General features: G+C 65.4%; 53 protein-coding genes and 2 pseudogenes (1 of these 55 running past the window's edge). 31 read left to right on the forward strand and 24 right to left on the reverse strand.

Going from position 1 to position 56,437, the window contains the following annotated elements; translation table 11 throughout:
* Together AU194_RS32205 and AU194_RS10790 are read right to left on the reverse strand one after the other, a co-directional pair.
* Positions 1 to 240 carry the start of a C40 family peptidase gene (locus AU194_RS32205; RefSeq protein ID WP_059089236.1) on the reverse strand. 819 nt of this gene lie to the left of the window's left edge, so only the first 240 of its 1,059 coding nucleotides appear in the window; its start codon is at positions 238 to 240; its stop codon lies beyond the left edge, outside the window.
* 52 nt (positions 241 to 292) lie between these two features.
* Positions 293 to 1,006 carry a helix-turn-helix transcriptional regulator gene (locus tag AU194_RS10790; protein WP_059089237.1) on the reverse strand — a complete coding sequence of 238 codons (714 nt, stop codon included), beginning with the start codon at positions 1,004 to 1,006 and terminating at the stop codon, positions 293 to 295.
* A gap of 201 nt (positions 1,007 to 1,207) precedes the next feature.
* On the opposite strand from AU194_RS10790, the gene AU194_RS10795 reads away from it, so the two are divergent.
* Positions 1,208 to 1,483 carry a WhiB family transcriptional regulator gene (locus AU194_RS10795; protein WP_059089281.1) on the forward strand — a complete coding sequence of 92 codons (276 nt, stop codon included), beginning with the start codon at positions 1,208 to 1,210 and terminating at the stop codon, positions 1,481 to 1,483.
* Positions 1,484 to 1,574: 91 nt separating this feature from the next.
* On the opposite strand, the gene AU194_RS10800 is transcribed toward AU194_RS10795, so the two are convergent.
* The gene (locus AU194_RS10800; RefSeq protein ID WP_059089238.1) at positions 1,575 to 2,321 is read right to left on the reverse strand and encodes a hypothetical protein; all 747 of its coding nucleotides are present in this window, start codon (positions 2,319 to 2,321) and stop codon (positions 1,575 to 1,577) included.
* Positions 2,322 to 2,414: 93 nt separating this feature from the next.
* The gene (locus AU194_RS10805; RefSeq protein ID WP_059089239.1) at positions 2,415 to 2,750 is read right to left on the reverse strand and encodes a DUF732 domain-containing protein; all 336 of its coding nucleotides are present in this window, start codon (positions 2,748 to 2,750) and stop codon (positions 2,415 to 2,417) included.
* A 420-nt stretch (positions 2,751 to 3,170) separates the two neighbouring features.
* Between AU194_RS10805 and AU194_RS31770 the strand changes: the two genes are divergently transcribed.
* Positions 3,171 to 3,968, forward strand: coding sequence for a hypothetical protein (locus tag AU194_RS31770; protein WP_157575999.1), 798 nt, complete (start codon positions 3,171 to 3,173; stop codon positions 3,966 to 3,968).
* Between the two features lie 192 nt (positions 3,969 to 4,160).
* Here the strand turns inward: AU194_RS31770 and AU194_RS10810 are convergent, their stop codons facing one another.
* Positions 4,161 to 4,886: a Clp protease N-terminal domain-containing protein gene (locus tag AU194_RS10810; RefSeq protein ID WP_197417591.1), complete on the reverse strand. Its 726-nt coding sequence runs from the start codon at positions 4,884 to 4,886 to the stop codon at positions 4,161 to 4,163.
* Positions 4,887 to 5,134: 248 nt separating this feature from the next.
* Between AU194_RS10810 and AU194_RS10815 the strand changes: the two genes are divergently transcribed.
* The 3 genes from AU194_RS10815 (at position 5,135) to AU194_RS10825 (ending at position 7,884) form a co-directional block, all read left to right on the forward strand.
* Entirely contained in the window at positions 5,135 to 5,500 is a 366-nt protein-coding gene (locus AU194_RS10815; RefSeq protein WP_157576001.1) for a hypothetical protein, read from the forward strand.
* A gap of 684 nt (positions 5,501 to 6,184) precedes the next feature.
* Positions 6,185 to 7,204, forward strand: coding sequence for a helix-turn-helix domain-containing protein (locus AU194_RS10820; protein WP_231743289.1), 1,020 nt, complete (start codon positions 6,185 to 6,187; stop codon positions 7,202 to 7,204).
* Complete coding sequence (locus AU194_RS10825; protein ID WP_059089242.1) at positions 7,201 to 7,884, forward strand: WhiB family transcriptional regulator; 684 nt, start codon at positions 7,201 to 7,203, stop codon at positions 7,882 to 7,884. Before AU194_RS10820 ends, AU194_RS10825 begins: the two co-directional genes overlap by 4 nt.
* A gap of 74 nt (positions 7,885 to 7,958) precedes the next feature.
* On the opposite strand, the gene AU194_RS10830 is transcribed toward AU194_RS10825, so the two are convergent.
* Positions 7,959 to 8,336, reverse strand: a complete 378-nt coding sequence (locus tag AU194_RS10830) for a hypothetical protein (protein WP_059089243.1) — start codon at positions 8,334 to 8,336, stop codon at positions 7,959 to 7,961.
* Positions 8,329 to 9,123: a ParA family protein gene (locus AU194_RS10835; RefSeq protein ID WP_059089244.1), complete on the reverse strand. Its 795-nt coding sequence runs from the start codon at positions 9,121 to 9,123 to the stop codon at positions 8,329 to 8,331. Before AU194_RS10835 ends, AU194_RS10830 begins: the two co-directional genes overlap by 8 nt.
* Before the next feature lie 966 nt (positions 9,124 to 10,089).
* On the opposite strand from AU194_RS10835, the gene ligD reads away from it, so the two are divergent.
* The gene (gene ligD, locus AU194_RS10840; protein ID WP_231743293.1) at positions 10,090 to 11,040 is read left to right on the forward strand and encodes a non-homologous end-joining DNA ligase; all 951 of its coding nucleotides are present in this window, start codon (positions 10,090 to 10,092) and stop codon (positions 11,038 to 11,040) included.
* Between the two features lie 643 nt (positions 11,041 to 11,683).
* On the opposite strand, the gene AU194_RS10845 is transcribed toward ligD, so the two are convergent.
* Positions 11,684 to 12,091 (reverse strand): VOC family protein, encoded by a 408-nt coding sequence (locus AU194_RS10845; RefSeq protein ID WP_369804078.1) that lies wholly within the window; start codon positions 12,089 to 12,091, stop codon positions 11,684 to 11,686.
* 357 nt (positions 12,092 to 12,448) lie between these two features.
* Here AU194_RS10845 and AU194_RS10850 point away from each other — a divergent pair, with 357 nt between their 5' ends.
* The gene (locus AU194_RS10850) at positions 12,449 to 13,162 is read left to right on the forward strand and encodes a ParA family protein (protein WP_059089246.1); all 714 of its coding nucleotides are present in this window, start codon (positions 12,449 to 12,451) and stop codon (positions 13,160 to 13,162) included.
* A complete protein-coding gene (locus AU194_RS10855) occupies positions 13,162 to 14,007 on the forward strand; it encodes a ParB/RepB/Spo0J family partition protein (RefSeq protein WP_059089247.1) in 846 nt (281 codons plus the stop codon). The genes AU194_RS10850 and AU194_RS10855 overlap by 1 nt, the downstream gene beginning before the upstream one ends.
* A 20-nt stretch (positions 14,008 to 14,027) precedes the next feature.
* On the opposite strand, the gene AU194_RS10860 is transcribed toward AU194_RS10855, so the two are convergent.
* On the reverse strand, positions 14,028 to 14,489 hold the full coding sequence (locus AU194_RS10860) for a hypothetical protein (RefSeq protein ID WP_059089248.1): 462 nt from the start codon (positions 14,487 to 14,489) through the stop codon (positions 14,028 to 14,030).
* Between the two features lie 196 nt (positions 14,490 to 14,685).
* On the opposite strand from AU194_RS10860, the gene AU194_RS31775 reads away from it, so the two are divergent.
* A complete protein-coding gene (locus tag AU194_RS31775) occupies positions 14,686 to 14,868 on the forward strand; it encodes a hypothetical protein (RefSeq protein WP_157576002.1) in 183 nt (60 codons plus the stop codon).
* A gap of 72 nt (positions 14,869 to 14,940) precedes the next feature.
* Here the strand turns inward: AU194_RS31775 and AU194_RS10865 are convergent, their stop codons facing one another.
* Together AU194_RS10865 and AU194_RS10870 are read right to left on the reverse strand one after the other, a co-directional pair.
* The gene (locus AU194_RS10865) at positions 14,941 to 16,392 is read right to left on the reverse strand and encodes a neutral zinc metallopeptidase (protein ID WP_059089249.1); all 1,452 of its coding nucleotides are present in this window, start codon (positions 16,390 to 16,392) and stop codon (positions 14,941 to 14,943) included.
* A gap of 304 nt (positions 16,393 to 16,696) precedes the next feature.
* On the reverse strand, positions 16,697 to 17,428 hold the full coding sequence (locus AU194_RS10870; protein WP_197417592.1) for a sensor domain-containing protein: 732 nt from the start codon (positions 17,426 to 17,428) through the stop codon (positions 16,697 to 16,699).
* Between the two features lie 229 nt (positions 17,429 to 17,657).
* Here AU194_RS10870 and AU194_RS10875 point away from each other — a divergent pair, with 229 nt between their 5' ends.
* Positions 17,658 to 18,860, forward strand: coding sequence for an FHA domain-containing protein (locus AU194_RS10875; RefSeq protein WP_059089251.1), 1,203 nt, complete (start codon positions 17,658 to 17,660; stop codon positions 18,858 to 18,860).
* A 62-nt stretch (positions 18,861 to 18,922) separates the two neighbouring features.
* Here AU194_RS10875 and AU194_RS10880 read toward each other — a convergent pair whose 3' ends face one another.
* Both AU194_RS10880 and AU194_RS10885 read right to left on the reverse strand, forming a co-directional pair.
* Positions 18,923 to 19,513 carry a hypothetical protein gene (locus AU194_RS10880; protein WP_157576004.1) on the reverse strand — a complete coding sequence of 197 codons (591 nt, stop codon included), beginning with the start codon at positions 19,511 to 19,513 and terminating at the stop codon, positions 18,923 to 18,925.
* A gap of 106 nt (positions 19,514 to 19,619) precedes the next feature.
* A complete protein-coding gene (locus AU194_RS10885; protein ID WP_157576005.1) occupies positions 19,620 to 20,489 on the reverse strand; it encodes a hypothetical protein in 870 nt (289 codons plus the stop codon).
* A gap of 244 nt (positions 20,490 to 20,733) precedes the next feature.
* Between AU194_RS10885 and AU194_RS10890 the strand changes: the two genes are divergently transcribed.
* Complete coding sequence (locus AU194_RS10890; protein WP_197417593.1) at positions 20,734 to 21,816, forward strand: FHA domain-containing protein; 1,083 nt, start codon at positions 20,734 to 20,736, stop codon at positions 21,814 to 21,816.
* Between the two features lie 18 nt (positions 21,817 to 21,834).
* Here the strand turns inward: AU194_RS10890 and AU194_RS32840 are convergent, their stop codons facing one another.
* Positions 21,835 to 22,779: a DUF4333 domain-containing protein gene (locus AU194_RS32840; protein WP_255374828.1), complete on the reverse strand. Its 945-nt coding sequence runs from the start codon at positions 22,777 to 22,779 to the stop codon at positions 21,835 to 21,837.
* Positions 22,780 to 23,288: 509 nt separating this feature from the next.
* On the opposite strand from AU194_RS32840, the gene AU194_RS10900 reads away from it, so the two are divergent.
* The 6 genes from AU194_RS10900 to AU194_RS10925 all read left to right on the forward strand — a co-directional run bounded on the left by AU194_RS10900 (position 23,289) and on the right by AU194_RS10925 (position 29,910).
* Positions 23,289 to 23,651 carry an Lsr2 family protein gene (locus AU194_RS10900; protein ID WP_059089256.1) on the forward strand — a complete coding sequence of 121 codons (363 nt, stop codon included), beginning with the start codon at positions 23,289 to 23,291 and terminating at the stop codon, positions 23,649 to 23,651.
* 13 nt (positions 23,652 to 23,664) lie between these two features.
* Entirely contained in the window at positions 23,665 to 25,380 is a 1,716-nt protein-coding gene (locus AU194_RS10905) for a hypothetical protein (RefSeq protein ID WP_059089257.1), read from the forward strand.
* 114 nt (positions 25,381 to 25,494) lie between these two features.
* Entirely contained in the window at positions 25,495 to 26,922 is a 1,428-nt protein-coding gene (locus AU194_RS10910; RefSeq protein ID WP_059089258.1) for a MinD/ParA family protein, read from the forward strand.
* A 609-nt stretch (positions 26,923 to 27,531) separates the two neighbouring features.
* A complete protein-coding gene (locus AU194_RS10915) occupies positions 27,532 to 28,638 on the forward strand; it encodes an IS110 family transposase (RefSeq protein WP_059089259.1) in 1,107 nt (368 codons plus the stop codon).
* 217 nt (positions 28,639 to 28,855) lie between these two features.
* Positions 28,856 to 29,077, forward strand: a complete 222-nt coding sequence (locus tag AU194_RS10920) for a hypothetical protein (RefSeq protein WP_059089260.1) — start codon at positions 28,856 to 28,858, stop codon at positions 29,075 to 29,077.
* A 623-nt stretch (positions 29,078 to 29,700) separates the two neighbouring features.
* The gene (locus AU194_RS10925; RefSeq protein ID WP_059089261.1) at positions 29,701 to 29,910 is read left to right on the forward strand and encodes a hypothetical protein; all 210 of its coding nucleotides are present in this window, start codon (positions 29,701 to 29,703) and stop codon (positions 29,908 to 29,910) included.
* Positions 29,911 to 29,976: 66 nt separating this feature from the next.
* Here the strand turns inward: AU194_RS10925 and AU194_RS10930 are convergent, their stop codons facing one another.
* A complete protein-coding gene (locus tag AU194_RS10930) occupies positions 29,977 to 30,954 on the reverse strand; it encodes a DUF4226 domain-containing protein (protein WP_059089262.1) in 978 nt (325 codons plus the stop codon).
* 257 nt (positions 30,955 to 31,211) lie between these two features.
* Between AU194_RS10930 and AU194_RS10935 the strand changes: the two genes are divergently transcribed.
* The 6 genes and pseudogenes from AU194_RS10935 to AU194_RS10950 all read left to right on the forward strand — a co-directional run bounded on the left by AU194_RS10935 (position 31,212) and on the right by AU194_RS10950 (position 37,617).
* Entirely contained in the window at positions 31,212 to 31,502 is a 291-nt protein-coding gene (locus AU194_RS10935) for a YiaA/YiaB family inner membrane protein (RefSeq protein ID WP_059089263.1), read from the forward strand.
* A gap of 576 nt (positions 31,503 to 32,078) precedes the next feature.
* Positions 32,079 to 33,059 carry a hypothetical protein gene (locus AU194_RS10940; RefSeq protein WP_157576008.1) on the forward strand — a complete coding sequence of 327 codons (981 nt, stop codon included), beginning with the start codon at positions 32,079 to 32,081 and terminating at the stop codon, positions 33,057 to 33,059.
* Positions 33,060 to 33,611: 552 nt separating this feature from the next.
* Positions 33,612 to 34,076 carry a hypothetical protein gene (locus tag AU194_RS10945; RefSeq protein ID WP_157576009.1) on the forward strand — a complete coding sequence of 155 codons (465 nt, stop codon included), beginning with the start codon at positions 33,612 to 33,614 and terminating at the stop codon, positions 34,074 to 34,076.
* 612 nt (positions 34,077 to 34,688) lie between these two features.
* Positions 34,689 to 34,976, forward strand: coding sequence for a YtxH domain-containing protein (locus AU194_RS31780; RefSeq protein ID WP_157576010.1), 288 nt, complete (start codon positions 34,689 to 34,691; stop codon positions 34,974 to 34,976).
* Positions 34,977 to 35,149: 173 nt separating this feature from the next.
* Positions 35,150 to 35,239 (forward strand): annotated as a pseudogene (locus AU194_RS31785) (3-hydroxyacyl-CoA dehydrogenase); the annotation flags it as partial.
* A gap of 791 nt (positions 35,240 to 36,030) precedes the next feature.
* On the forward strand, positions 36,031 to 37,617 hold the full coding sequence (locus AU194_RS10950; RefSeq protein ID WP_082698583.1) for an SIR2 family protein: 1,587 nt from the start codon (positions 36,031 to 36,033) through the stop codon (positions 37,615 to 37,617).
* A gap of 1,016 nt (positions 37,618 to 38,633) precedes the next feature.
* On the opposite strand, the gene AU194_RS10955 is transcribed toward AU194_RS10950, so the two are convergent.
* Positions 38,634 to 41,933: a type ISP restriction/modification enzyme gene (locus AU194_RS10955; protein ID WP_157576011.1), complete on the reverse strand. Its 3,300-nt coding sequence runs from the start codon at positions 41,931 to 41,933 to the stop codon at positions 38,634 to 38,636.
* Between the two features lie 447 nt (positions 41,934 to 42,380).
* Here AU194_RS10955 and AU194_RS32995 point away from each other — a divergent pair, with 447 nt between their 5' ends.
* The 3 genes from AU194_RS32995 to AU194_RS31150 all read left to right on the forward strand — a co-directional run bounded on the left by AU194_RS32995 (position 42,381) and on the right by AU194_RS31150 (position 44,442).
* Positions 42,381 to 42,623, forward strand: coding sequence for an HNH endonuclease (locus AU194_RS32995; RefSeq protein ID WP_369804079.1), 243 nt, complete (start codon positions 42,381 to 42,383; stop codon positions 42,621 to 42,623).
* A gap of 191 nt (positions 42,624 to 42,814) precedes the next feature.
* Positions 42,815 to 43,084, forward strand: coding sequence for a DEAD/DEAH box helicase family protein (locus AU194_RS10960; protein WP_059089268.1), 270 nt, complete (start codon positions 42,815 to 42,817; stop codon positions 43,082 to 43,084).
* 329 nt (positions 43,085 to 43,413) lie between these two features.
* A complete protein-coding gene (locus tag AU194_RS31150) occupies positions 43,414 to 44,442 on the forward strand; it encodes a tyrosine-type recombinase/integrase (protein ID WP_082698585.1) in 1,029 nt (342 codons plus the stop codon).
* A gap of 10 nt (positions 44,443 to 44,452) precedes the next feature.
* Here AU194_RS31150 and AU194_RS33000 read toward each other — a convergent pair whose 3' ends face one another.
* A complete protein-coding gene (locus AU194_RS33000; RefSeq protein ID WP_082698586.1) occupies positions 44,453 to 44,839 on the reverse strand; it encodes a DUF2188 domain-containing protein in 387 nt (128 codons plus the stop codon).
* 20 nt (positions 44,840 to 44,859) lie between these two features.
* Between AU194_RS33000 and AU194_RS10965 the strand changes: the two genes are divergently transcribed.
* Positions 44,860 to 46,032, forward strand: a complete 1,173-nt coding sequence (locus AU194_RS10965; protein ID WP_059089269.1) for an ATP-binding protein — start codon at positions 44,860 to 44,862, stop codon at positions 46,030 to 46,032.
* Between the two features lie 325 nt (positions 46,033 to 46,357).
* Here AU194_RS10965 and AU194_RS10970 read toward each other — a convergent pair whose 3' ends face one another.
* From AU194_RS10970 to AU194_RS10990, 6 genes are all read right to left on the reverse strand, one after another.
* Entirely contained in the window at positions 46,358 to 46,996 is a 639-nt protein-coding gene (locus tag AU194_RS10970; protein ID WP_059089270.1) for a TetR/AcrR family transcriptional regulator, read from the reverse strand.
* A 74-nt stretch (positions 46,997 to 47,070) separates the two neighbouring features.
* The gene (locus tag AU194_RS33005) at positions 47,071 to 47,640 is read right to left on the reverse strand and encodes a MarR family winged helix-turn-helix transcriptional regulator (RefSeq protein WP_082698587.1); all 570 of its coding nucleotides are present in this window, start codon (positions 47,638 to 47,640) and stop codon (positions 47,071 to 47,073) included.
* A 14-nt stretch (positions 47,641 to 47,654) separates the two neighbouring features.
* A complete protein-coding gene (locus AU194_RS10980; RefSeq protein WP_059089272.1) occupies positions 47,655 to 50,522 on the reverse strand; it encodes an RND family transporter in 2,868 nt (955 codons plus the stop codon).
* Entirely contained in the window at positions 50,519 to 50,878 is a 360-nt protein-coding gene (locus AU194_RS10985) for an MmpS family transport accessory protein (protein WP_369804080.1), read from the reverse strand. Before AU194_RS10985 ends, AU194_RS10980 begins: the two co-directional genes overlap by 4 nt.
* A gap of 1,097 nt (positions 50,879 to 51,975) precedes the next feature.
* On the reverse strand, positions 51,976 to 52,119 hold the full coding sequence (locus tag AU194_RS31790; protein ID WP_157576012.1) for a hypothetical protein: 144 nt from the start codon (positions 52,117 to 52,119) through the stop codon (positions 51,976 to 51,978).
* A 251-nt stretch (positions 52,120 to 52,370) separates the two neighbouring features.
* Complete coding sequence (locus tag AU194_RS10990; protein ID WP_059089274.1) at positions 52,371 to 52,877, reverse strand: hypothetical protein; 507 nt, start codon at positions 52,875 to 52,877, stop codon at positions 52,371 to 52,373.
* Positions 52,878 to 53,035: 158 nt separating this feature from the next.
* On the opposite strand from AU194_RS10990, the gene AU194_RS32210 reads away from it, so the two are divergent.
* Together AU194_RS32210 and AU194_RS31795 are read left to right on the forward strand one after the other, a co-directional pair.
* Positions 53,036 to 53,983 carry a hypothetical protein gene (locus AU194_RS32210; protein ID WP_059089275.1) on the forward strand — a complete coding sequence of 316 codons (948 nt, stop codon included), beginning with the start codon at positions 53,036 to 53,038 and terminating at the stop codon, positions 53,981 to 53,983.
* Positions 53,984 to 54,161: 178 nt separating this feature from the next.
* Entirely contained in the window at positions 54,162 to 55,331 is a 1,170-nt protein-coding gene (locus AU194_RS31795) for a sensor domain-containing protein (RefSeq protein WP_197417594.1), read from the forward strand.
* Positions 55,332 to 55,631: 300 nt separating this feature from the next.
* On the opposite strand, the gene AU194_RS11005 is transcribed toward AU194_RS31795, so the two are convergent.
* Positions 55,632 to 56,042 carry a hypothetical protein gene (locus AU194_RS11005; protein ID WP_059089277.1) on the reverse strand — a complete coding sequence of 137 codons (411 nt, stop codon included), beginning with the start codon at positions 56,040 to 56,042 and terminating at the stop codon, positions 55,632 to 55,634.
* 32 nt (positions 56,043 to 56,074) lie between these two features.
* On the opposite strand from AU194_RS11005, the gene AU194_RS33010 reads away from it, so the two are divergent.
* Both AU194_RS33010 and AU194_RS33015 read left to right on the forward strand, forming a co-directional pair.
* Positions 56,075 to 56,299 carry a hypothetical protein gene (locus tag AU194_RS33010; protein ID WP_369804085.1) on the forward strand — a complete coding sequence of 75 codons (225 nt, stop codon included), beginning with the start codon at positions 56,075 to 56,077 and terminating at the stop codon, positions 56,297 to 56,299.
* A pseudogene (locus AU194_RS33015) lies at positions 56,235 to 56,437 on the forward strand (hypothetical protein); the annotation flags it as partial. The gene AU194_RS33010 and the pseudogene AU194_RS33015, both read left to right, overlap by 65 nt.

Raw genomic sequence — 56,437 nt, forward strand, 5'->3', positions numbered from 1 at the left:
GGCGGCGAGCGCGTCCAGCGCGGGACCGGCGTGACCGGTGAAGGTCTTGTAGTCGGCGGCGAACGTGCCCGAGAGTCCGGACAGCTGTGCGCCACCGGACCGGACGAGGTCACCGGCCGCGGCGAGGTTCCCGCCCGCGAGCGCGGCGGCGCTGCCGCCGGAGGCCGGTGGCTCGCCGAACAGCGCGTGCGACCGGCCGAGAACCTGACTTACCTCAGTGAGCAGCGCATCTACGGACACTCATTGAGTATCTGGCACCCGAAGTGCCGGTCCCGACGCGAATTTTGGGCCGTCAGCCGGCGTCGAGCTCGGCGATCAGCGCCTCGATCGCCGACCGTAAATCGCCGGGCGGGGGTTCGTCGGCTTCCACGGCGCTGACGACCTCCGGCGGGACGCCCAGCGCGGCGGCGGCCTCCGCGCCGCTGAGGTTCGCGCGGCGCCGCGCGGTGTAGAGCCGCTGGCCCAGCGTGGCACCCGGCGCGGCGGCCGCCCGGATCATCAGCTCGTCGTAGCGGCGGCGCACCCCCGCAAGGGATCTCAGCACCGCGCTGGCCCCCTGTGTTCCGCGTACGGCGCGGGCGGTGATGTTCTCGATCCGGCGCAGGTTGGCCAGGATCGCCTGGACCTGCTCGGCGAACGCCGGGTCTGTGGGCGCCGGCAGGTTGGCGACTGCCACATCATGGTTGACCAACGCCGCTTCGGTGATTTCGACGACCATCGCGCTTTCGGACAGGTTGTTGTCGGTGGTCACCGCCGCGCGCCCGGGGATCTCGCCGCCCGCCCGTATCGCCGCTAGTGTTCCGGCCGGCCACTGCACCTGTTCCTCGAGCGCCGCGCGAGTGCGTTCCCGCGGCCAGCCGCGACCCTTCTCGAAGTGGATCAGCGAGCTCGCCGTGATGATTCCCTTGCGGGCGAGCTCACGTTGGGCGATGCCCAATTCTCTACGACGATCGGCGAATGCCTCACCGGCACGGGCGATGCCCGGTTCCGATGCGTCGTCCTGCATCGGGTCAGTGTATCGGGCGGCCCGTCGCACTCGTGCACAACCGAGCGGGGGTGGCTGCGCCTTGGCGCTAAGCATCGATCACTAGCATAGCTAGTGTTGCCGCTTGTGTTATCGCTAGTGTTGGAGTTGCGCTGCTAGTGTTTCATCGCTAGTGTTTCGTCCAACGTGATCACCTCGGGAGAGGAGCTAACGGTGACCGTGATGCTTATGACGCCCCGCGTAACCGCCACCACCACGCCCTGCGCGTCGGATCCGGACCGGTGGGCCGAGGGCGGGGACGACCCCCAACTGAAAGCGCTGTGCCGGGGCTGCCCCCGGCGGTGGGCGTGCGCGAAGGACGCGTTGGAAACCCCTGGCGTCGTGGGGATGTGGTCCGGGGTCAACATCCCCGAGGTGGGCCGCGGCCGCACCTTCGCGCTGCGTCAGCTGCGCTCGTTGGCGGCCCACGGCGGCCATCAGATCCGCGATACGGCCTAGCCGCCCGCTCTTCTTTTCTTCGGCCTCGGCGGCGGAGATTGTGTCTTACCGATCTCCGTCGCCATCGCCGAAGGACCGGCCGTAACAGCCATCAGAGGCATCGCGATCCCGTCACCGGACATCCGGCGCACTCTTCGCCCGCGCTGAGCCGGTCCCGAACGAAGGCCGCGGTCCCGGGATGGTCGGGATTGAGCCAACGGCCGACCGTCACCACGCTGACCGCCCTCGCGCCCGCCCGGCGCAACGCCAGGGCCGCGGACTGCGCATTCGATCCGGTCGTCCACACGTCGTCGATGACCAGCACGTGAGAGCCGTCCACCCTGTCCGGGCAGTACACCCGAAACTTCTCCGCTCGTATCACGCGGTCACAGCGTGCGTCGAGCGTCGGCACCAGCCAATCCTGTTGCACTGCAATACCAGCGGCGTTCGCTGCGAGCGCCACTGGATGCACGCCGGGCCGACTGGTCAAGGACGGCACGACCACGCGGGCATCGACGGTGACGCCAACGGCGGCGGCGAGGCAGCGTTCATGCGCCGCGAGCGCCTCGGCCAGCAGCGCGCCTACCACCGCGCTGTGCGTCGCGCGCACCGACCGCACCGGATGGTTCTTGTACTTGGACAAAAGCTCCGCTGACGGCGTCCCGGCAATGGCATAGATCAGCGGAACCACAATGCCGGCGAGGCCGGCGAAGCGGCGATCGGTTCGGCAGCGCCAACACCAGCGGTGGCCGTCGACGGGCGCCGTGCAGATCTGACACGTCACGCCGCGTCGGCGCACCACCCGGTGGAGCGGTGCGCCGACGGCATCGAGGTTCGGCGCTGTCTGTGGGATGCCCATGCCGAGGCACGGTAGGAAGACCTCCCGACGTCCCCCGTCGGTTCAGCGCGGCTTATCCACAGCCGGGCGGCGATGCACACCGACGGCGCCGACTCAGCCCGGCGCCTGCGTGCAGTAAGTTCCGCGCGCGGCACTGACCACCATGGACGCCTGCGCCGGGGTCGCCGCATACTGCGCCGCGAGCGAGTCGACGACCGCGTTGGTCGGCTGGCCGGTATAGAGCAGGCGGCACGCCTGCCGCCCAGCCGTGAGGAGCTGGTCGTCGTTACCGGGGAAGGCGCCGCGGGTCGCACTTAGGTATGCGGTGTCCTCGACCGTCAGCGGGATGGGCCACGCACCGGCGGGAACGATCGCGGTCCCCAGGAGCGCACCAGCGGCGAGGGTTGCCGCGACCACACGAATAGGTCTGCAACCTTTGAGCTTTGGCATCGGTCAGTCCTTCTGTGACGCCTCCGAAGAGGCTTGTCGTTCGAGCCTAACGCCGGGTGACGGGGGTTCTTTGCACAAGATTTCCGCATGACTTTTGCTGTTCCCTCGCGGATAAACGGTGGGATGTGGGCGAGAAACGACGGCGATGCTGTCGGATGCGCGGTGCAGCAATGCACGCTTAGGGTGCTATTCGATCGAAGCAGTTCGAGCGACTCGTCGTCCTTGACCATTAATCAGGTGCACGACGCGGGGCCATGCATTGAGCGAGGCGTGGGCGCAACGAACATGGGTGGCAGCTGCGGCGGTGGACGAGCACCTACCGTCAAAGGTGCGCCTCCAAACATTGCCACCGCCGCGCCGCCGCCATACCCTAATCCCCGTGCTGGCATTAAATCGTTCGCGAAGCAACGGTCTGGAGTAGTGCCTGTCGAGGGATGGAGCGGGGAGGCCGCCGCCGAGGGAAATGACGCTGACGATAGGCATGAAGCACCGTCAGCTGAAACCGCCATTTCACCCGATCTAACTGAATCGCGGCTCGCGACACTGGAAGCTCGGATCCAGAGACTGGAGAAGCGCTCTGCAAAGCTGGTGGCGATCGTCATCTCCGTCATTGCACTTGTGGCGCCCGCCGCATCTGCAGTCGCAGCGTGGATGTCCTGGCGGACTGCTCATAGTTCGTTGGAAGTGGCAGAAGACTCTGCCGACGTAGCGCGCCGGATGGCGTCAACGTCCGGCGTTATGTTCGACCTCTCTACGAAGGTTCATATTGCTGGCCGATGCGACCGGCCGGAGAATCCGCTCGTCATCGTGTGGCCCATACAGAATTCCGGCCGATTGCCGGGTCGTATTACGGGTGCAAGATTCGCATTGGTGCACGATCTATCGAAGTTAGGGATTCGTCCCGACCCTAATGACATATACAACCCAGGCATCGACATACTCCGGCGGCATGCCGACAGAACACTTTTCGTCATCGCGTCTACTGATATGGAAACTCGCGTAGAGGGAAATAACTCGGCCGACCTAAACATGCCGGCTGATTGCGCGAAGATTAACAAGGTAGGGCTCGGAGGAGCGGATGCCGGCAAGAAGATCGTGGACTCGATCTACCGACGTGAGTTTTGGTGGATAGCCGTCCCGATATACGCCTATACCCCAGACCCCGAGAAAAACTTCGCGTTGGTCGAGAGTGCGGACTACCAGGTCAGACGTCCGTGACATGCGTGCACATGCATGCATTCTTCGCGGAGAATCCCAGCGTCGCGTGCGCCACCTCTCCAACCATGAGGGAGTTCCCGGCCCTTCTATCCCGCCTCGGACGAGGCTTGTCGTTCGAGCCTAAGGCCAAAGAACAGAGGGCAATTGCACTAATCTTCCGGTGCCGGTCGCCGTCTCGGTTGAGCCCCGGCGCTACTGTGCCCAATCGAATCGCGGGACCACATCGGCGAAATGCTGAAGTTCGGCCTGCAGCCGTCCGGCGAGGCGATGGCCCCATTGGTGCCACGACGCGCGGTGCGCCGGGTCCCGCCAGCCGCGCGCCGCATGGAAGTGCTCCTCCCAGTGCGCTGTCCACCGGCGCAACTCCTCCGCCAACGCCGCCGAGATGCCGAGCGCGTCCGGGGTCAGCGGTCCGTGCTCCCACAGCGGCCATTCGCAGCCGTAGTCCGGGCACAGCCGGATGGTCCGTCGTAGCCCGGGGTCGGCCTCCGGCGGTTCGGTAGCAGCGATGTGCCGCCGTACCGCGTCGGGATCGACACCGATGGCGGTGAGTAACGCTGCGGCGCCGGAGGATCGATACTCGAGGACCGTGACGAGCAGATGCTCCGGGCTCACCAGAAGCCCGTGGCTGGTGGCCGCCAGATAGGCGCGCTCGAGCGCGCGCCGGGCGCGAGCGCTGTAGGACACCCTGCCGTGCACTCCGTCAACGCGTGCCGGCATGGCGGGCGCCGCCGACTGGATCGCGGCGTGGCTGACGCCGAGCTGCCTCCACACCGACCGTGTCGTGGCGGGGACGTCCTCGCTCAGCAGCGCCATCAGCAGGTGCTCGGTGTGGACAGTCCCGCCGGTTCGGACCGCCGCTTCCGCGATCGCGTGCAGCACGACCCGTCGGGCTGCATCGGTATAGCGGTCGAACACGGCGTCCTCTCCACGTGAGTGAGATTTGCTCAGAGTAAGCGATGCAGATGTGCGGAACGCGCGCCGGTTCACGCATTCCGGAGCGAAAATAATTGTCGTAAGCAGAGATATGGAGCTATCCCGTCGGCTAACCGGCATTTGACAACGTGATCCGCAATGGTGGAATGGGTAGCTAGACGGCGCCGCCACAGGTCCTGCCGAGGAAAGAAGTGCACAAGGTCCCGCTGGGCGCCCAATACAGTGAGGCCATGCCCCGGTTCTTGATGGCAGTGACTGCGGTGGTGGCGGCCGTAGCAGCGATCGGCACCGCGCGGCTCGTCCTCGCGAACACGGTGTGGGGCGACCGGACCGTCCAGCGGTCGTGCGCACCGGAAGCCAGTCCGGTGTCCGGTTTCTGCGCCGAGCGCCACGTCTATCCGGGGATCCCGCTGCTCCGCGACGAGCGGCGCACGGTGGAGATCCGACCCGATAAGTCACCCCGGATCTACTCGGTCGCCGATCCGTTCTGGGATGTCCCCACGATCACGTGGCGCGAGGACGGCGTTTCGCTGGTGTCGGCCAGTGGCTACGCGCTCACCTTTGACGCCCGGCTGCTGCACTCGATCGGCGCGTGAGCGAGGGACACTGGTGACCGCTGCACACACGCTTCCCCAGTCGCCACGAATACGGTTGCCTCCGAACGCCATCGGGACGTCTCGGCGCGACGGCTCCGATACCGGGCCCGCGACGGCTCGGGAGCCGCGTGACGGATGTGAAAGTTGTTGCGGCGTGTCGCCCCGTGAGCACGTCCGCGCTAGGGCATATTCGGTCGTGCGCGGATATCCGCGCACACACCCCGCGCGGATATCCGCGCGTCCGCGGGGTGATTCGACGATGACCGCGGACACCAGTACCCGCGCGGATATCCGCGCAGTCTAGGGCGCCGACCCAGAGAGGAGTTCCCGCAGCGGCGGTCACCAACCGATCGCCTCCCACTTTCTCCATAACTGAATCTTCGCGAAAGCCCCATACGACGAAACCCCCGGTCCGACAGGACCGAGGGTCGTCCAGTCCGAGCTGCAACTCGGGCCGGGTTGCTTTCGCGCGCCCCACAGGAAGGGATCGTCTTGAAAGACGCATTCCACGGTAGCGCACGCCCAAATGCGGGTCTAGTAAGCGTTCTCCGTGAATCACCCACACTCCTCGTGCGTCCCTACCGCGGGTCCACCCGCAATGCGCCGCGACGAGGGACTGCCCACACCACACCCGTCTGGATTCGCCGCGCCGGCGGGCACTGCTTTGACCGGCTGCCCCGCATCGTGCTGGACACCGAGGTCGCCTGGGCGGCGGTGCCTTGCTGGAGCGGACGCGCTCGGCGCTGGGCCCATGAAACGGTGCCGGCTGCGTACCGGCAGCGCTACGACACCCACGTCCGGCCCGCGATGCCGGGCAATCCGGTGAGTCTGAAATCTGTTGTCGCCGTTGCCGAAGCACGCGCCTCGTTCGCCGACCACCGCACCGGCCGCGACTGCCGACCGACCAATGAGCGCCTGGCCGCGATCACGGGCCTGTCGGTGCGCACCGTGCAGCGCGCCTCGACGGCGCTGCGCCTGCTCGGCGTGGCCACCGAAGTGCTGCGCGGCAGACAGCGCACCCGGGCAGAGCGGTTCGCGAGCTGGCGCGTGGGCGACAAAGGCCGCGGTTGGGCCTCGGTATGGGCCCTGCACGACGACCGCACACAACGGCTGTCACCCCATCCCGGAGGGTCTCTTTTCTCTCAAAAACACTCCCGTAAATCTCTTCTCACCACACGAGCCCAGCGGAAAACCGCTGGTCGCAGCGTCGCTGCGCGCCGCATAAGCCCAGATGAACAAGGGCTTGTGCTGGCAAACAGTTGGGTGCGCGACGAGCAAAGCCCGCCGTGGGCGCGTCGGTATCGAACGGGTGCCCCGTGGTCGCATGTGCTGGCAGGTCCGGCGCGGCACGGGTGGACCGCACGGGACGTGAACCAGCTGCTCACCGATTGGGTCGGGACCGGGCACTGGCTGCCGGAGGCGCCGCACAAGCCGATCGGACTGCTTGGCGCCATCCTCGCCGCGCACGGCAATCTCGAGGAGCGACCCGCGGCGTTGGAGGAAGCTCGCGAGCGTGAGGAGCGGGACGAACGGCGCCGGCGTATCGCCGCTCAACTCGCCGAGCGTGAGGCCAACCAGGCTGCGCGGGAACGGGGCCGAGCCGCGCTCAACGGGCCGGGTCGCGATGCCGCTCGGCGTGCGCTGGCCGAGATCGTCGAGCGGGCCCGGCGCAGGCCGACCGGCGGGCCTGGGGATAAGCCGTGACGACCGGTCCTTCCGGGGCCGTGGCCTGTCGACGGGACCCGGAGCGATGGTTCGATCGCGACAACCGCACCTACGCACTCGAACGGTGCCTCGCCTGTCCGGTCCGCACCGAGTGCGCCCAGCTCGCCCTACAGCGCCAGGCGACGTTCGGCATGTGGGCGGGCGTCTGGATCGACGGTCGGCTCGACGACGTCGCCCACTACCTCCGGGCGATCGCCGAGCCGACACCGTCCGCGGTGGCCGAGGTCGAGGAACCCGCGCCCGCCGCAGACCCCACCCCCCCACCGCGTAACCGTTGCCCCTCCCCCGCCGACGGCGGATCGCCACGCCCGAAACCCGCTCGGCGCAAACGGCTGTCGTACCGAGCGCTGGTGCTGGCCCGCGCGGACGGGCATTGCGAGATCACGGCCCCGGGCTGTCGGCTGACCGCGGACGGCTACGGGTACCGAACACCCGAGGTGCCCGATTCACGAATGATCGACCCCGCATGTGTGTACCTGCGCTGCACCGAATGCGCGCACGCGATCGCGGCCATCGACTCCGCGATCGCCCAACGGCTCGGATACCTGGTGCCGTTCTCACCGTGGGTCTCGCAGGCGCCGTTCTTCTGGCGGCAGTCCCGCTGGGTGCAGTTCGCCTCGGACGGCCGACTGCACGACGTCGCCGAAGCGGTGGCCTGACGGTCCCGCTTTACCGCGGTAAAGCGGCAACGCCATCCCCAGAGTTATCCCCAGGCGCAGGTGTCCTGCCCGGCCTACTTGCTCGCGGTGGTCCGCCGCCGGCGATGTCGCGACAAGGCGTCTTCGAGCAGGTCGGAGGCGAAGTCCTGAACGGTGAGCAATACGTCGTCGCGCTTGGCCTCCATCCACGCCTCGCGCAGTTCGACGGCGGTGCTGGCGCGTAGCCGAATGGTCCGCTTGGTCTCCTCGGCGCGGGGCGTCGGCGTGGTGCGCGGCGACAGTTGCCGAACGGATGCTTCGGGTGCCGGTTCGGGTGCCGCGACCTCGGGCGCCGGCTCGGGGGTGATTGCCGCCGGTTCGGGGGCGGGTGTGCGTTCGACCGGGCGGCGCGTCTGCGCGCCGGCGGTCGAGAGCATGCCCAACACGGCGGCTTGGGTGTCTTTCTTAGGCATGGTGTTTCCCCTTGTTCTGTCGGCCTTCGGTCACGAGTGCCATGACTTCCGTGGTGAATTGGGCGTACGCAATGGCCAGGTCGGGGTCGGCCCCCGGGTCTCCCAGCACGACGAGGTCGCTGACCATCCGCTCGGCGGCGGTGCGCTTGGGGATGTGCGTCGAGAACAGGGGCAGGCCGTCGGCCTGAAGTCCGGCCAGCGTCTCGCGGCTGATTCGCGTCTGGGTCTCGTACTTGGTGAGCAGGACGCCGAGGAGGTCGGCGTGCAGAACCTTGTGCTGCCGTAGGGCATCGGACCATTCGAGGAACATGTTGACGCCGCGCCGACCCCACTTGCTCGCGTCGGTGGGCACGATCAACCATTCGGCGGCGTTCAGCGCGGTGATGACCAGCTGGCCCAGGTTGGGCGAGAGGTCCAGGATGATCGCGTCATAGTCCCGGTAGGCCGGTTCCAGGGCGATCGCCAACTGGTCTTCGCGGCGGTGCATCGACACGAGCTCCTGGTCGAGCTTGGCGACCGCCAGCGTCGACGGGACCAGGTCGAGGTTGTCGAGACGGGTGCGGCGGATGACCTTGACCAGCGGCACGCCTTCGCGGATGAGGTCGTAGATGTCGTACTCGACATCGTCATCCGGGTCGAACATCGACGTCGAGTTGCCCTGCGGATCACAGTCGACGAGGAGGGTTCTCCACCCCGCTTGGGCAAGGCCGGCGGCCAGGTTGACGGCGGTGAAGGACTTCCCTACCCCACCCTTGTGGTTGGCGATCGCGATGACCTCTGCTTTCACAGCAGTCACTCCTTTCACTCGCGTCCTGCGATTACACCAGCAATCGCGGTGATGGAGTGAACGTGTGAGGGTGTGTCGTCGTGACTCGATCACTTTGTGACCTCGCAACTCGATTACCGGGTGATCCCGTCACGCGGACACCGTGTCACCGGGTGATGCCGTCACGCCGTGATCAGGTTCCGCTGTGATCGCGTGTCGTAGTGACGGTGTGATGCAGTGATCGTGTTCGGTCGCGATTCCGTCACGGAATCATCGCGTGACGCCGTGATCAAGTCACGGGAACACCGGGTCACCAAGTGACGAAGTGATCGTGTGACGTCATGATCGAGTTATCCGGTTGCACCGTCATTCGGTCATTCGGTCACACCGTGATCAGATCACGGGAAGACCACGTGACCGAGTGATGCTGTGACGACGTGATCGAGTGAGCTTGTGACGCTGTGAGGCGATGATGCCGTGATCCGGTTGCACCGTGATTCAGTCACGGGATCACCTGGTGATGCCGTAACCAAGTGTCCGGGTGACGCGATCACGGTGTGACGGAGCGATTTCCTCACCGCGTGATCGTGTGCCTGCATCACACGGTGACCGAGTGATCGCAGAACCGGGTCACGCCGTCATCGGATCGCTGGGCGATCCGGTGATCGAGTCACGCGGTCATCCGGTGTCAATGTGATCGCGTGATTTGAGTGCTGTCGCTGCGTGTTCCTGTGACCGTCCTGCACCGCGCACTGAGCCGCGAAGGCCTGACAGCGGAATCGTGGGGGAGACCCGGCGCCAGAGGGCTACGACGGTGGGTCCGATCAGTCCGGGGTCGAACCAACACGTGACGAATCGGTGGTCGATGGGCCAGGCGCAGATCTCACGTCCGGCCGCAGTCCTGAGAATCACTCCACAGGGCGGAGGCCCCGCGTGCGGCCTCCGTACAGTGGTGAGCGCACCATGAACCCGCACGACTTGCGCCCGATGCTGGCGACCGCCGGCAAGCCGCCCGCCCGGTACGCCGACTTCGCCATTGAAGCCAAGTACGACGGCCAGCGCGGGCTTGCGATCTACCGCGACGGCACCGTCACACTGTTGAGCCGCAACGGCGCCGACATCACCCACACGTTCCCCGAGATCGCTGCGGCACTTCCGGCGACGGCGCTCGGCCGGCCGGTCGTGCTGGACGGGGAGATCGTCGCGCTGGACGCGACGGGTGTTCCGTCCTTCGGACGGCTACAGCGCCGGTGGCCCCAGAATCGGCGCCCCAGCGCCGCCCTACTCAAGGACTGCCCCGTCCAGTTCTTCGCCTTCGATGTACTCAGCCGCGACGGCAGGGCCACCACGGGGCAGCCCTACGTCGAGCGGCGCGCCCTGCTCGAAGCCCTCGCCGCTGAGGGGTCAAGCCGTGTATTCAGATTTCCGGCCAACTGGATGGACTGCGACCCCGAGGTGGTGCTGGCCGCCGCGGCGGAGTTGGGGCTGGAGGGCATCGTGTCCAAGCGGTTGGACTCGGTATATCTACCGGGCCGCCGTTCGAGCTGTTGGATCAAGACGCCGCTTCGCCGACGCAGCGAGTTCGTGGTCGGCGGCTGGCTGCCGGGGGAGGGGATCAACCGACATACCGTCGGCGCGCTGCTTGTGGGTGCGTACGACGACGGGGCGCAACTGCAGTTCTGCGGCGTCGTCAGCAGCGGTTTGTCTGCCCACCATCGTCGGGTTCTCGCTCGGCAACTAGCGGTGTTGCATTGCGAGCGGGCTCCATTCACAGACGCTGATCTCGGCGCACTGGCATCCCACGTGCGGTGGGTGGCACCGGCGCTCATCGGGGACGTCGAGTACCGCGAATTCAACGGCTCGCTCCGGCATGCCTCCTGGAAAGGGCTGCGGCAGGACCTGAGCGACGTCGGTGCGGTGCTAGTGCCCGCTTCGTGAACGTGACCGGCTTCCGGGCCTGCTCATCGACACGAAGGCGCGGTCCCTGCTGGGGGCGCCAGATCGAAGAGGTGGCCGCCGCTGAACCGGCCCGAACAGCCTCAAGCGCTGTTAGCCACTTTACCGCGGTAAAGTGATCCCGCGAAGTCGACCAGCGGTTTCATGCGAAACGGAGCCGAAAAGCCGGAACGGTGGGATTTGCTACTTTACCGCGGTAAAGCAGCCCGGCGCCACCACGCACTTTGGAGCGCGGTCGCGAGTGTTGCCACATCCCACTTGCAGGCTTCCGCGCACGGGCGCCACTTCCTGCGCGGCGTCTCACCGGCCGACCCTGCCAACGGCGAGCTCGTCGGCGGCAACCACCGCTCGTCGATGTGGAGTCGCGATGAAGCGACGACGACGCGCTCGTCGCCGGCACGCACGACAAAACGCAACGTCACCTGACATCGGACGACTGCTCCGGCAAACCGACCCGAACTTCGTCGCCGACCGCCTCCCGAGCCCTGGCGCGCAGTGGTTCTGGTCCACACCCTCACCATGAGCTGACCACCTGTAATCGACACCGCCCGAGAGTGCGACGTACCAGACATGAAGAAGCAGCACCCCGACTCACCGGCGGGGAAGTCTCCGTTCCGTCGGCGCCTTACCGGTGCCGATGGCTCAGGACGTTGACCACCTGCCCGTCAGCCGTTCTGAAGAAGAAGCGTCGGACTCCCCAATCCTCGTCCTGCAGAGGGTGGACAATCTCAACCCCACCCTCACGGGCCCGTGCGAACGCCACGTCCACATCGGAGACTTCGACCGACATGTCGGGGTTGCACGGAGCTGTCCGATCGCGGGACATGACGCTGAATTGAGCACCGCCGGGCGAGCCGAGGGTGGCGATCCAGCCGTGGTTCATGGGCACGTCGAGGCCCAGCAGTGCGCTGTACTCCTGCACTGCTGCCTCGACGTCCGCGACGCTCAGGATCGGAACGGCCCGCTGCAACTCCACGCCAGCATTATGGATCTCGGGCTGGATCACCGACGACGCGACTTCGTGCAGAGCCATGATGGCACCGGTGAGGTTCCTCCGACCGCAGCCTACGGCGGGGGAGTCGGGTGCGAGATCGCCCGTGCCCTGAACGCAAAGCATCACACGCAGCACCGAGAAGGCAGTGGGCGCCGAAGGGCAGCGCACAGCCACGGTTGGTTCGGGAACGGCGACGAATCCGCCACTCTCGCACGTCCGCCGATCGCGTTTTTCCCGGCGCTTCAAAGCCGCCTACTCCGCAAGGCCCCGATGGCGCGAAGCCGGAAATCGGAGTCGCTCAGCGTGTCGAAGCCGCTCCGCTGATCTTGACCCTTACGATGACCGCGTCTCACCGAAGTACTCCGCCGTGCGGGGGAAGCATACGGAAGGCCTTCTATGGCTGTGCATGTCGTTTTGAATCAGAAGGGCGGCGTCGGCAAGTCCACGATCGCGGTCAATCTCGCCGCCGTCACCGCCGACGTTCTCAACCACAGCGATGACCCCGACGCGAGCTCACCGGTCCTGGCGCTGTCTGTCGACCCGCAGGGTTCTGCGGTCTGGTGGGCCTCGCGGATGGATGATCTTCCGTTCCACATCGCCCAGGCTCACGACGACCTCGAGGGGTTGACCAAACTCAAGGACTTGCCTGGCATCCAACACGTTTACGTCGACACCCCCGGGTGGATCGACCTAGACGGTGGGGGTAACAGCTCCGACCCGCTGGGCCGTGGTCCCGCCGCCGACGTGCTGCGCGCGGTGCTCGACATGGCCGATCAGGTGATCGTGCCGATCGAGACCGAACCGCTCAGCTTCGATCCGACCGCGCGCACCATCAGCAAGGTGCTCGAACCACGCGGACTGCGCTACCTGGTGGTGATCAACAACTGGGACCCCCGCGACGGCGTCGGCGACCTCAACCAGACGCGCGAGTTCGTCAAAGCCAACGGATGGCCGTTGGCCAACACTGTCATTCGGCACTACAAGCTGCACGCCCGCGCCAGCGCCGACGGTCAGGTCGTCACGGAGTATCCGCTCAACCGCGTCGCCCTGCAGGCCCGGGAGGACTTCTACAAGTTCGCGCTCGAGCTCAACGTCGGGGGAGGACGCTGATGGCCCGCGGACAACGCACCGATCTGGCGTCCCTCGTGGCATCGGTCGGCACCAAGTCGCCCGTCGATCGCGCCGCACCCGCACCCGCCCCGGCGTCCAGCGCGACCGCCCCGTTGAGCGACCTGGTCGCCAACCCCCGCAACCCGCGCGACCATGTCGGCAATCTGGATGATCTCGCGTCGATCGTCGACATGCAGTTGCAGCCCGCGCTGGTCGTCACCACGAAGGCCTACCAGCGCCTGTATCCGCAAGACAGCATCAGCGCCCGCTACGTGGTCATCAACGGCTGCCGGCGCCTGGCCGCCGCCCACAAGTTCGGCCGCACCGATCTGGCTATCGTCGTTAACGACGAGGTCGCCCGCGACCACGTCACCTTGATCTCGGCGTCGATCGCCGAGAACGTCGACCGGCAGGACTTCGACGTCATCGAGGAAGCCAGAGCCGTCGAAGCTCTGGTGGAAGCGTGCGGCCGCGCCGACGAGGCCGCCGCCCGGCTCCACAAAACGCAGGGCTGGGTGTCGCAGCGCCGGGCCCTGCTGAAGCTCGACCCGCAGCTCCAAACAGCGCTGCGCCGAGGCGAGTTGGCGTTGCGCGAGGCACGCCAGCTTGCACGTGTCCCCATGGAGCAGCAGGTCGCCCGATGGCGGTCGGCGCTCGACAAGAAGGACGACGAGCAGCCCAAGCCCTCCGGCGGCAAGCCGGCGCCCAGCCCCGCCCGGGTGATCATCGACGCCATCAAACAGTTCGACTCCCGCCCCGAGGCGCTCGCCGAAGCGCTGCACAGCTTTCTCGGCGACGACGGCGTCATTAAGCTGCTCGACATGCTGAGCAACCGCACCGGCTGACCGTCCCGCAGCGTACCCCGCTACAGGTTGGCGAGATCGCCCAGGTGGCCGGGCGTCATGAACTGCGTGAGCGCGTCGAGGTACTTCTGCGACGCCGCGCGGTACTTGTCGGCGGCCTCCCGGTAACTGCGGTCGGCGTCCATGACGTCCTGCTGGGCCGCGATGAGCAGCCGGTTGGTCTCGGTCAACGAAACAACCTGGGCGCGAAGGTCTTCGACCTCCGCGCGCAGGGTCTCCACCTCTGACGTGGGTGGGGGAGTGGGCTCCGCCTCGGGCTGACCGGACTCGAGCTCGGAGGCGTAGACGTACCACCGAAGCCGCTCCGGGCGGGGGCTCGCACCGCCGCGAATCTCGCCGGCGGTGATCGCGCGCTTAAGCGTTCGCGGATCCTTGCCGAGCACCGCCGCCGCCTCCCGCAACGACACCACCGGACCCTCCGGCGTCGTCTCGACGCCTGGTGGGGGTTGCTTTGGTGCGGTCATCGGCATCGGCCAGCGCGGCGGACTGGCCCAACTCCTTCCGTATGGCATTATGCCCTTAACTAGGGACAGAATGTCGCTACTCGAAGAACATGCCGAGCGCCGATGTCGCTAATTAGGGCATCGATGCCCTAAGCTTAGGGCATCGACCCGAGGTGGGCCGAGCGGCAGACGAGAACTCGCAGTAGAGGAGCGGATCGTGGCCAGACGTGGGACTGAGACGCGTCGGCTCACCGAACAGGTGGGTCTCCGGTTCACCCCTGACGACCTGGATGTGCTGCGCGCCGAGGCGGACCGCCGCGGCATGACCGTGCAGCAGATGCTGCGTGAACTCAGCCTGCAGATGGTGCGCGAACTCGGCGGGGTACAGGCCGCCTCCTGACATACCCGCGCTGCCACACGAATCGGCCCGCCACCGCGATGCGGTAGCGGGCCAAAATCGTTCCCCCGAGTGTCAGGGGTACCGCTCGTAGCAGGCCTCGTCGTCGTTGATCACCCCGGTGCGGAACGCGTCGATGCGTGCGAAGCCGGCGGGCACCGTTTCCCCGTTGACATCGCTCGCGGCGATGCCGTTGACCAATAGACCTGCCACCGCCTCGTCCAAATCCCCGGCGGTCAGTAGGACACCCGCAGCGGAGTCGGATTGCAGGGAGTCGGCCGGGGTGGCGAGGCGGCGATGCGCCGCCCCCGTCACGCACGCCGTGCGCAGGGCAGCGGCGGCCGAATCCAGCGTCAACCCCTTCTCCTTCTGCAGTGCCAGCGCATATCGCGACATGACCAGCGAGTACGCGGTGTTGTCACCCTGGATCAGGGCGTTGTCCTTGCGGTCGGCCGGAACGCCCATCTTGGCCAGCTCGGGAAGCTCGATCCCGATGGTGTTGTCGTCGGGGCAGTACGACACCGGACCGGCGATGTCCTTCTCGCTGCAGCCAGCCGCCTCGAAGGACACCGTCGGTTCCTGCTCCGGCTTGAACGCCGCGTTGAGCGAGTTCAAGAGATCGCTGACGGACTGTTCGGTGATCTCGAGTTCACCGGTCTGCACGTCACCGGAATTCTCGTCGTAGTCCAGCGCCTTCGGTAGATCGCCCCGTCGCTCCTCGATCTCGTCCATGTTGATGCCGGCACACGCCAGGGTCCCGGAGACGAAGCCCATCTGGAAGGCGCTGACCCGCTCGAACGCCGTTCCGTGCCCCCCTTCGATGTACTCAGTGTCGTCCGGCCCCAGCGTGGGATCGCGCAACGAGATCGCCGCCGCCAGAACGAGATTGAGCCCTTCGGCGGTGTTTAGGTCGAACCGTGGCGAATCGCCCTGGGCCACCCAGCGCATGTAGGCGCCGGCGAAGCAGTCCGCCTGCTGTTCGCTGACGAGTGTCGGGGTGCTGCGGTCGACGAGGCCGCCTTCACGTTGGACCGCGTGGCCGTACTCGTGGGCGAGCACCCCGGGGATCGACATGTCGCCGAAGAACTTCTGCCCGGTCGGCAGCAGTACCCCCCGGTCCCACGCAATGATCTTGTCACTGAAGCAGTAGAAGGCGTTGACGAAGTCGTAGGTGGGGGTGCCGCACAGGCGAGGGGAGGACGGGTCCTCGGAGTCATAGGAGTGCACCGGCTCGACGGGTTCGAACTCACCCTCCAGCGGCGGGCCGTAGTACTGCTGCCAGAACTCGACGATGTCGTTGATGGACAGCAGCGCGATGCGGTCGATCTCGCCACCGTCGGAGTTCTCCACCTCGCCGGTAGGTTCGGGCGCGTCGTCCCGAACCCCGGACGGCCCGTCCTCGACCGGGAGGCCGCCGACCCGGAACGCGTCGGTCAGCGGGGAGGTGGCTTGACCCTTGATGGTGTCGCCGCCACAGGCGCTCGCCAGCAGTGATACCACCGCACCCAGCGCCGCTACCGTGCGCAATCTCGACCAGCCCGGTCGATGATTGCGGAGGGGGCTTTCAGAGCGTCGCCTGCGTTCGAGTTTCACCGGTGGTACCCCCGAGTTCTGTTGCTGTGATCGTCTGTAGTGGCAGAGCTTCGGACGGCGTGCGCCGCACCGAGTGTACTGAAGCGTTTGCTGTTCTGTTCGCGTAGCAAAGAAGCCACCGACTCGGCAGAGCGCCCTGGTCGGGCCCCGGCGGTTAACGCACCCGGCCTGTCCCGACGGCGCGCGGCTTTCGTCACGGTGACGAAGTCGCCGACCACCGTCGGACGCTCGCTCACCCTCATAACTGCGGCATCCCGTCGGCGATCGCCCCGGTGATGGCGGCGGCCTGGTCGTCGAGGTCCGATCCGCACACCATGGCGTCGATGACGACGTTGCTGTGCGCCCGCAACGCGCGCAGGCAGCCGGCTCCCGGCTCGCCCAGGGGGGAGGTCGTGAGCGTCAGGGTGTCCCCGTCGCGCCGGAAGTCGGCGAGACGCCATCCGGTGGGCTGATCGGTCGAGTTCCGTGTGATGACCGTTTCCCCGCCGCAGTCCTCCCAGTCGGTGGCCGCGGACTCCGCATACCGTTGAGCCGCGTCGGATTTGGCGAAACGCACCACGCCCTGAATGACGGAGTGTTCGTGGGGCGCGCCGGGGGATTGCGCATCGTTGGCCATCGCGCCCCGCACGACATTCCAGTCGCTGTCGTCGTACGGGCGGATCTGCAGCGGGAACAGCGCACCGATGCACTGCGCGTTCACCGCGCCGGGACTGTCGTCCCACATCTTCGTGACCTCTTTGCGGGTGGAACGCAGCGAGGTGAGCCCGGTGGCTGCCTCGAGCTCGTCGATGTCGAGCAGGAGCCCGCCGAGTTCGAAGATGCTGATCTCCGCGGGTGGGAGCGGACCCGGCTCCGCAGCGAGGGCAGAACCCTCCGTGGTGCGGGTGCAGCCGGTGAGCGCGACGGCCACTGCGACGGACGCGGTCGCGATCCGAGCCGCTGGGTGACGGTGGAGTGCGGGTGCTGCCACGGGTCGTTCCTTCCCCGAGAGGCGCGATCGGCGTCGCGCACTGATTCGAGGCTAGCCGCAGAAACCGTAGCGTGCAACAGTTATGTTGGGCAAACTGAAGCGCAGGCGACCGAGAGTCTCAAGGCGGGGCTCCTCCGGCGGGTGAACGCAACAGTTCGGTAGCGAAGGGACCGTATCGTGAGGCCGATAGAGTACGCTAAACCGTAGCGAAGTAATGGAAAGGAACGGTATGCCGAGCGGCGCACCTGGTGCAGACTCCGCGTCGCCGAAGCGGGCGGTCCCGCCGCTGACGATCGTGGCAGCGGGGCGGACCTACACCGTCCAGCCGGGGGACGGCCCGATCATCGTCGGCCGTGAGTTCCCGGCGCAGGTACTCATCGACGATCCGCGGATCTCGCGCACCCATCTGCGTATTGAATTGCGCGACGACCGCTGGACCGCACGCGACAGCAGCAGCAACGGCTCCTACGTCGACGGCGAGCAACAGCAGTCCGTCGTGATCCGGGACGGCATGACGATTCGCCTCGGCCATCCGCAGGGGATTCCCGTGTTGTTCAATCTCGCTGCGCGGCAAGATGTTCTGCACACACCTGTCCCCGCGGACGACGCCGACTCGGATTCCGACAGAACACCGGACGGGCAGGCCACCGACCCGGGTATCGCCCGGGCGGGTGCGGCGGTGGCCGCGCGCCGTAGAGAGCTCGACATCGCCCAACGCACCCTGGCTCGGGACAAAGTCATCAACGCCGGGGCGCTGATCGCCTTCGAGAAGGGGCGAAGCTGGCCGCACCGGTCGACGCAGGACAAACTCGAGCGGGTGTTGGGCTGGCCGCCCGGCACGATCAGCCGCATCCGCGACGGGGCGGACGCTCCGACGGAACCGCCGACGGCGAGCCCCGCGGCGGAGTCGCCCGCACCGACATCACCGCCATCGATACCCACCCCGGTCGCGTCCGAGGACACCGGTGAGACCACCAACGTCGTGATCACCACGGTCGAAGCGCCGCTCATGGCCGAGACGGTGGGGTTGGCGCTGGGGAACATTCAGAACACCATCGCCGCGTTACCCGCCCCCGACGACCCCAGCTACGGCGAGCGTGTCAGCGGGTCGCTGCGGGATCTGCGGCGGGTGGAAACGTTGGCGGCCAACACCGCTCGTGCGGCCCGCGGCGCCACGGAGGTCGCGTTGGTGCTCAGCAGGGTCCGCAAGACCTACCGCGACCTGATGCTGGCGGCCGCGCGTTCACCACAGGCGACGCTGGGTCAGCGCCTGTACGCCGCGCGCCACCACGCCGAGCTCACCGCTGAGGAGGCTGCTAGCGCCGCGGGAGTGTCCGTCGCCGACATCACCACCGTCGAGGCCGATGGTCTCGTCGAAGCCCGCACCGCCCAGGCTGTCGAGGCGCTGCTAGCGATGTTGTCTGCGTCCTGAGACCCCAAAGCGGCGAGGAGGGGTTTCCTCGCCGCTTGGCGTTGTGTTCAGCGTTCCCGACGTCAACCGGTGGGCATGTCGTCCTTGGCGGCCATGCACACCGTCCACGCGCCGTTCTCCTTGCTGAAGTAGAGGGTCTCCGCGCCGCCCGATCCGCCGTCGCCCCGGCTGATCACCGCCGACGCGACGTCGCCGTGCACCGCGATGTCGTCCGCGGTGGCGGTCACCGCGGCGGCGGAACCCGAAGCTGGCGGGGCCGGACTCGTGGACTCCTCGCCACCCACCGCCCTGGTCAGCGCGGCCGCCTCCTCGGCGCACAGGTGCTGCGCGACAGTGGTGGGGTCGCCGGAGTCGACCGCGGCGGCGAAGTCGCTGAACAGCGAGCGGATTTCGGTCTTCTCGTTGTTTGACTTCATCCAGGTAAGGCCGCCGAACGACGCGCCGCCAGCGGCGAGCAGCGCCCCGGCAACACCGATGACGACGACCACCCGCTTGCGGCGGTTCCGCGGCGGTTGACCTGGCCCCTCGCTGTAGGGCGCCGGACTCGGTGCCTGACCGCCGTGCGGGACCGGCGGAGGTGGGGCCGCGTCCGGGTAGGTGGTCATCGGGGTGCGAAATCGAAACGGCACCGTCGGCATAGACTCGACCGGCATGCGGTCGCCCTGTGGCATCTGAGGAAAGTGACCGTGGGGCAGCGGAATCGGCGTGTGGTTCATGAGTCGGCTTTCTGTGTGAGGGGCTCGGGCAGCGGGCGGGCGGTCATTGCTGCTGGTCTTGATCGCTCTCGGCGAGGATGTCGATGGCGTCCTGCAACTGCTGACGCACCGCATCGGCCAACTTCGCCTGCGCTTGCAGCCAGTCGTCGTCGACACCGGTGAACGCCGCCACGCTGGGCGAGTTCTTGGCGAGGACAGCCTGGTCTGAGATCCACTGGCGGTTGATCGGCGACATCGTCACCATCCACATCGACTCCGGGCTGAGCTGCAGGAACTTCGGCATTTCCAGCACATCGGACAGCGGGATGACGTAGTCGGGTGTCACCTGCGGTTCCCCGGAGTCGTCGGCGCCGATCTCCCGGTCCTCAAACGCCGGGTCGGAGTCGCCCACCTCGGGCTGCTCCTTGTTCTGCAGCACCTGGTCGGTCCACGCATCGTCGTATTCCTGTGCGGCGTCGTCGAAGACCGAGATCAGTTCCTCGATCTCCTCCTGACGGCTGGGCGCCCCGGTGTGGGCCCTTTTGACTAGCGACGGCAGCGTGGCCGGCATGGCTGCCGGAATGCCCGGTCCCGTCGACGGGCCGGACAGCTTGTAGGCGGCGGTCAGGCACGAGGTGAGCCGGGCGTCGATTGCCGCCGCCCGGGCGTCCAGCGCGTCGGCCTCGGCGTTGTAGGCATCGAAACCGGCCTGCTCCCTTGGCAACTCGAACACGTGCGGTTTGGCGTTGTGGGCCGCGATCTCCTGCTGCAGGGCGGCCGCATCTGCCCGTGGACCCGTGCACACTGTGTCGCCGAGCGGCGGTCGCGCGTGGGCGGACGGCACGGGGGCGAGCGCCAGTAGAGCTGCCGCCGTGACACCGGCGGCTACGAGTCTCGCGAAGCGCGCGGATCGGACAGAAGATGTCGTGGTCATCGGTGCTCCTTGGGAGTGAGCGGCTGTGCATCGCTCGTCAAACCGTAGCAGTACAACCGTAGCACTGCAACGGTTGAAAAACGCCCCGGCGAGCCCCTCTGTTCGACCAACCACCACCTCGCAGGTCAATGACGTGGCCGTGCGGGTGGGGAATGATATGCATCCAAATGCCCTGCAACGGTTTCTTCGGTGCTTCAGTTTCGGCGGGATACGCTGTACGAGACCCGGAAGGCAGGTGGAACCGATGAGCGAACCGCACGACACTGCGGCCGCACACCCCCCGACGCTCGTAGTGGCGTGCGACGGGACCTCGCACACGGTGCAGCCCGGCGACAGTCCCGTGACGATCGGTAGGGAACTGCCCGCCGACATCCGGATCGCCGACCCCCGGCTGTCGCGGATGCATGCCCGCCTCGAGGTACAGGCCGGCCAGTGGGTGCTGTCCGACGCGGGCAGCACCAACGGTGTCTTCGTCGGCGCCCGCAGGGTCCAGTCCGCTCCGATCACCAGTGGGATGATCGTGCACCTCGGTCACGCCGAGGGCATCCCGGTGACCTTCACCTACATCCCCAGCGGCGCAACCACATCCGAGAAATTCAGTGGCATCGCCGCCGAGCCGGATCCTGGCGTTGCGCGCGCCGGCGCCGCGGTCGTCGAACGCCGGCTTGAACTCGGCTACTCCCAGCGCCACCTCGTCGAGGCCGATGTCGTCGGTCGCGGGGAACTCGCGGCGTTCGAAGGCGGTCGACGCTGGCCCGAGGAGGCCATACGGACTCGAATCGAGGACTATCTGCGATGGCCGCCCGGGACGATTGCCCGAATCCGTGACGGGGCGCCGCCCCCGGATGACGACGAGGAGGAACATACCACCGAGTTTCTGTCGGACAGGGTGCGCATCTCGGTCTTGCTCGATGCGGTCGAGATTGCTCTGGAAGGCATTCACACCCGCATCGACGCCCTCCCTCCGTACACGGATTCGGAATTCGCCGCTCCGGCAACGAGTCTGCTGATCGAGTTGCGGCGGCTGATGGCGATGCTGTCCATCAGCGCCGGCAGCACGAAGAGTTCACCGCAACTCGCGCTGGCCGTCGGCACGGTCCGCCGGGCATATCACGCGGTGATGGAGGAGAGCGCGCGCCGCTCGGACGCCACCGTGGGACAACGTTTGTACATGGCGCGCTACCGCCACCATCTCTCTGCCGCTGAGGTCGCGCACGCTGCGGGCGTGGCAGCCGCGGACGTCGAGGACTGCGAAGCGGGCCGCTTGGTGTCCCCGGAGAAGACCGACGCGTTGACGGCGATGCTCTCCGTGCTCACCGCGGCCTGAGGCGCCAGCCCGACCCGCTCAGCGTTCGACGACGAGATCAGGCGCGCCAACCTCGTAGGTGCCCTTGTCGTCGGTGAAGGTGGCCGTCACCTGCCGCGTCGCGCCGAAAATGGTCACGTCGCAATTGAACGTCGCACCCTGCTTGACTTCCGGGTCCTGCCCGTCGTTGCAGGTGACGTCCCCGACGTCGGTGAACCCGTAGCCGTTGACCTTGTCGGTGAGGATCTGGGTCACGCCGTCCTGGGCCGCTGTGACGTTGAGCTTGTCGCTGCCCGACATCCCCGCGACGAGCACGCCGACCACGGCGATGAGGACGGCGGCCGCGACGCCACCCCCGATCAGGAGGTTGCGCCGTTTCGACGTCTTCGCCGGGGTGAATCCGCCGTGCTGCGGTGCCGATGGGTACGCAGGCGGTTGATTCCACTGCGGCGGGGGAGCCGTCGCCTGCTGGGGGCTGCTATTCGGCCAGTGCGACGCCTGCTGGGGGCTGCTATTCGGCCAGTGCGACGCCTGCTGGGCGGGAGGAGGTCCCGGATGGGGCGCCGGGGCCGGCTGATACCCGGTTGGCGGCGCCGATGGAGGAGGCGTCGGCTGCTGAGGTGGGCCGAAGTGGCCGGGGCTCGGCGGTCTCGGATCCTGTTGCGGCGCCGGTGCCGGGGGCGTAGGGCGCGCCGAGCGGCCAGCGGTGCTCGGCTCGTTCGCGGACGCGCCGGGACGCTCAAAGCGCGGGGCGACCGCGGTCGGGTCCTCGGGGTCGGTTCCGGGTCGTCGCGCCTGGTCGACGACCGCCGTCGGATCCTCCGGCCCCTCGCCGGGGCGATGCTGCGGGGTCACGGTCGTCGCGTCCTCGGACCCGTCGGTCTCGCTGGAGGGGACCGGCGCCGGCGACGGCTGGCCCTCACCGGTTCCGGGACTGCCCGTGGTCCATGGCTGCGTGGGGTCGGAACCGCCCGAGCTGCTCACCGTCTCTCCCTTCGCCACGTGGCTTCGACAACCCTAACGTGCGACCGCCGAGTCCGACGCACGAGTTTGCTCGGCGCTCGCGACCGCCCGGTGAACGAATACGGAAATGCAGCCTCCCTGCGATCCACGCGCCACCACAACAGGCCGACGGATACGGCACAGCCCGATCCGCGCCATCAATCAATGCCTCCATCGAAGGCAATCAGCGCCTCGTGAAACGACTTAAGTCCGCTATCTTTCTGGGGCGGCACACCCGCCGCAAGGGGCTCAATCAGTTTCGCCGCGGGAGACACTGATCGTCGGTAACTCTCCATAACTATCGAGGCGCCAACAGGTTTCGCGCACCAGTGGTCAGCCGAGCAGTCGATGAAAAAGCACTCGTGCGGCACGGTCTTCAATCGTGCTAAATAAACCGTCACGGTTCCGCAATCGCCGGTGTGGTCATCAGCGCTGAAACGTTTCGGTAGAGTTGCCGCGCAGGGGACGGGTACGCAAGGAGAGGAACGATCATGGCCGAGCGCGTCATCCGCCAACTCATCGATGACATCGACGGATCCGAGATTTCCGACGGTAAAGGCGAAAGCATCGAGTTTTCGATTCGCGGTGAGCGTTACCGCATCGACCTGTCGGCGCAGAACGTGACGAAGTTCGACAAGGCAATCTCGCTGTATCTGAAAGCGGCGACCAAGGTTTCGGCGTCGGACGCGTCGGCACGCAAACCCGCGTCCAAGCGGTCCGGCCGCTCCCGCACTCCGAAGGTGCAGTTGTCGCAGGTTCGTGAATGGGCGAGCGAGAACGGCTACGAGGTGAGCTCGCGGGGGCGTATCGCCGGCGAAATCGTTGAAGCCTATGAGGCCGCCCACGCCGGCTGACCCATGGTGGGACGTGGTCGTCGCTGATCACGCGCAGACGCCGATCGGCGACCTCATCGACGGTTGGGATGCGATCGTCGACCAACCGATCCCGTACAGCGAGCTGCCCCGGCGGGCCAGCACCAACTTCGCCGCCGACTTCACCCGCTGGTCCGACCTGGCCGCCGAGACGCCGCACACCCTGCTGCGCCGACCGAAAACCGGTGCCGGTACGGTTCGGGCGCTGCTGGCCGCCGCCCGCGACGCCGTCGACCGCCACCGGGCCGCGGAGACCGCGGAACCGGTTGGGCCCGCCGAAGCGGCCGACGCGCTCCTCAACCGGTTCGACGACCGCGACCGCGCGGTGCTCGCGGCGCGAATCTGGGCGTCCCGGAAGCCGTCTCGACCGAAGCTCGCGAGACAACTCGGCGTGCACCTGTCCTGGGTCGAACGCAACGAACCGAAGATCCAGGCGCGCTTCGACCACCTCGTCGGCGACCCGTCACACCGTGTCGTCGCCGATCACGCGGCCGAACTCCGTCAACGACTCGGCGTCTATCTCCCCGACACCGCCCTCGAGGCCGAACTCCGTGCCCTCGGGCTCGAGCCCGGCGGCGATGCGGCGGCAATGCTCCTACACCTCGCGGGACCCTACGACCCCGACGGCGACTGGTGGGAGAACACAGCATCCGGCGGCCGCCCACGGATCGACGCGGCAGTCCGCAACGCCCTCGAAGCCAGCGCGACGCCCACCCACAAAGCGCTCACCCGGGCGCTGACCGCGGCAGGCATGACGCCCGCCCACGTCGACCCCTTCCTCACCGGGCAGTCCACGCTGCGTCGCTTCCGTGACGTGTGGGTGCGGTGGGGCGGAACGGCCGCCGACAAGGCCGAAGCCGTCCTGACCGCGCGCGGGACACCCCTGCCCGTCGAGGTGATCCACGAATCGGTCGGAGACGACCTGGCCCTGCGCACCGTCCGGGAGGCGCTGTCGCTGGATGACCAGTTCATGCGCACCGGCCGGCGAACCTGGGCGCTGCGCCGGTGGGGCCTCGACGAGTACGGCGGGCTCGTCGACGAGATGACCGCCCGGATCCGTGCCGCCGGCGGCGCTATCCACGTCGACGCACTCGTCGACGATGTGCGCTCGGCCTTCCCCGACGTGGCGGAAGGCTCCATCCGCACGTTCTTCACCACGTTGGCGTTCGTCGTCGAGGACGGACGGGTCCGGCTCCGCACCGCCACCGACGCCTGGCGCCCGGCCGGACCGCTCCGTTCCGCACGGGGCGCGTTCCGCAACGGAGACAACGGAATTCGGTTGACCATCCCGGTGACCTCCGAGCTGCTGCGCGGCTCGGCTCGCCCCGTACCTGCGGCCGCTACCGCAGCGCTGGGCGTCGAGCCCGCCGCCAGCCGCCGGTTCGCGAACCCTCACGGCGACGTCACCCTCACCTGGCGGTTGTCCTCGACCAGCGGTCCCAACGCCAGCTCGCTGCGCGCCCACGCGCTCGCGGTCGAGGCCGTCCCGGGCGACACCCTGCTCCTGACGTTCGATACACGCGCCGCCACGGTGGCCGCCGCACGCCTCGCCGCCCACACGTCACCCCACGAGCACCTCGCGCAGATCATCGGCCACGACGTCACCGACCTCCGCGACGCCCTTGCCGCGGCCCTGGACTGCCCAACCGCCGACGTGCAGGCAGTGCTGGCGGCGCGCGGCGACCACCTCCTCGCCGACGCCCTCGAGTAAGGCCCGGCGGGGGAGCCGGTGACGGAACCTCGCCCGGTGGTCGATACTGGAGCACTGGCGGCCCAGCCGCCAGACACAAGGGCGAGGCAACGACGCACCGGAGGCCGCAACGACATGACGGACCGCGACGACCACACCCGTGAGCAGCCGCGCTGGCCCACCGGCGGCGAGCCGCCGCGGCGCAGCGACACCCCGACCGACCACACCGACCCCTCGATGCGGCAGCCGGGCAGCAGCACCGGGCAGTACCCGACCGGTGCACCGACTCCGCCCCCGTCGTACGTCGAAGGGGGTTTCGCCGGCCCGATCGAGCAGGACGCGCACCGCCAGAGCTTCCGCCGGCCCGCGGCACCACCGCCCTCGCAGCCCGGGGACAGCGGACCCCCGACGACGCAGTACCCCCCGTTCCGCGGCCAGCAGCAGGGATGGCCGCCGCCGAGCCCGCCGTCGGCTCCCGACGGGGGGTATCCGACCGGCCAGCTGCAACCCGGCCCGCCGCCGATGAACGGTCCCGGCCCGCAGTACGGCGCCCCGCAGACCGGCCCGTTCGGGCCGGGCGGCCAGCCGTACGCGCCACCGCAGCAGCCGGGGTCCTACCTCGACAACATCCGCCCCGAACAGTTGCTCAAGCCCCGCAAGACGCCGCCCGCCCGCGGCTGGCGCCGGCTGGTGTTCCGCGCGTCGTTCGGGTTGATCAATCCCGGCCCGGGCCCCGAGGAGGTCCGCGAGGCGCAGCTCGAAGCGAAGGTCCGTGCCACCCTGCGCGGGAACTACAAGGTCGGCGTCATGGGCAAGGGCGGCGTCGGCAAGACCACCGTATCCGCCTGCGTCGGTTCGGTTTTCGCAGAACTTCGTCAGGAGGACCGGGTCGTCGCGGTCGACGCGGACACCGCGTTCGGCAAGCTCGGCAGCCGTGTGGACCCCCGGGTGTCCGGGTCCTACTGGGAGTTGGCGCAGGACCCGAACCTCGATTCGTTCTCCGACGTCCGCAGCCGCGTGGGAAACAACGCCGCCGGCCTGTTCGTCGTCGCCGGTGAGCTCACCCCGGCCCGGCGCCGTGTGTTGGATCCCGCGATCTACCGGGAGGCCACCTCCCGCCTGGATCGTTACTTCCCCATCTCGATCATCGACTGCAGTTCCACCATGGATTCGCCGGTCACCGAGGAAGTGCTCAGCGACCTCGACGCGCTGATCGTGGTGTCCTCACCGTGGGTGGACGGCGCGGCGGCGGCTGGGCAGACATTGGACTGGCTGGCCAGCCGCGGCCTCAACGATCTGCTGCAGCGAACCGTGGTGGTGCTCAACGATTCTGACGGGCACGCCGATAAGCGCACCCGGTCGGTGCTGGCGCAGCAGTTCGCCGGCCACGGCCAGGTGGTCGTCGAGGTGCCGTTCGACCCGAGCCTGCGGCCCGGCGGCGTCATCGACGGCACGGCTGTCATGTCGCCGGCGACGCGGCGGCGATTCGTGGAGATCGCGGCCGCCCTCGCCGAGCATTTCCCGCAGCACCATGAGCGGCGCCGCGAACGCCGCGACGGATAAAACTTGGCCGCCTCCGGTCGCGCGGTGGCGCGTGCCGGATTAGCGTTCCAGAGTCTGACTCGAACGGATTTGGCTCTTAAGCTTGCTGCCGCGGCTGCGCTGGCTGACCTACTAGCTGCCGATCCGGGTTGAGGGAGACCGCGGGGGTGATCCTGCGCTGAGGTAGTTGAGGTTCCGCGTCACCTGGTGTCTGGCGATCATTACAAATGCCGCCCGACAAGGGTTGGCCTCGCACGAAAGTGCCGACACCAGCGACGCGGCACCCATCCGAACGCGAACCGCTAATCCACGACGCCAACTTCGGGCGCAAAGCCCGAATCGGCCGCCAGCGGTGGCGAAGAGGCATGAGTCGGGTTAGCGTTCGAGGGTCTCGCTCGAACGAATTTGGCTCTTACGATTGCTGCCGCGTTCTGCTGGCTGACCTACTAGCTGCCGATCCGGGTTGAGGGAGATCGCGGGAGTATTCCTGCGTTGCGGTAGTTGTGGTTCCGCGTCACCTGGTGCCTGGCGAACATTTCAAATGCCGCCCGACATGGGTTGGCCTCGCACGAAAGTGCCGACACCAGCGACGCGGCACTTTCCTGCATCGGACGGACGAGGGGAGTTGCCGTGGCCGTAATTATCGGCGTGGACGCCCACAAGCGCTCACACACGCTCGTCGGAATCGACGAACGCGGACGCAAGCAAGCGACGAAGACCGTGGATGCCACCAGTACCGGTCACGCGGACGCGCTGCGTTGGGCGCGGCTGAAATTCGGCGATGAATTGGTGTGGGGTGTCGAAGACGTCCGGTCGGTGTCCGCGCCGCTGGAGCGCGACTTGTTGGGCGCCGGTCAACGTGTGGTGCGGGTGCCGCCGAGGCTGATGGGACAGGTCCGCGCTTCCGCCCGTGTTCCGGGCAAGTCCGATCCCCTCGACGCTCTTGCGGTGGCGCGCGCGGTACTGCAGGAACCCGATCTTCCGGTCGCGAGACTTGACGACGCCTCGCGGGACCTGAAGCTGTTGGTGGATCGCCGCGAGGACCTGCTCGAGCAGCTCATCGCGACGACCAACCGGCTCCTGTGGCGGCTCCATGAACTCGATCCGGCCGGTGGGCCGAAGCGCGGCGCGCTGAGCGCGGCCCGGCATCGTCGCGCGGCGGCCGACTTCCTCGCGACCCGTGACGGGCTGGTGGCCGAACTGGCACGGGCCGAACTCGAGGACGTCGACCGGCTGGCCGGCATGACGGATGCGCTCGAGAAGCGCATCGCCGTGGTCGTGCGGGTGTCGGCGCCGAATCTGTTGGCATTGCCGGGATGTGGCCCGTTGACGGCCGCCAAGATCATCGGAGAAACGGCCGATGTCTCCCGGTTCAAGAATGAGGCCGCCTTCGCCCGTCACGCGGGTGTCGCTCCGGTACCGCACTGGTCGGCCACGCCCGGCCATCAGCGGTACGTCAGATCGGGGAACCGGCAGCTGAATATGGCGCTGCACCGGATCGCGGTCACCCAGCTCACCATGGGTGCGGCCGGCCGCGCGTACGTCGACAAGCGGGTCGAACAGGGCGACCGGCGGCCGGCGGCGGTGCGCGCCCTCAAGCGGCGCCTGGCCCGGGTGGTGTTCACGCGTCTGCACGCCGATCAAGCGCTACGCGCCGAAGGTCCGGCCGCTCATCACCCCTCATGCGAACACGGTGCGGACACCGATTCCGCCGTCGCCCATGAGGTCGCGGGCTAGAAGGGCGGTTGTTCGCGTGGTCGCCGCACGACGGAGAATCAGAGCGTCGGAGGGTGTTCGGTTCGCCATAGGCTGGGAGGATGGCGATGACCGGATGGGTGCTATTCGTGTTCTGCATCGGGCTGGCCGTCACCCTCGTTGGCATGGTGGGAGGCGCGTTCCTCAACGGGCGCCGCCGCCAACGTCGTACTACTGGCTGTCCTGGCTGGGCGGCGGCGTGATCATGGTGGTCGCCGACCTCATCAACGGCGGCGACGGGTTGATGATCGGTATTTTCCTCGCCGTGATGTCGGTGATGATTGCCTTCTTCAAATCGCCCTACATCAAGATCGGCGACACGATAATCGCCGCCAAACGCGTTGATCGGCAACCGGACCCACCGGAGGACGACGAGTCGGCAGACGCGCCGCATGTGCCCGCGGACCGCGAACGGCGTTGAGCTCCGCCAGTTCCACCAGCTGGCGAACCGCCGATAGGGGCCCACGCCGCTCCCGGGCTCCGATGCGAAAGCGGGTGCGTTGGAGGCACTCGCAACCGCATCGCTCGGCGATATCGGTCCTCGCGCAACGGCCGCGCGACCCCAAGTGACCGGAGTGCCGACCGGCGGCTGCGGTGGCGCCGCGCCATCTTCGGCCATGCAGATCGATGAGTTCGCCGAGCGCTACCCGGCGCTGTAGCACATGGCGGACGAGACGGCCTGGCCGTCAACTGAGCGTCGCGGGTTGTTGAGTACCCGCGCCATTGGTCGACCTTTACGAGCCAGAAGAAGACGTCCGTGCCGCGATATTACGTGAGAGGCGTACGCGTAGCTTCACTCTGCAGCGTGACGGCGTGGACCCGATGACCGTGCGTGACCAGTTGCCCTTGAAGTTCCTGAACGAGTGCCCTTTGCGACGGTGTGTCCCCACAGGATTTTCTCGATGCCCTCAACGAGCGGGTGTTCCTCTGGGTGTCACGCGAGCGGGTGCAGAGACTCCTTAACGCGCGGGCCTACCAGGACCGACCCAAAATCATTCACGTCGACACCGCGGCATTCTCGACGCCCACGGCGACGCAGTCGAATTGGCGCCCTACAACACCGGAAACGCACACGTTCCGAACGCCCCGAAGCGCGGGCCGGAGACCTTCAAAGGTATCGAGCAGTACCCCTTCGAGGATTGGCGGCGGAAGCGCGGTCGCAACGGTGAGGCGGTCGTCGAGTTCACGGTGCCCTGGTCCGCAACCGACCTCGCCAAATACGTTCGCCAAATCGAACTCTGGCTTGCAGACTAGCTGCTCGAGCAGCTGCTATGACGCGGCGTATGTACCGTCACCCGTTCGCATCATCGTCGCGCGCCCTCACCGTGACTGCGGCGGCGGATACAGCGGATTGGGCCCGGGCGCGTACCACCCGGGGAAGTACTCGATGTATCCGGACGGGGCGAGCTGTCCCGGCGGCACCTCAATGATGTCGCGGATGTCGATGGGGCGTTGGGGCGGGGCTGGCGGTGTCTGCGGGACGTTGAAGCCGCCGGGGTCGGGCACGCCGATATTCGGGGCGATCTCCTTGTAGTGGGGTGGGAAGAGCTGCCCCGGTTCGACGACCCGGATGTCGGCGCCGTCGAGCGGATACCGCGCCGGCGGCGGGGGAGGTGTGGCGAACCCCGGCCTGTCCGGTGCGGGGTGGTACAGGTTCGGTCCCACCTGGACGGTGTTGGGAGGGGCGAGTTCCCCGTCGGGAACGTAGATGATCTTGCCGACGTCGATCCAGTAGCGCGGGTCCTTGCCGTGGGCGGGCGGGGTCTTCGGTTTGTCGGTAGGTAGGTCGGATCCGCCCGGTCCGTAGCTGAGCTGCTGCACCTGGTTGGCGACGTCGGTCGCCTGCTGCTGGGTGGAGTTCACTACCGACTGGGATGCGGCGAGTTGCTCGCGCAGCGCCTGGAGCACCGCGAGTTGCTCGGCTGGTGTGCGGGCGCTTGCCGCGACCTGTTGGATCAGCTTGGTCTGCGCGACGATGCCGTCGAGCTGGCGTGATCCGGTCTGCGTCGCCGTCGCGGCGTTGGTGAGCAGCGATTCGAGTGTCGTGTCGGTGCGCCCGGCGGTGCTCAGCCGCTGGGTCTGTGCGGTGACGACGGCGTGGTGGCGGTCGGCCAGCTGGCCGGACATCGAGGACATGGGGCGTTCGGCGCCGGCGGTGTCGTGCGCCGCGGCCTCAACCCGCCCGGCCGTCGCGTTGGGTGCCTCGGCGGGCCCGAAAAGGGAACGCGCGCGCTCGACCGTCGCGACGGTCTGGGCCGCGACTTGGGCAAGGGTGGACACCCCTCGATTATCGGGCATGCGCCGACACCCGACGTGCAGAATTTTCGGCCCGCTGTCGGCGCGCTTAAATTGGGACCTCGACACCGAGCACGCGCGGGGCTACCGGAACGCGGTCGGCACCTCGCGCTAGACCCGACCGCCACGACGACCGCGCGCGACCTGCCTGCTTTCGCCAGGTCTCGTGCGAACGCCTACATCCCGAAAACCGCTGTGTACGTCGAGATTCGAGTAGTACTACCCATGCGCACCGGGCTGTGCCTCGACATGCTCATGGCATGGATGCACTCAACAACATGTCGAGGACCACGGCGGCCTTCTTCCTTCAAGCCGCGATCGCTTTCGGTGTCAGTTTTCTCGGTGTAACCGGCGGGATCCTTTTTCTGCCTTTGGACCTCTGGCAGCGGTTGTTCCTTCTGATGACGGTGTTGTTCCTCGTCACCAGTTCGTTCACGCTGGCGAAGGTGATCCGCGATCAGCAGGAGGCCACCTCGGTTCGCGTCCGGCTGGATGAGGCCCGCCTGGAAAAGCTCGTGGCAGAACATAACCCGTTCGCGACGACCCCGTGATCGCTGGGAGGTTGCGTGGCACTCGTTGATCCGCGAAGCGAGTGGTGGGTTGTCGCGAAGGGGAGCCTTCTTTCCGCACTGCAGTGCTACTGCGCAGCAGGCATTACTCGTAGGGCGAATCGACGAGTCAATTGTTGAAATCGGAAGTTCTTGCGGTCGGCGGGTGAATTACCGGGATAGTCCTCCCGCAATCTGGCATCGTTCGGCTATAGATGACTTGGCGGAAGGGGGGCGTCAGTGAGCATCACTACTGCGGTAAGTGCCTTAAGCCCCGCCGCTTCTGCGCGAGAGGATTTACCAGTCGGGAGCTCCCGCGGTCTGTTCACCATCCCGCGATGGTCGTTTCGACGGTTTCGTGCTGAGAACATCGCGATCATTCTTGAAGGCGCGCGGCGTGACGAGAGCGCGATCTCGCCGTTCATTTCTGTCCTTCAGAACGTATACGGCCCACAGGTTGCAGACGACATCGCTCGGTGGTGCCGGAAGACCCGATTTGCTCGCCCGCGCAAGGGTTTCATGCCGTCTCGCGTGTACTCCAGCCACCTGGGTAGCAAGTACATTCCCTACCTCGTGTGGGTGGTGCTGCAGATTCCGTCAACGCTCGCATTCCAGAATGCTTGGGTGACGTTCGCGGGAACGCCGCTGTTCAGAGGCCGATACACCGCCATCCACACCAAGTGGCGTCGGCTTCTACGGGGCCTGCATTACGAGTTGATCGGACTGCGGGCCAGGCACTCACGGGTCTTGAGGACGGCGTACCCAACGGCGATCGTCGGATTGGGGCTTCTGACGCTGTCAGTCGTCGGTCAGCAAAACGGGGGCCGCGAGATTCATGAGCTCGCGACAGTGGGTGTCATCGGAGCCTTGAGCATGCTTTACCTCGCGCTGGCACTGCTCTTCGGCGGCTGGCTGAGTCGCCCCAAACGGCTCCGGGCGGATATCGAGGCGTTCGGCCATGTTTGCAATGTCCTCAGCATGGGACCGTACCTGTTGGATGCCCGCGCCTATGGCATGCGCCGGCTTACCGTCGTCTCACTCGGCAACCTCGCCGAGTGCCTAGAGCAACGCCTACCGCGCTCGCTCGGGATGGAAGACGGTGCCGGCGATGCCGAGATTCGAAAACGTTTCAGCCAGATGGCATCACGAGTCCGCGAATGGCAATGCCATGCCGCACTACCGACTCGCGGCGGCCACATCGAGTGGCTGGAACACCTCGCCGGGGTCGGCGCGGCCATCGCGACGCAGAGCCTCGGCGAAGTAGTTCCCTGGTCCTCACCTGTCGACGAGGTGGTTCCCCGGTCAGGTGCCACGGCAACGAGTATCGCTGGACGGGTAGTGGGCCGCGCGCTTGTGGGAGTGACGCCAGGCGCGCTCTATCTCGTCGCCAAGTACGGGCTCCGGATAGAGCTCGACACAGCCCTGGAAGCCACATGGGTGCCGCTCAGCGCGGGCTGGGCCTTTACGACATTGCGGTCGGTGTTTCCCGATTACAAGAACCGTGTCGGGTCGACCGCGCAGATACTTGGGATGCTCTCGCCCGCCAAGAAAGGCGCCTGACCGAGCCCACGGCGGGATAAGCGTATTGGCATGCGCAGGCGACGACTTCACCGCTCATCAGCCGCCGACACGCGAATGCCGATACACGACGCGGCCGGATGGTGAGCTCGACGGTGGACCGGGAGGATCGATTTCACCGGCAGAGGGGTGACCCGTTCGTCCATATATTGCACTGCTTGCGGCCGACGACGGAGCCCTGACGACGCTGTTTTTTTTGGTGATCGTTTTCGTGCGCTCGCTCTCCGACCACCTCTGGCGAGCTGGAGTCGTCGGCGTGGCGGGGCGACGGGCTGTCGCGTCCGACGTGAGGGTTGTGAGAAGTCGGTCCGATTAACAGCGTCGCTCGGTAGAGCCTCCGCCTGAGTAGCTGCCGACGGGGAGTTCGAAGTTGGCCGAGAGAGGCCCGAGCAGTCCGTGGCTGCGCCGTCGGGTGGCCAGTACGGTGGACGATGCCAAGCCGCTGCTGCAGCGGGCCGTGCGGTCGGCTACAGCGGCGGCTGCCGGTGCGCGATGCGTGAATGCGGTAATCGTTTCGGCCGAGACGGAAGGGCGGTGGTGATCGCCTTGTGTCGCTCTAAGATTGGCATGGTCTTGCGCACCAACGCGTACGTCAGCGTCCTGCATTCAGCGGTGTTGAAAGCGACGGCCGTCGAACCGGGCATCGACCATCGCAGCGGTGAGCATCGCAGGGCTTCAGGCATCGGCGCCGCGCAAGTCAGCGACGTCGACGTCGCGGCTGTTGTTCAAGAGCGGACCATTCCGGGGTCAGTGGTGGCCGCAGTGGACATCGACCACGGTCCTGTCACCGTGCGAGCGATCGTCTTGCGGTCCGGGATCCTCTCGATGGCCCAGTTCGTGTGCGTCACGGATCCCAAGGTGGGGTTCGGGTGGGCCGAGGAACTGGCCGGCCGAACCGGCGACATCCTCGCCGGCAGCGGCATCACCACGGTCGAGACCTCGGTGTTGAAGTCGCCGATGTACCGGGCGAGAAGAACCTGGAACGCGAAGGTTGTGTAGAGACCCGCACCGTCCTGAGACGGCCGGAGCCGAGCGATCGACGTTGGCCCATCTCGCGTCGCCTGACGCGCACCGACCACCGGACGAATTTAGCGCGGTGTGATCCACCCGACGGTGCGGAGATAGGGCTCAGCCCCGGCGTTGGGATCCCGTAGCTCTGCCAGGTCAGAGTCCGTCGTCCTCGCGTCCACGTTGGCGACAATGTCGTGGGGCTCGACGGTGGAGGGAAGCACGCGGTACTTTGCGCGGGGGTCATCCTCAGGCATGAATTGAGCGTAATGCGAATCGACTATTTAGAGATGCGCGAATCGACGGGCTTCGACTAGTTGGAAACCACGACACGCGGCGGTTCGCTAACAAGGTAAGGCGGCCAGCGAGCCGCTGCCTAGGAATCGCGTCATTCGACATGGACTCGCTCGCAGAACCATCGCTCGACGGAAGTGGACTCCTCGCTGATCAACTCGCGGCCCAGTCAAGCCGCAGTGCACAGCGCGATGAAGCATGACGTCGTCGGGCCGCTTAGAAGCGTCGGTCGGCGACGGAATGGGGCGGTCCCTTCGGACTCCCCGGCAATTCCGCGTTGATGGACATTCTCGGAAGTACCCTGCGTTCATGAGCGCCGCATGGTTCGGTCTGATCGGTGTGGTCCTCGGCGGGGCCATTTCGGCCTGTGCCGCGTTGTTTTCTGCGGTCCGACAAGACCTCAACGACGCAGTCGTAGCGGCCCGATTGATCGATCTGGACCTACAACAGCGAGTTTCGGGCGACGCACGCAGCGAAGAACTGTGGGTGGCCCACCGGGCAGCGCTCGCGAAGGCGCTCGGACATCGACAATGGCTTGCCGTAGCAGCGGCCTCCAGCAGGAGAACCCGGCGCCCACCGAGCGCAAGTTGGCGGTAGAAGCCGCTAGACGCATGCTCGTCCCAACAGTCGCAGGGAAGCGACACATGGTGATCCAGCGCTTTCGCAGCACCTTGCACTGAGCAGCTTCTCGGAATCGTTGAAGGCAGGGTCGGGAATCACCCTCGTCGCTCGAAAACCGTGTGCCGACAGTCGAGTGCACCGCGGAAAATGTGGAGATCAAGGACGCGATAGCGGTCGTGACCGGTGGAACGTCCGGCTTCGGGTTGGCGACCACCAAACGCCCACTCGATGCGGGCGCGACGCGGTTGCCAAGCAAGTGGGAGATGTATTCGCGCAAGGCTCCGCGGAACCGATGACGTCCACCTTTCGGGCGGGCCGTCACGAGACGCTGCCCGGGGTTGCCGTCCCTGTCGCGTTAGTTGACGACCGCCTCCCAATTAGCCATGGGGAGCGTCGAGAACGTCGTGGTCGAAGTCGAGACGTGCGTCGACACCGGCACCAATCCACAACGACCGGAACCTGTCTAGCCAGTGACTACGCCCAACGACTCGCTACGGTGATGCTGGCACGGGCCACATAGGCGTCGTCATGGGCCAGAATTTGGATCGGGGCCGACCCTCACGTCTCGCCCGTGACCTTAGCCGGCTGGCAGAGAATGCGAAGCGGCAGGCAACCGCACGGATAATCCCGGTTATCCACCATCCCGCTCGGCGCGGCCGACGACGGACTCCCCGGTCGCTAAGGGACTGCGGAGGACCTAATCATGCTGTCTACTAGGGCCATCACTGTGGCCGTCAAACTGCCCTGCCGCGGTTCCGCTGAATTCGGGTGTTATCGGTAGTAGCAGCGGGCGTCACTAGCTTTTCGCACCTCCCCACGGAGTCCGACCGAGTTCGGCCGGAGACCGGCACCGAGCCCCATGGCTCAGACTGCCGCGACCGCAACTACTGCGAGAAACGCTAGTGCATAACCTCGGGACGCCAAGGGGTCATGACCTTCAGATGATCGCACCGCGCTACATGTCAGACACTCGCCGTATTGTAGCCATCGAGCGCAAGCTGGGGCGGGCGATTTTCGAAGAGGAGTAGCTGTGGACGACGACCTGACGGCACTCCGTGAGCTCCTGACGAAATCTCGAGCTATGCCCGTGATGTTTGTAGGCTCTGGACTGTCACGTCGGTACATAGGGTCGCCCGATTGGGACGGATTGCTTGAACACTTTGCCGATCTAGCTGGCAAGAACTTCGCTTACTATCGAGGCCGAGCCGGTGGGGACCGGCCGAAGGCGGCGTCGATGATCGCGGAAGATTTTTACGATATTTGGTGGAATTCCGATGATTACGCGCAGTCAAGGACCGATAGCGCTCACCTCGTCAGCGACACAGCCGACCCGCTGAAGATTGAGATTTGTAAGCACATCGGATCACTGGGCGTCTTGGACAGGCCCGAGGTCGACACCGAACTCGACGAGTTGTCGAAGATTCACTGTCACGCGATCATCACCACGAACTGGGACGAGATACTCGACGATGCGTTCCCAGAGATGGAGGTCTATGTCGGACAGAACGATGTGCTGTTCTCTTCAACGCAGACGGTCGGGGAAATCTACAAGATCCACGGCTCCATCACCGACCCGCGATCATTGGTGTTTACGGAGGCTGACTATGAAAGGTACTGGGATGCAAACCCTTATCTAATCGCTAAGATTCTGACGCTATTCGTCGAAAATCCGATAATATTTATAGGCTACAGCCTTGGTGATCCTCACATCCAAAGATTGCTCGGCAACTTGGTGACCTGCCTAAGCGAAGGCCAGCTCGACCGACTCAACGAACGTTTCATTTTCGTAGGACGACCCGACGAACGGCGGCGGGAGGGACTGTCGAGGTCATCAATCACGGTGCAATCGCACACTTTTGGTGTAAATGAACTAGGTTTGCATGACTACGGTGACCTATATCGGATATTGTCGGAGCTCCCGCAACACTTCCCGTATAGGCTTCTCCGGCAACTCCGTGAGAGCGTGTTTCAGCTCGCCTACGGGGTGGAAACTTCGGATCGGATTCACGTTCTGGATTTTGACGCAGATACGGACGTCGATCAGGTCGAGGTCGTCATTGGGGTTGGTACGATGGCGCGCATAGGTTTGAAAGGGTACTCCTCTTTAACGCGAGTCGACCTCTTCAATGACATGCTCGCCTACCGGACTGACCACGACGCCGATCAGCTGCTCTCATCTGGGCTCAAGACGATCTTCAAGTCAGCCAAGTTCGCGCCGATTCACTATCCGCTGTACCTCGCACGTCGTGCTGGCCGTGATGTGGCCACCCTCGTGGAGAGCTTGCCACCGCGAGCCCGCAGTCGCCTCGGCGATGGTACTTTGAAGCCCTACCCGGGTAGCGCACCGGCGAATTGGCAAGATATGACGTTTCGTGAATTGCTGGCGATTGACCCGAAGATCGCCCGCAATAGGGGAGTGGGATGCCGCTACGAGATCGATGATGTTGTGGCTCTGCGCCATTTTCTGTCCGAGAGATTTGCGGGCGCCACGACCAATATATCGACTGATCTCGCAAAGCTCGGCTGCAAGTATGACCAGCTTGTATTCGGTGACGACTTCGACGGCGACCGCCACGCTCTCCTGTTAGCGTTAGATGTCCCGGCCATCACGCCTTGACTGACGAGTTCCTCCCTTCGTGGGAAGCGTTCCCACGCAATCGCGCGGACGACACAAGCAGGCTGATTTGATTTTCCATCGCCGAAAAAGCGCTGTCCCCAAAGGTCATGCTCGCGACAGAAACTCATGCACAACTCGGCTGGCGAGCCCCCTTCACTGAGGCCATCCTTTTGCAGAGACGGGTTGGTTTGGTCCGTTGTCAATCGATGTGCAGACCGCCGGGTATGCATCGTCGTGACTGTCGGACGGCGAAAGGCCGGTCACACCCACCTTCCATTTCTCGGCCGACCGGTGCTTCAACCAAGGTCGTCATCTCTACGGCGTTTGCCGAGGCCTCGAGCAGCGGCAGCGTCGAGCCGGTTGGCCTTTCCTCAGCACCTGATGACGTCGGCCGTCAACGCGGTTGAATGGACGCCTCGTGACGGGCGACATCACTCGGCGAGGAACATGTGCATGCAGGAAGTGGGACGCGTGATGGAGCTGCGCTTGGTACGGGCGATCGAGTGGACCACTGCTCGTGAGTTTCTCAATCGGCGGACCCATGCTGGAGCGGCTTCATCGTATTCAGATGGTTTCGTCGGCCGGAAAATGGCGGATGAGCTCTACGCTTCAAGGGTGCACGGTTAGGCCCTTTAGGATTCGTGACTACATCACCGCGCGGTCTACTGGCCGCCGGGAAACGGTTGTGACGGCCGTGATCAGCGACTTCGAGCTCGACCCGCCCGACTTGAACTGCTCGCCGAAGCCTGCAGGACAGTCGATCTGATCGCCGTCTTGCGTGCGGAAGCCGCTCAAAAGGGCGTCGTAATCGCCTCAGTCGGGTCCTCGAATCTATTCAGCGGTCATCGAGGGCTGGGCGGACGCAGGGCTGAATGGTCGCTCATGACGGCACTTGCCGGGCGGTTGGGAGCAGCGCAGTCGCGAGGAGGCAGCGTTAATGCTCGACGACTCGTGGTGTGGATCGTTCGTAAAGCACTATTGCGGCGGCCAAGACTGTCCCTGGGTCTCCGGTGACCTCATGCCGGTTCAGCCGGCTGAGGTAGCGCGTCGGTCTCGTCATCCGGCATAAGCATGTTGATCTGTGCTTCGCGGTAGATGTCGTCGCACGAGTTCTCCAGGGACCTAATAGCAGCGATTCTGCGGCAGAGGATCCGAAAGAGCTCCCGATCGACCTCGGAGACACCAGTATTCGTGCGGTACGACAACCACTTAGGTAGCACCTGGAAGCCCCCTATCGAGAAGCTCCACACTTCGTCGGGAATGTTGTGCCATCCTTTATCCGCAGACCACAACACGCTTTCGCCGCTTCGGGTACCGGCGTTTACGGCATGACGCCCCGCAAGCCCGACCGTGCCCGTCACAAGGTCGAAGGTGGCGATCTCGCGGAGGTCCTCCCGAATCTTCCCGTGGGTTACGCCAACTACTGGAGTGTCCGGATCGAACAGGTCCGTCAACTGGCGTCCGAGGTCAGCCGCGGAGGCTAGGGCAGTAGCCGAGGACGGCAGAGGCACCTGTGCAAAATCGTCTGACTCCACTGGTTGTTCGTCTAGCCATGTGGGCGAGTTCGTTATCGCAACCAGCGCGAAGAACACTGACTCGCCCGCTGTTTTTTCGTCGCAGTTAAGGACAGATGCTGTCCTCTTCACCCATGCGGGGAGTACTGAGGTCGCACCGCTTCCCGCTGCCGTGTCGAAGATCTTTCCCGTCTCTTCTTGGAGCTTGTCGATGTCGGGCCGGTATAGCGGAAACACACGCGCATTTGGATCGACGGATTCAAAGCTGGCGATGGCTCGGGACGGCAACGGCCTTATTCCGGTTACCCGTCTCGGAGTCTGCGCCGCGACGAGGCTAATCTGTCCGTCGACGGCGCGCCAGTATGGGTACAACTCTCGGCGTGACTCATTAAGGAGTCTCTTCTCTGTTTCCCAGTACATCCACCGCAGATCAAACGGTCTGAAGTGGTAGCGAACGAGTCTCGAATCCTCGAAGACCGCGCCGATTCGGGCTAGTGCTTTGCGGACCTCTTCGGGGCGGTATCGCGCCCTGCTCACCCCGAAACCTGGATGGGCCGCAAGCAACTTGTCAAAATCCAGATCGCTGTCGTAGTAGTCCTGCATCCGCTTGTGCAATGTGGTTCTGTCGATCGCGATGACGGCCTCGTCACGGACCGGCTGAACGCCGGAGTTGAAGTATGCGAAGTACTCGTCAAGGGCGGGATAGTCGCCAGTGGGTGCGACAGTGAACCGGTAGCGCGTCTCCTTCGTGGCAGTGACGGTGGTGTACCCATCGTTCAAGCCAGCTGGATAGCGCGAAATCAGACTCTGCCGCTTCTCGGAGGCAGTGCCTCTGTAGTCAGCCAGATGTACTAGTCCGTCGGAACTGTGCGACTTCGTACGTACCGCCGTGACCACGGCGGTTCCGACCGTAATGCCTTCCGCGATTGCGGTTGTGAAGATTGACTGGTCGATAGCGGTGCTACGGTCGTGCGTCCCGCCATGCAGATCATCGACCCAGATGCCATCAAACTCCTTCACGAGCGTGGCTCTCATCGCGGGATATGAACGTCCCCCGATCCACTTTCGATTCGTAATGAATGACACGACGCCGTGCTGTGTGAGCGTCACGATGCGATGAATCGCGACACGCCAGAATCTGACATACAGGTCATTGAGTCTGTGCTTGCGCAAGTTCCAGGTCGCAAACGATTCCCTTGACCACTCCGCCATCATTTCTCGCTCTTCCTCGGTGGTGGCAGTCGAGTAGCCGAACCAAGGCGGATTTCCTAGCACAACCAGAACTGGATCGGACTGCTTCGCGACTGCGGCGTCTCGGAGTTCTTCCTCTAGTTCAGGAAAGAGCGTAAACCCCTGTGCGCCAGCGTCTTTCTTCCATCCGGTGAGTGAGTTGGTGAGGTAGACACGCAACCTGTTAGGCCCCGGGTTCGTTCCCAGCTGGTGCAGGTGTCGGGTGAGGTGCAGATGACAGATAATGAAAGCGGCGGGAAGAACTTCGAAGCCGATGAACCTTGCAAGCAGCGCCTCTAGGGCGCGTTGAGCTGCGACAGACTGCGGCTCGCCGTTATCTATGTGGTATTTAACGAGGAAGTCGCACGCCGCGATTAGGTAGGTTCCGGTCCCCGCCGCGGGGTCTAGTAGGTAGACATTCCTGTCGGCGAGGCCCTCGGCGATTCCCAATTCTTCGACGAGGTGATGGTGCGCGCGTGCGACCTGGTAGTCGGCAATCTCACGCGGCGTGTACCAGACACCGAGATCTTGCCTCAGCACCGCGTCGAATTCGGAAAGAAAAGGTTCATAGAAGTACTGAATTGCGGCGCCGTCGAATGCGACTGTGAACGCGTCACGATCTGTCCAACGCAGCACCCGCTCAACATTCTGCAGGTGGGGTGTGAGGTCACATTGCTTGAGCAGCTGAGGCCGTAACGCTTGGTGGAGGATTTCGGCGAACACCGGCACTGTCAACCGATACGACGACTGCATCCAGCCAAAGTGCTCCAGGTCGTCCGTCTCTAACCACGCCGCGAACGCACCGTAGACAAGCGTTTGAACGACGGTAGGAACTAGGTGTTCGCCTTCAAGGTCTATTTGAAGGCCCTCGCTGAGTGCGGTCCGAAGGGTTAAGAGCATTTCATCGGGATTTCCTGCGGCCTCAATGGCATCGCGCATGTTGCGCGCATGGTAAGCCAGCAGTCCCGCGACCTGTTTGGGCGTCTTGATGGAGCCGCGCGGCACTCCGCCATCGATTAAGAGCATCCGCAAGTCTGACCACGTGCGAGCCAAGTCAATATCTTCGATGAGTTTCCCATCGAGAAGATCGGTGGCTGAGTCGGCGATCGTCACGCGTCGAGACACGTCCTCGACCAAGTTTCCATCGACGATTCGCGCCAGCGCGAATTGCCAGAGGTTGGTGATGAGCACCAAGCCGCCGCCGTAGTTTCGTGCGTAGTCCGCTGTTCGTGCCGCTGATGCCACCCGCTCCAGCTTGACGTCTGCGGGCTTAACTTCGACGGGTAGGACCAAGGCCTGACTTTGTTTCTCTATTAGGCCGAAGTCAGGCAGGAACCTGTCGTCTACTGTCGGGTCCGACAACTGAGACACAGGCTGCAGCTTGGGCGTCATCTCGTTCCCGAGCGCATCAAACAATCCGTTAAGAGCGGGATAGTAGGAGGTCTCCGCTGTGCCCTTCCCCGTCTGATGGATGGCCCGCACAGCCGACGCATACACGTGAAGAGGATGAGCGGCTTTGTTCCTCGCGACCGCTTTCTGGGCCTTCGCCGCCGCCTTCTTCGCTGTCGTCACGGCAATCCTTTGCTTCCGAGAGAGCTGCTGACTCTGCCGGGAGCGAGCGTAGCGTGAGCCACGCGCCAGATGCGGCACTGTGCGCCGGGAGCCGTACCGATCTTCGGGGTGGATTCCTCGCCCGTCACATTGTGAAACGTATAGCCGGCGTCGCGGAAGACTCGCGTGAGCGCCTGATGTCAGCGACGCGCAGATGAGGAAAATGGGGGTACGCATCGGGAGCTCGCGTGGTCCGCGGCTTCCGGGGGTCAAGTGCCGTCCCGGGTGGACCGCACGTCAAATTGATTGACCTCGCGACTACGGCAGCGGTGCTCACGGCGTCCAGTTCGTGTTGAGGATGTCGCCGTTCAACGTCGTCGTCATGACGTAGCCTCTCTCCGATTCAGAGCAGCCAGCGGGAACACGACATGGGTCCACGCAGGACTTTCACCCGTGCCGAGGTGCGGCGTGCCTGGGAGTTGTAACGGGCGGTTGTGCAAGCTGTGCCGGCGTGCCATCCCGGTGGACCTGATGCACGGCGACCACATCCACCTTTGGAGTCTGGGTGGCCGCACCTCGCTCGACAACCTCCAGGCGTTGTGCGAGTCGTGCAACTCCGCAAGGGCTCCAAGCCGCAGGATGTCATCGCTGAGCGTTTCGATCCGGCGGCGCTGCGCCCGGGTGAGGAGAGTTACGGCCATGGCAGCGTGAAGCGCTGCCCATAGTCCTGCAGGCACTACAGACTGAACCGGTCCTCGTCGAGAGGCGCGACCCGGCGCGGGCAAGACGCGGTTCGGTCTACAGGTCGCCTATCGGGTGGTGGCGGCGGGTGCCATCGCCCGACTTCTGATTGTTGTACCGACGGTCGGCATCGCCGACGGGTGGCGGTCCGCGGCTAGTCCGTGATCGGTGACGGCTGGCTTGGAGCGATCACCACCTACCAGTCGCTAAGTGCCGCTCCGAACATGTTCCTGGCCCATGTGACCGACCCGGGCCATCGCACGCTTGTGATCTCCGACGAGGTCCATCACGCCGGCGCTGACGCGTCGTGGGGTACACCTGCCCAATTCGCCTTCGCACAAGGCGCCGCCGCGATCCTGTCACTGTCGGGTACGCCGTTCCGAACAACCCGCGACCCGATCCTTTTCGTGACAGAACCGCCCTGCGGCTAGGCTCGCCAAGTTGACAGCAGCTGGCGCTGTTTGGTGGAGAAGTGTTCAAATCCCCGTGACTATGCCGCTTCGCCGGTGAGTCAGCAGCGGCGGTGCAAGGGGTCTTGGAAACAGTCAATTAGTGTTTTCTGGTCTAGCTGCTGTCGCCGCTGCGTGCGGCCCGATCAAAGGAGGTTAACGCCCGCAGTTCCGTCACGGTGACGATACTGGGGCGGATGAGTGGCCGATTGAAGCGTCCGCAGGGGCGACTCCCGCAGGGTTCCCGGCGCTCGCTCGAGCACCCCCAACTCTTCATGGATAATTGTTATTATCCACGATATTGTTTGCGCATGGTGCCCGCAGGCCAGCCAAGCTCCCGCCAACCCGGTCGACCGGCGTGGTTCGAAGCGTTTCTGGCTGATCGCGGGACGCGGAAGCCATCCGCCCACACCATGAAGGCGTACCGACAGGACTTCGACGCAATCGCGAACCTGATTGCCGGCGCGGATGACGTACTGACCACAATGCGGCTAACCGACATCACGACGGAGGCTCTCCGAGGAGCGTTCGCGGTCTACGCCGAGACCCACGAGGGCGCCTCTATCCGACGCTGCTGGTCCACCTGGAACGTGTTGTGCACCTTCTTGTTTACCTCCAACTTGATTCCCGCCAACCCGATGCCTCAGATTGGGCGACCGAAGGCCGTCAAGTCGCTTCCGAAGTCGCTTCCGGATAGTGCGATCAACGCTTTGATGACCGAACTTGCTAACGACCAACAGTCACGCCGTCGTAGCGATTGGCCCGAGCGTGATCGCGCGATCATTCTCACTGGATTGCTGGCGGGACTTCGGTCGGAAGAACTGATCAGCGCGGACGTCGGCGACATTCGTCGCACTGCAGACGGCGCAGTTGTTCAGGTGCGTGGCAAAGGTGGCAAGGATCGACGAATACCGGTGGAGCCATCCCTGATTGCCGTGCTGGAGCAGTATCTGGATAGCCGGCTCATTCGGTATCCGGCCGCGTCGAAACAGCGCTCCCCCAGCGGGGGACTGGCGGCTTGGCCTCCACGTTCTCCACTTTTCGTGGGGGCCGACGGCAATCGCATCACCCGCGGCACGCTGCAATACCGCGTTCGACGCGCGTTTCGGAGAGCAGGAATAGATGGCGACCGAGCACGTGGCGCTTTAGTTCACGGCCTGCGACATACATTCGCCACGGAGCTCGCGAATGCGAATGTCAGCGTGTATGCGCTCATGAACCTACTTGGACACGAATCGATGTCGACGTCCCAGCGCTACGTGGCGGCGGCCGGCGTTGAAACCCGGCAGGCGGCCGCGCTGAACCCGCTGTACACACGGCTGGACGGGGATGGCGGCTAGGTCACGGGAACTACTGGTCTGATCGCCGCGAACGATTCCGAGAACGGCAGGCAGCCGCGTCAACGTTGCCTCTAGCGGGCGTGCCTAAACCGGGGATATCTTTGGGGTCGTTGGCTGGTTTGATGGTGTCCTTCGCCCTCACTTTTCCGTTAACGCCGTGAATGCTCACCTCTGCGCCGCCTGGGTTGTTTCTGCCGAGGTGGCGAGCTCTAGCGATACTCTCTTGCTGTGTACCGGTGACTGCGCTCGCTCGCTTGTTCCCTTCGACCTCTACCTTCCACGCGTCGCCGTCTTTGACTACATGGATGTTCTTTTTGATCGGCCACCTTGCAATACGCCTTCCAGGAGGAAGCCCGCGCCTATGGTTATCTATGGCAGTGTATCGTCTAAATCCCATAGTTGCCTATAGTTGTCGATATGGACCGCGAGCTGAACCCGTTCAAACCTGGCTCAGGGCTCCGGCCGCCTGCTCTTGAGGGGCGGGACCAGGAGATCGACGCGTTTGACCTGCTCGTTGCTCGCAGCAAACGACGCAACTACGACCGCGGGCTGATCATGACGGGTTTGCGCGGGGTGGGCAAAACAACCCTGCTCAACATGTTGGCCGATCATGCCGATCGACAGGGATGGCTGACGATCGGGCTTGAGGCCCGCCCCAACGATGCGGGGACCGCCGCCGTGCGGGCGAAGTTATCGCAGGAGTTGACCGTAGGGTTGCGTCGCTACAGCCGCAGCCATCGGGTCCGCCAGCTCATTGATCCGCTGATCGAGATTGCGCGCGGCTTCTCGCTCGGGGTCGGGTTGGGCCCGGCAACCGTCAAACTGGAGACCTCGCCGTCCGCCGCTAGCGGCGACATAGATCTCGACGTCGAAGAGCTCGTGGAAGCAATCGCTACGGCGCTAAAACCCCGCGGATCAGCGTTCGGGCTCTTCGTCGACGAAATGCAAGACCTTGACCCGGATCTCCTATCGGCACTGCTCGCTGTGGCGCACCGAGCCGGACAGCGTGAGTGGCCGTTCTTCATCATCGGCGCGGGCCTTCCCAACCTACCGGCGGTGCTTGCGGAGTCGCGGTCGTACGCAGAACGGCAGTTCCTGTACTCGAACATTGGGCCGTTGTCGGACGATGCTGCGACTGCGGCGCTCAGAGAGCCCATCCGCAAGTACGGAGGCGACATCACCGCCGATGCGCTGGAAACACTCGTCTTGGCGAGTGGCGGGTACCCCTATTTCCTGCAGGAATACGGGAAAGCCGTCTGGAACGTAGCCGCCGCAATACCTTTCGACCGTGACGATGCTGAACTCGCTGTCGAGGTCGGTCGCCGCCACCTCGATGACGGCTTCTTCCCGTCCCGCTGGACTCGAGCAACAGAACGCGAGCGCCGCTACCTCACCGCACTCGCTGAGAGCGGCATCGAGCGCCCACGATCAGGGCAGGTCGCTGCACTAATGGGCTCAACCGCAAGCGGTGTTAGCGACGTCCGCGACTCTGCCATGAGGAAGGGTCTGATCTGGTCACCGGAGCATGGGCGCGTAGCCTTCACGGTCCCCGGTATGGCGGAGTTCATACGCCGCCAACCAAAGCCATAGCCGCGCCGGCGTGCGCTTGCGGTTGTGTACATGCCGGTGTCCCGACGGCGCTTGGGCGTTTCGCGGACTGGCTACGATACCGCCCGGCACTGTTGCTCGTCTCGTCAGTGGAGTTTGCCGGCTTGAAGCCCGGACGCCGCGACCGTCGTAATGGCCGCCATCCTCCACAAACTGGTTGTCGCACAGGGGATATTGGTACCGATACTATACTTATGTCAGTTCGCTCGTGAAAAGAGTTGTGTCACAACAGATTTATATAGGGTGTATCGTCTTCCGGTTTTGGGCACAGGCTCCCAAATGCCGCGCGGTGAGGACGCCCTCGGGGTCATTTTCGCTTCGTGGGTCCGCTGGTCCCGCTGCCTGCTCCATACACCGCGGGCAGCACCAGGGTGTCGATGACTTGGCGGACAAAGGCGGCGTCGACGTTGTGCCCACTGATCACCCGCAGGAGTCCCATGGCGGTGAGCGCGTCGGCAACGAGCGACCAGTTCCTTTCGGCGATCTCCCCGCGATCGACGGCTTGGCGCAGGATCGCGCTCACCACTCGCCGACCCTTGAGCAGCATCAGGTCATCGAGTGCCGTTGCGAGCTCCGGATCTTGGGCTGATTCCAGCGCCACGCGTAGCACCAAGTCATTCGAAATCAGTTCGTCGTCGTTGCGTGCGGCGCGTGCGACGAGCACATCGAAATCGCCCTCGAGGCTCCCGGTGTCGGGGATGTCGTCGACGAGCAGATCGGAACGCCAGTACACGAGCGCGTCGGTGATCAGTGCCGCCTTCGACGACCACCTCCGGTAGATCGCGGCCTTCCCGACGCCCGCGCGCGCCGCGATGCCGTTCATGCTGGTGCCGTCGTATCCGCTCTCCGTTAGCTCAGCCAGCGCGGCATCCAAGATCGCCGGGTCACGTGACCGGTCAAGGCGGCCCTGTGTGCGCTGCCGGAGTTTGGGTCCAGAGTGTGTCATCTGCTCCGATCCTGCCAGGTCGGTTCTCGCGACAACTGGCAGACTTCTCCCACCCCTTGGCTCGATGTCGGTGGTTATGCCCTGTTGGGGCGTCCTGCCGTCGCCGCCGCGGTCGTGCGGTCTCCGGGTGACCAACCAGTCGGGCAGCGCTCTGACGCAGCGAGCGAGTCAAGGATCCGTACGGCATCGGAGAGCGCCCGCCGCTCGTCGCCGTCGAGCGCCGTGAGCCAGCTCTCGAGGGTACACCGAGTGACCGTTGCGGACGCGGACGAAGCGGCACGCCCCTTCGTGGTCAGCTGGACAACTGCGGCTCGCGCATCACTCGCCGCGACCGACCGCCTGACATAGCCGCGCTTCATCAGACGATGCACGGCGACCGACATTGTCGGCACAGAAACACGTTCAGCTCTTGCCATGTCGGTGATCCGCATACCGTCGCATTCGGCGAGCAACCGTACGACTGAATGCTGCGCGGTACTCAACTCGCCCGCCGCCGTCGCAGCCATATCGGTGCGTCGAACCCGAATGTACAACTTCATCAACGCCGCATACACGGGCCCAGCCAATGCGGCGGCGTCGATTGACTGCCCTTGGTCTGGTGTCAGTCCTTCGCCAGCTGTCGACTCGTCCTGGCAGTTCGGCATGGCGCGCCAATCGGTTACACAGTGGAATGCGGTATTTGCGCGGTCTGCGGATCCTCGGGTTCGGGTCGGGGCGGGTGTGTGATCTTGAAGGTGTTCAGCGGCCACCAGAACCAGCGTCCGAGGGCGGCGGCAATGGACGGCGTCATGAACGCGCGGACGATGAGAGTGTCGACGATGAGGCCGATGCCGATAGTCATACCGAGTTGGCCGACCACGCGCAAATCGCTGACGATCATGGAAGCCATCGTGAACGCGAACACCAAGCCCGCTGCGGTGACGACACGGCCGGTCGCGCCCATACCGCGGATCATGCCGGTGTTGAGTCCGGCATGGATCTCCTCTCTGAGGCGGGACACCACCAGCAGGTTGTAGTCCGAGCCCACCGCCAGCAGGATCACCATCGACAGCGGAATTACGATCCACTGCACACCCAGACCCAGCACGTCTTGCCACAGCAGCACCGAGAGCCCGCAGGCGGTGCCCAAAGATGCCGCGACGGTGCCCACGATCACCAAGGCGGCGACCACGCTGCGGGTGATCAGCAGCATGATGCAAAAGATCAGGATCATCGACGCGATGATCGCGATCATCACATCGACCTTCACCCCGTCCTGCATGTCGGCATACATCGACGCCGTCCCGGCTAGGGACACTTTCGCATTCGCCAGCGGGGTGCCCTTGACCGCATCGGCCACCACATCCTTCATGTCCCGTACATGATCGATGCCCTCGACCGACGCCGGATCACTCTGGTGGGTGACGATGAAGCGGACAGCCTTGCCGTCCTGGGAGATGAACATCTTCAGGCCACGCTCGAAGTCCGGGTTCTCGAACACGTCCGGGGGCAGGTAGAAGAAGTCGTCGTTCTTGGCCTGGTCGAAGAACAGGCCGATCTCGGTGGCGCCCTTGGCCAGTTCCTGCTGCTGCGCCTGGGTGCCGGCCATCACGCTGTGCGAGGCGATCATGAAGTCGCGCATCGTCTTCATCGAGTCGATCGTCGGCGGCAGCGTGGCCAGCATCTGCGGCATCAACGAATCGAGTCTGTTCAGATCGGTTGTCAGGCCACCGATCTGGTCGGCCAGCGCGTCGATCCCGTCGAGCGAGTCGAAGATCGATCGCAACGAATGACAGATCGGGATGTCGAAGCAGTGGGGTTCCCAGTAGAAGTAGTTGCGGAGCGGACGGAAGAAGTCGTCGAAATCGGCGATGTGGTCGCGCAATTCGTTGGTGGTCGCCACCATGTCGTGGGTCTTACCCACCATGTTGTGCGTGGTGTTAGTGAGCTCGGTCATGATGCCGTACATGCGTTCCATGTTGGCGATGGTGGCGCTCAACTCGTCTGCCTGCTCCAGCATCTGGGCCGAGTTCTCGTTGTTGAACTTTGCCGCTTGCAGCGTTCCGGCGTTCTGCGCGCCCAGCATGAAAGGAATCGAACTGTGGTCGATCGGTGCGCCGAGCGGGCGGGTGATGGTCTGCACTCGCTCGATGCCGCGCATGTGGACGACACTCTTGGCGACGCGGTCGATGACGAGCATGTCCGCCGGATTCCGGAGGTCGTGATCGGCCTCGAGCATCAGCAGTTCGGGGTTCATCCGGGCCTGGGAGAAGTGCCGGTCGGCCACGGCCATGGCGAGGTTGGCCGGCATATCGGCGGGGGTGAATTTCTGGTCGTTGTACTGCGGCTCGTAGGTGGTGAGGCTGACGAACCCGAGTACGGCGATCAAGCTGGTGATCACGATGATGGGTACCGGCCAGCGGACTACCGAGGTGCCCACCTTGCGCCAACCCTTGGCTGAGATCTTCCGCTTGGGTTCGAGTAGTCCGAACCTCGAGGCCACCGTGAGCACCGCGGGAGCCAGCGTCAGCGCGGCGGCGATGATCACCAGGATCGACAGCGCGCACGGCACGGCCATGGTCTGGAAGTACGGCAGCGTGGTCATGGTCAGGCACAGGCACGCCCCGACGATGGTCAGGCCCGAACCCAGGATGACGTGCGATACACCGTGATACGCCGCGTAGTACGCGTCTTCACGGCTGAGACCCTTCGATCGTTCCTCGTGATATCGACCCCACAAGAAGATGACGTAGTCGGTACCGGCAGCAAGGGCCAGCATGGTCACCATGCTCACCGCGTACGGGGTCAGTCCGATGAGGTTGAGATGACCGGCTGCTGCGGTGACGCCCTGCGCTGCAAAAAGTTCGAGCGCGATGATCACCATCGAGATGAGCATCGTGACGACGGAGCGGTAGATGACGAGCAGCATCACGATGATGACGCCCACCGACACCAACTCCATCAGCGCCATGCTCTGATGCCCGGCCACACTGGTGTCCGCGTTGAGCACCGTGTTGCCGGCGACGTGCGCCTTGATACCCGGCGGCGCTGGTACGGAATCGACGATTTGGCGTACCGCGTCCACCGCTTCGTGACTGGCGGTGGTGCCCTGAGACCCGTTGAGGAAGATCTGTACGTAGGCCGACTTCCCGTCCACGCTCTGCGAACCGGCCGCGGTCAGCGGATCGCTCCAGAAGTCCTGCACGTTCTGGACGTGTTCGTGGTCGGCCTTGAGCTTGGCGACGATCTTGTCGTAGAACTCGTGCGCGCTGTCGCCGAGTTGGTCCTCGCCTTCGAGGACGACCATCGCCGTGGAGTCGGAGTCGTACTGCTGGAACACCTTGCCGATGTTGAGCATCGCCTGGTAGGACGGCGCGTCGGTCGGGCTCAGCGGCACTGATCGGCTGGCTGCGATCTCGTCGAGTGAAGGGACCAACGCGCCAAGTAGGACCACGACGGCCACCCAGAACAAGATGATGGGCAACGAGAGGATCCGGACCATCCGCGCGATGATCGGACGGCGCGGCTTCGAATGTGCAGTGCTCATACGGACTTCACCAAGCAGAAGATGAACGGTTCGACCGTGTCGGAACTGGTCCGGTCGTCGCGTACCTCACCGTCGACGGTCACCCGGCACTTGAGGTCGCTGACGCTGCGATCGCCTTGGGCCATGATGTTCGCCGACATCGACGGCAACGTCGTCACGATCGTGAATGACCACGGAAGTGGTGCGTTCTCGACGAGATGGGGCTGACCGTTCTCGTCGAGGAAGTTCAGATTCACCGCTCCCCCGGAACCAGTGACCTCATAGGTGATGTGTTTCGGGTTGAAGTTCGCGGTGATCCCCGACCCCTCGGCCGCCGCCGGTGGCGGCGCCGTGGAATCGCGGATCCGTAGGATCATGTACCCCCCCAACGCGACAACGACAGCCAGAGTCAGAGGTAACCAAATCCTCGTCAACAGCCGGAACACCGATCTCCCTAGGTCGTAGCCATTCGAACGGACCTCGTCGTCCCTCGTGACGCAGGTCCGGAACTCGAGTTCCGTCCGCTGGCCGTTCTGGACTGTACTCCATCCTGGTTAGATCAGCTAACCGGCCCGCTCGCCGTCCTCGACCACGCGAACCATCACTGATGGGATCCGCTCACCGGACCCGGACGTGATCGCAGCCGGCGTGGAAGGGTCGGTCACCGTGCAGGTGAAGGGCCGTTCGATTGCGGCCAATCGCCTCGGCTTCACACAACGCGCAGTCGGCCGCATTCCCCAACTCAGCCAAAGAGACGGGCGCCTTCGCGGTTGGGAACTCAAAGCTAACGGTCAGCGACGTGTTGACCCCATACGACAGTGCCCTCGCAGCAAGCCGGGCACGTACAGACTCCGCGAAGGCGAACGCCTCTCGTGGGTCGACATTCGGTGCAAGAACGTCGAATTGTCCGCCCCCGACGCGACCGGTCACTTGGCCGAAGCCCGGTTCGCCGGGGAGCGCCTCGGCAGACGTCGTCGCCGCGGAACTCTCACCGGCGTCGCCGAACTTGTCCGTTGACCTACTTGAACCAGTCCGAATGCGCCAGAATGAGCGCGGCTGAGGCCGATCAACTCCACAGCGCGCCGGGCCAGCCCGGTCAGCGACACACCGCGTGCTGCTGCAGGCAGTGATCGACGCCGGCGTCTACCCCGACGACATCCCCGTAGACGCAATGGCACACCTGCTCACCGACTTAGTCATCCACACCGGCCGCGCTCGTCGCGGCGCCGAGACGAAGACGCAAACAGATCCGAGACGAGCTGACGAGTGCAATTCATCAGCTCACGACGGGCCTAGCCAGCCCGCCCCACGGCGAGTCGACGCCTGTCCCCGCCGGAGGCGAGCAGCCGTCAGTAGTGTCAGGCTTTTCGCGTGACACGCGGTTGAGAACGCCGCAATCCGCGGCGGACCGTTGTTCAGCACGTCCTGCGCCGCGACCGCTCCAAGTTCGTTAAAATAGTTGCGCGACAAGTACTTAGCGTCGCAACGCGATCGTCGACGTGGAGGGCTGTTCACGGGTCATCGGCGATGCCGACGCCACGATCGCGCGCGACATCGGCGACAAGGCCCGGCTTCCTAGATGTCGATTACCGTCGACGAACAGCTGCGCCACCACCATGCCGATCAACCTCTGTCACATCAAACCATCGGTGACCGCCGAGAACCCGATAGTTGTGAAGATTCGATCGACGTCCTCACTGATAAACACCGCCTGAGGCAACGCAATCAACCCACCCAGTTGCAGCATCGCGACCCCGCCGCCACAACAGCCTCTAGCACGACAACCGACCCGATCGCCGCCCCGATCAACTCTGGCGGCGACAGCAGGCTTAGCAGCGTCCATCCGCGCGACAGGCGAGTTGCGAACAGTCACAACTGAAAACAGCTGGCGGCCGCGGTCACGACGGCGAATCCCACGGCGACGCGCCCCCGCAGTCGAGTCCAGACCGCATCCCGCTCGGTGAACCAGGGTGCGGTGACCGACAAGACCACCAGCACGACGGTGAGCGCGAGGACAGCTAGCCATGCCCACCGGAAACCATCAGCGGTAACGTGATTGAGGAACCCAACGAGCCCCGGTAGGCGCGGCCAGACGATCAGGTCGGCACCGGTGACCGCGATCCCCGCGACCAATCCGACGATCAGCAGCGGTCGCGCGGACAGCTCCTGTCGGAGCAGCCGCATCATCGCGACGGCCAGCAGCACGGCGATGATCGCCAGCACCGCAAAGGACGCCAGCGCATTTGCCTGCGCGGACCGGTAGTCATCGCTGCCGGACGACACCGAGAGCGCCGCCAGGAGGAAGGCGCGCAGCGCTGCGGCACCGAGCCCCGCTGCCACGATGGACAGCACCGCCGCCGCGAACCCGAAATGCATCCCCGCCCCTCCTCCACGCCGCCCGAGCAACCGATGCTCGCGCCGGGACCCCAGCCTATGAACACCGCGAAACCCCTCCGTGCACCAATTTCTAAGCAACGAGAACCGACCCAAATTAGCGTCGAGACCCCCACCGGCGCGCCCTTAGGCTCGAAACCATGACCGCTGACCCTTACGACGAACTGGCCGCCGCGGCCACGGCGATGGTCGAGATGACCTCGGTGGGCCAACGGCTCATCGCGGCCCGGGCCCGCGCTGCGGAGTCGGCCGAACGCGCGGCCGCTGCCTACGCCCGGGTAAGGGACGAGGCGGACGACGTCGCGAAGCTCGAGTCGCTGTCACTGACCTCAATCCTCGCCCGGCTCAGCGGATCCCGCGACGACAAGCTCGCCCGTGAGGCCGCCGAACACGACGCCGCCCAATACGAGCACGCCTCCCTGCAGGCGCGCGCCGACGCCGATCAGCGCGCCGCGGACACGCTGGCGGCCCGCTACGCCGAACTGCCCACCGTGCAGGCCCGCTACGACGCGGCACTGGCGGACAAGGAGCGCCGGCTCGTCGGCGCTGGCGGCGCGCGCGCCGCCCGGTTGAGCCAACTCGCGGAGGAACGCGGTCGGCTCACCGCCGAGCTGGCCGAGTTGGAGCAGGCCCGCGACGCCGGTCGGCGGGCCGTCGAGCATCTGGCCGCGGCGGCGGCCAAGCTCGAGAGCGCCCGATCGTGGTCGGCCTACGACACCTGGTCCGACGGCGGCGTGGTGGCCAGCCTCGTCAAGCACAACCGGCTCGACGATGTCGCGACGCGCATCCGCGACGCCGACACGGCGCTGGCGGAGTTCACCAACGAGCTGGCCGACGTCCACATGTCGGGGGTGCGGCTCGTCGAACTGGGCGACCTCACCCGGGTGTTCGACGTGTGGTTCGACAACATCTTCACCGACCTGGCGGTGCGCGGTCGGATCGTCGACGCCCAGGCCGCGGTGCAGCAGGCCATCGGCGGTGTGCACCGCATCCAGACCATGCTGCGCGAGCGCGCCCAGCAGCGCAGCGATCAGCTGGCGTGGCGCAACGCCGACCGGATCGAGCTGCTCAGCACGGCGGTTCTTTGAGCGGCGAGCAACGCCTCTGACCAGCCATAACGGGTGTAGTCACACAGCGGATCACGACGCACGGAGACGTGACCACCGACGCCGTGTGGCAAACTCCTCGAAGGTGCTGCCTGGTGGTGAATGCGCTGCTTGCCGGAGGCGCGGACCGCGCGGTGACAGCGAGAAGGGAAAATCAACGGTGACCACGAACGACCCCAACGCTCGGCCTAGCCGCTGGCCGCAAAACCCGCCCAGCGGTGGGCACCCGCAGCAACCGAACCAAGGGCAGCGGCCCCCCGCCACCTCGCCGGACGATCCGGGGTTTCACGAGCAGAACACCCTCGAGGCCGCGCAGTTCAAACGCCCCGAGCAGCCGACCTCCCCGCCACCGCAGGGCCCGCCGACCGGGTGGCCGACCCAGCCGCCGCCTCCCCAGTGGCCCAACCAGCCGGGCGCGGCGGGGTATCCGACCCACCCGGCGCCGGGCGGTCAGGGTTACCCGCCGCCTACCGGGCAGCCCCCGCAGCAGCCACCGGGCCGCACGTCGCCGGATCGCAAGCGGTGGGCGCTGATCGGCGGCGCCGTCGCCGCGGTCGCGCTGCTGGTTGCCGTGGCGATCATCAACTTCAGCGGCGTCGACGACGAGGGCGACGACGCGTCGACGAAAACCGCGGCGACCTCCAGCGTCAAGATGACGCCCGCGGGCCCGCGCACACCGTCGGGGCAAGCGGAGCCGGAATCGCCGAAGCGGTCACCGCAGGAGACCGCGGCGCCACCTCCTCCCCCGCCGCCTCCGCCGGTCATCGCGCCGGAAGCGCTCGGCGGATTCCTGCTGCCGGCCGAGCAGATCGGCCAGATCATGGGGTCGCCGGGCATGAAGGTCGGCGCGACCGACAACAACATGATCGAAGGTGACGTCACGCCCCCGAACTGCACCGGCGCATGGGGACCGGTGCACGCCAACACCTACAACGGCAGCGGCTTCACCGGGATGACCGCCCAGGCCGTGAACAACGATCCCACCCACAAGCTGGTCCAGGGGCTGGTCGCGTTCCCCAATGCCGCCGCGGCGCAGGCGTTCTACGACCGGCAGGTCGCCGACTGGAACGGCTGCAAGTTCGCCAAGATCACCGCCACCTACGGCAGCACGACCAACGGCGCCACGCTCAGCGTCCCGTCGACGACCGGCGGCATCCTGTCGCTGATGGTGGTGTCCGACACGTCCACGGTCGCGGGCATGCAGTGTGAGCGGGCGATGACGTTGCGCAACAACGTGATTGTCGACGTGCGGGCCTGTTCACCCAATATCGGCAGTTCCGGCTGGAACATCGCCCGCGACATCGGCAACAAGATCGCTCCTATGCCCTGACCGCAAGGACAGGGGCCACCGTCGATTACGCCCAAAATGCCGGCCGGGGCTCTACAGCGGCGGTGTCCGCACCGTTCTCTTCCCTGAGTCGCGGTACGGGCACGCTGCCCTGCGCCACCCGTATCCGTGCGCAGGGCAGCTCCATGTCGGCGCAATGGCGCACTGTCAGTAGTTGTCGCTGAAGCCGGTGTCCTGCTTCTGCGCGGACATTGCGCCGCACGCACCCACCCAGGGAACCAGCGGGTGGGGAGCCTATGCTTCCCACCGGCATCGACCCGAGTCGATCAGCCGAAGCACCCGTCATCGTCGCCACACATGCACCTTCGCGTACTTGCGCGGCGCGTCCGCGGGCCCCTTCTCGTATTCGGTGATGTACAACGGTTTCCGCTGTGACCACTGCGGCCCGCACGCCTGTTGGCGCCAATGCCCTTCCACGGTGCACCGTGACTTGAAAGAACGCCCTGGGCTCCCGCTCGCCCGTGCATGCGGTTGTAACTCGCGGCGCCGCAGTTCGACGATCGACACCATCGACGGGGCGGCACCACCCGCGTTTCCATCGCCGGCGGGAGGCCGATCGCCGACGACGCGGATGTCGGCGACGGTGCGCTGATCCATCAGCAGCCACGTCGCGCCGAGCACCTCCACGAACTCCGACGCCTCCGGGTCGCCCTTGACTTCGGCGGTGCGCGGCACCTCGGGGTCGAGCGCCACGCCAGGACCGACTGGCGATCGCCGATGGGCTCCTGGGGAAGGAGTCGTTACGGACGATCGCTGGGCGGATCGGTAAGAACGTTTCCACGGTGTCGCGAGAGATTCGTGCGCGCAGCATTCAACGGCCGCTACCTGCCCTATCACGCCGATCGGGCGGCTGCCGCAGCTCGGACTCGGCCCAAGCAGTCCAGCATGCAGGTGAGCCACGAAACTATCTACCAAGCCCTCTACTTCCAGGCCCGCGGCGGCCTCATTAAGGAAGTGCAGCAAGCACTCCGAACCGGGCGCACCCGACGCAAACCACACCGCAAACAAGGCGTGAACTACCCCAGGTTTCCTTCCGATCTTTATAGGAGGATTGGAAGTTATGCCCCGTCAGTATCCGCCCGAGTTTC

This window comes from Mycobacterium sp. GA-2829 (assembly GCF_001499965.1).
Taxonomy (GTDB): domain Bacteria; phylum Actinomycetota; class Actinomycetes; order Mycobacteriales; family Mycobacteriaceae; genus Mycobacterium.

Bases quoted from the DNA above. Each gene is read 5' to 3' on its own strand.
- AU194_RS10790 (WP_059089237.1), bottom strand. From the start codon at position 1,006: ATGCAGGACGACGCATCGGAACCGGGCATCGCCCGTGCCGGTGAGGCA.
- AU194_RS10795 (WP_059089281.1), top strand. From the start codon at position 1,208: ATGCTTATGACGCCCCGCGTAACCGCCACCACCACGCCCTGCGCGTCG.
- AU194_RS10800 (WP_059089238.1), bottom strand. From the start codon at position 2,321: ATGGGCATCCCACAGACAGCGCCGAACCTCGATGCCGTCGGCGCACCG.
- AU194_RS10805 (WP_059089239.1), bottom strand. From the start codon at position 2,750: ATGCCAAAGCTCAAAGGTTGCAGACCTATTCGTGTGGTCGCGGCAACC.
- AU194_RS10815 (WP_157576001.1), top strand. From the start codon at position 5,135: ATGCCCCGGTTCTTGATGGCAGTGACTGCGGTGGTGGCGGCCGTAGCA.
- AU194_RS10830 (WP_059089243.1), bottom strand. From the start codon at position 8,336: ATGCCTAAGAAAGACACCCAAGCCGCCGTGTTGGGCATGCTCTCGACC.
- ligD (WP_231743293.1), top strand. From the start codon at position 10,090: ATGCTGGCGACCGCCGGCAAGCCGCCCGCCCGGTACGCCGACTTCGCC.
- AU194_RS10845 (WP_369804078.1), bottom strand. From the start codon at position 12,091: ATGGCTCTGCACGAAGTCGCGTCGTCGGTGATCCAGCCCGAGATCCAT.
- AU194_RS10850 (WP_059089246.1), top strand. From the start codon at position 12,449: ATGGCTGTGCATGTCGTTTTGAATCAGAAGGGCGGCGTCGGCAAGTCC.
- AU194_RS10855 (WP_059089247.1), top strand. From the start codon at position 13,162: ATGGCCCGCGGACAACGCACCGATCTGGCGTCCCTCGTGGCATCGGTC.
- AU194_RS10860 (WP_059089248.1), bottom strand. From the start codon at position 14,489: ATGACCGCACCAAAGCAACCCCCACCAGGCGTCGAGACGACGCCGGAG.
- AU194_RS10875 (WP_059089251.1), top strand. From the start codon at position 17,658: ATGCCGAGCGGCGCACCTGGTGCAGACTCCGCGTCGCCGAAGCGGGCG.
- AU194_RS10880 (WP_157576004.1), bottom strand. From the start codon at position 19,513: ATGCCGGTCGAGTCTATGCCGACGGTGCCGTTTCGATTTCGCACCCCG.
- AU194_RS10885 (WP_157576005.1), bottom strand. From the start codon at position 20,489: ATGACCACGACATCTTCTGTCCGATCCGCGCGCTTCGCGAGACTCGTA.
- AU194_RS10890 (WP_197417593.1), top strand. From the start codon at position 20,734: ATGAGCGAACCGCACGACACTGCGGCCGCACACCCCCCGACGCTCGTA.
- AU194_RS10900 (WP_059089256.1), top strand. From the start codon at position 23,289: ATGGCCGAGCGCGTCATCCGCCAACTCATCGATGACATCGACGGATCC.
- AU194_RS10910 (WP_059089258.1), top strand. From the start codon at position 25,495: ATGACGGACCGCGACGACCACACCCGTGAGCAGCCGCGCTGGCCCACC.
- AU194_RS10930 (WP_059089262.1), bottom strand. From the start codon at position 30,954: ATGCCCGATAATCGAGGGGTGTCCACCCTTGCCCAAGTCGCGGCCCAG.
- AU194_RS10935 (WP_059089263.1), top strand. From the start codon at position 31,212: ATGGATGCACTCAACAACATGTCGAGGACCACGGCGGCCTTCTTCCTT.
- AU194_RS31780 (WP_157576010.1), top strand. From the start codon at position 34,689: ATGAGCGCCGCATGGTTCGGTCTGATCGGTGTGGTCCTCGGCGGGGCC.
- AU194_RS31150 (WP_082698585.1), top strand. From the start codon at position 43,414: ATGGTGCCCGCAGGCCAGCCAAGCTCCCGCCAACCCGGTCGACCGGCG.
- AU194_RS33000 (WP_082698586.1), bottom strand. From the start codon at position 44,839: ATGGGATTTAGACGATACACTGCCATAGATAACCATAGGCGCGGGCTT.
- AU194_RS10965 (WP_059089269.1), top strand. From the start codon at position 44,860: ATGGACCGCGAGCTGAACCCGTTCAAACCTGGCTCAGGGCTCCGGCCG.
- AU194_RS10970 (WP_059089270.1), bottom strand. From the start codon at position 46,996: ATGACACACTCTGGACCCAAACTCCGGCAGCGCACACAGGGCCGCCTT.
- AU194_RS33005 (WP_082698587.1), bottom strand. From the start codon at position 47,640: ATGCCGAACTGCCAGGACGAGTCGACAGCTGGCGAAGGACTGACACCA.
- AU194_RS10980 (WP_059089272.1), bottom strand. From the start codon at position 50,522: ATGAGCACTGCACATTCGAAGCCGCGCCGTCCGATCATCGCGCGGATG.
- AU194_RS10985 (WP_369804080.1), bottom strand. From the start codon at position 50,878: ATGATCCTACGGATCCGCGATTCCACGGCGCCGCCACCGGCGGCGGCC.
- AU194_RS31790 (WP_157576012.1), bottom strand. From the start codon at position 52,119: ATGGTGGTGGCGCAGCTGTTCGTCGACGGTAATCGACATCTAGGAAGC.
- AU194_RS10990 (WP_059089274.1), bottom strand. From the start codon at position 52,877: ATGCATTTCGGGTTCGCGGCGGCGGTGCTGTCCATCGTGGCAGCGGGG.
- AU194_RS32210 (WP_059089275.1), top strand. From the start codon at position 53,036: ATGACCGCTGACCCTTACGACGAACTGGCCGCCGCGGCCACGGCGATG.